The organism is Streptomyces sp. NPDC008121 (genome assembly GCF_042957155.1).
Taxonomy (GTDB): Bacteria; Actinomycetota; Actinomycetes; order Streptomycetales; family Streptomycetaceae; genus Streptomyces.
In genome coordinates this window covers 1,170,730-1,226,898 of the sequence record NZ_JBIBHT010000001.1, presented here as the reverse complement: position 1 = coordinate 1,226,898, position 56,169 = coordinate 1,170,730, and the positions used below count along the sequence as shown (strand labels likewise).

The 56,169-nt window shown below is 73.2% G+C and carries 52 protein-coding genes (2 of these 52 cut by a window edge); 26 read left to right on the top strand and 26 right to left on the bottom strand.

Features of this window, described 5'->3' with window-relative positions:
* From ACFZBD_RS05240 to ACFZBD_RS05210, 7 genes are all read right to left on the bottom strand, one after another.
* On the bottom strand, positions 1-798 hold the 5' portion of the coding sequence (locus ACFZBD_RS05240; protein ID WP_391135560.1) for an acyl-CoA dehydrogenase family protein. The gene continues 408 nt to the left of window position 1, outside the view; only the first 798 of its 1,206 coding nucleotides appear in the window; its start codon is at positions 796-798; its stop codon lies off the left edge, out of view.
* Positions 799-800: 2 nt separating this feature from the next.
* Positions 801-1,313, bottom strand: a complete 513-nt coding sequence (locus tag ACFZBD_RS05235) for a MaoC family dehydratase (RefSeq protein WP_351211650.1) — start codon at positions 1,311-1,313, stop codon at positions 801-803.
* A gap of 5 nt (positions 1,314-1,318) precedes the next feature.
* A complete protein-coding gene (locus ACFZBD_RS05230; protein ID WP_391135556.1) occupies positions 1,319-2,284 on the bottom strand; it encodes an aldolase/citrate lyase family protein in 966 nt (321 codons plus the stop codon).
* Positions 2,281-4,293 (bottom strand): methylmalonyl-CoA mutase family protein, encoded by a 2,013-nt coding sequence (locus ACFZBD_RS05225; RefSeq protein WP_391135553.1) that lies wholly within the window; start codon positions 4,291-4,293, stop codon positions 2,281-2,283. Before ACFZBD_RS05225 ends, ACFZBD_RS05230 begins: the two co-directional genes overlap by 4 nt.
* A gap of 14 nt (positions 4,294-4,307) precedes the next feature.
* Entirely contained in the window at positions 4,308-5,645 is a 1,338-nt protein-coding gene (gene ccrA, locus ACFZBD_RS05220; protein ID WP_391135550.1) for a crotonyl-CoA carboxylase/reductase, read from the bottom strand.
* Between the two features lie 401 nt (positions 5,646-6,046).
* Positions 6,047-6,895 carry a TetR family transcriptional regulator gene (locus ACFZBD_RS05215; protein ID WP_391135547.1) on the bottom strand — a complete coding sequence of 283 codons (849 nt, stop codon included), beginning with the start codon at positions 6,893-6,895 and terminating at the stop codon, positions 6,047-6,049.
* A 100-nt stretch (positions 6,896-6,995) separates the two neighbouring features.
* A complete protein-coding gene (locus ACFZBD_RS05210) occupies positions 6,996-8,783 on the bottom strand; it encodes a 3-hydroxybutyryl-CoA dehydrogenase (RefSeq protein ID WP_391135545.1) in 1,788 nt (595 codons plus the stop codon).
* Between the two features lie 267 nt (positions 8,784-9,050).
* Between ACFZBD_RS05210 and ACFZBD_RS05205 the strand changes: the two genes are divergently transcribed.
* Positions 9,051-9,635, top strand: a complete 585-nt coding sequence (locus ACFZBD_RS05205; RefSeq protein ID WP_391135541.1) for a HEAT repeat domain-containing protein — start codon at positions 9,051-9,053, stop codon at positions 9,633-9,635.
* A gap of 37 nt (positions 9,636-9,672) precedes the next feature.
* Here ACFZBD_RS05205 and ACFZBD_RS05200 read toward each other — a convergent pair whose 3' ends face one another.
* Together ACFZBD_RS05200 and ACFZBD_RS05195 are read right to left on the bottom strand one after the other, a co-directional pair.
* Positions 9,673-11,268 (bottom strand): alpha/beta fold hydrolase, encoded by a 1,596-nt coding sequence (locus tag ACFZBD_RS05200; RefSeq protein WP_391135538.1) that lies wholly within the window; start codon positions 11,266-11,268, stop codon positions 9,673-9,675.
* A gap of 59 nt (positions 11,269-11,327) precedes the next feature.
* Positions 11,328-12,356 (bottom strand): Rv2578c family radical SAM protein, encoded by a 1,029-nt coding sequence (locus ACFZBD_RS05195; RefSeq protein WP_391135535.1) that lies wholly within the window; start codon positions 12,354-12,356, stop codon positions 11,328-11,330.
* A 147-nt stretch (positions 12,357-12,503) separates the two neighbouring features.
* Between ACFZBD_RS05195 and ACFZBD_RS05190 the strand changes: the two genes are divergently transcribed.
* The 6 genes from ACFZBD_RS05190 to ACFZBD_RS05165 all read left to right on the top strand — a co-directional run bounded on the left by ACFZBD_RS05190 (position 12,504) and on the right by ACFZBD_RS05165 (position 20,851).
* Entirely contained in the window at positions 12,504-12,947 is a 444-nt protein-coding gene (locus ACFZBD_RS05190; protein WP_391135532.1) for an SRPBCC family protein, read from the top strand.
* Between the two features lie 236 nt (positions 12,948-13,183).
* Positions 13,184-15,586 (top strand): DHA2 family efflux MFS transporter permease subunit, encoded by a 2,403-nt coding sequence (locus ACFZBD_RS05185; RefSeq protein WP_391135530.1) that lies wholly within the window; start codon positions 13,184-13,186, stop codon positions 15,584-15,586.
* Positions 15,587-15,665: 79 nt separating this feature from the next.
* Positions 15,666-16,499, top strand: a complete 834-nt coding sequence (locus tag ACFZBD_RS05180; protein ID WP_391135527.1) for a M55 family metallopeptidase — start codon at positions 15,666-15,668, stop codon at positions 16,497-16,499.
* Positions 16,492-17,826: a M20/M25/M40 family metallo-hydrolase gene (locus tag ACFZBD_RS05175; RefSeq protein WP_391135524.1), complete on the top strand. Its 1,335-nt coding sequence runs from the start codon at positions 16,492-16,494 to the stop codon at positions 17,824-17,826. The genes ACFZBD_RS05180 and ACFZBD_RS05175 overlap by 8 nt, the downstream gene beginning before the upstream one ends.
* An 11-nt stretch (positions 17,827-17,837) precedes the next feature.
* The gene (locus ACFZBD_RS05170) at positions 17,838-19,826 is read left to right on the top strand and encodes a prolyl oligopeptidase family serine peptidase (RefSeq protein WP_391135521.1); all 1,989 of its coding nucleotides are present in this window, start codon (positions 17,838-17,840) and stop codon (positions 19,824-19,826) included.
* A gap of 98 nt (positions 19,827-19,924) precedes the next feature.
* Entirely contained in the window at positions 19,925-20,851 is a 927-nt protein-coding gene (locus ACFZBD_RS05165) for an LD-carboxypeptidase (RefSeq protein WP_391135518.1), read from the top strand.
* 251 nt (positions 20,852-21,102) lie between these two features.
* Here ACFZBD_RS05165 and ACFZBD_RS05160 read toward each other — a convergent pair whose 3' ends face one another.
* Positions 21,103-22,194 carry an adenosine deaminase gene (locus ACFZBD_RS05160; protein WP_391135515.1) on the bottom strand — a complete coding sequence of 364 codons (1,092 nt, stop codon included), beginning with the start codon at positions 22,192-22,194 and terminating at the stop codon, positions 21,103-21,105.
* Positions 22,195-22,387: 193 nt separating this feature from the next.
* The gene (locus ACFZBD_RS05155) at positions 22,388-23,137 is read right to left on the bottom strand and encodes a GntR family transcriptional regulator (protein WP_391135512.1); all 750 of its coding nucleotides are present in this window, start codon (positions 23,135-23,137) and stop codon (positions 22,388-22,390) included.
* A gap of 168 nt (positions 23,138-23,305) precedes the next feature.
* Between ACFZBD_RS05155 and ACFZBD_RS05150 the strand changes: the two genes are divergently transcribed.
* Both ACFZBD_RS05150 and ACFZBD_RS05145 read left to right on the top strand, forming a co-directional pair.
* Entirely contained in the window at positions 23,306-24,733 is a 1,428-nt protein-coding gene (locus tag ACFZBD_RS05150; protein WP_391135498.1) for an MFS transporter, read from the top strand.
* Between the two features lie 172 nt (positions 24,734-24,905).
* Positions 24,906-25,511 (top strand): GNAT family N-acetyltransferase, encoded by a 606-nt coding sequence (locus ACFZBD_RS05145; protein WP_391135495.1) that lies wholly within the window; start codon positions 24,906-24,908, stop codon positions 25,509-25,511.
* Here ACFZBD_RS05145 and ACFZBD_RS05140 read toward each other — a convergent pair.
* The 3 genes from ACFZBD_RS05140 to ACFZBD_RS05130 all read right to left on the bottom strand — a co-directional run bounded on the left by ACFZBD_RS05140 (position 25,499) and on the right by ACFZBD_RS05130 (position 27,137).
* Positions 25,499-25,837, bottom strand: a complete 339-nt coding sequence (locus ACFZBD_RS05140) for a DUF6204 family protein (RefSeq protein ID WP_391135491.1) — start codon at positions 25,835-25,837, stop codon at positions 25,499-25,501. The genes ACFZBD_RS05145 and ACFZBD_RS05140 overlap by 13 nt on opposite strands.
* A 295-nt stretch (positions 25,838-26,132) precedes the next feature.
* Positions 26,133-26,492 carry a VOC family protein gene (locus tag ACFZBD_RS05135; protein ID WP_391135488.1) on the bottom strand — a complete coding sequence of 120 codons (360 nt, stop codon included), beginning with the start codon at positions 26,490-26,492 and terminating at the stop codon, positions 26,133-26,135.
* Between the two features lie 72 nt (positions 26,493-26,564).
* Positions 26,565-27,137 (bottom strand): helix-turn-helix domain-containing protein, encoded by a 573-nt coding sequence (locus tag ACFZBD_RS05130; protein ID WP_391135485.1) that lies wholly within the window; start codon positions 27,135-27,137, stop codon positions 26,565-26,567.
* 76 nt (positions 27,138-27,213) lie between these two features.
* On the opposite strand from ACFZBD_RS05130, the gene ACFZBD_RS05125 reads away from it, so the two are divergent.
* The gene (locus ACFZBD_RS05125; RefSeq protein WP_391135482.1) at positions 27,214-27,966 is read left to right on the top strand and encodes a hypothetical protein; all 753 of its coding nucleotides are present in this window, start codon (positions 27,214-27,216) and stop codon (positions 27,964-27,966) included.
* A 211-nt stretch (positions 27,967-28,177) separates the two neighbouring features.
* Complete coding sequence (locus ACFZBD_RS05120; protein ID WP_391135479.1) at positions 28,178-28,612, top strand: hypothetical protein; 435 nt, start codon at positions 28,178-28,180, stop codon at positions 28,610-28,612.
* A gap of 77 nt (positions 28,613-28,689) precedes the next feature.
* Here the strand turns inward: ACFZBD_RS05120 and ACFZBD_RS05115 are convergent, their stop codons facing one another.
* Entirely contained in the window at positions 28,690-29,637 is a 948-nt protein-coding gene (locus tag ACFZBD_RS05115) for a methyltransferase domain-containing protein (protein WP_391135478.1), read from the bottom strand.
* A gap of 196 nt (positions 29,638-29,833) precedes the next feature.
* Between ACFZBD_RS05115 and ACFZBD_RS05110 the strand changes: the two genes are divergently transcribed.
* The 3 genes from ACFZBD_RS05110 (at position 29,834) to ACFZBD_RS05100 (ending at position 34,362) form a co-directional block, all read left to right on the top strand.
* Positions 29,834-31,684 carry a transketolase gene (locus tag ACFZBD_RS05110; protein WP_391135475.1) on the top strand — a complete coding sequence of 617 codons (1,851 nt, stop codon included), beginning with the start codon at positions 29,834-29,836 and terminating at the stop codon, positions 31,682-31,684.
* Between the two features lie 343 nt (positions 31,685-32,027).
* Positions 32,028-33,260: an aminotransferase class I/II-fold pyridoxal phosphate-dependent enzyme gene (locus ACFZBD_RS05105; protein WP_391135472.1), complete on the top strand. Its 1,233-nt coding sequence runs from the start codon at positions 32,028-32,030 to the stop codon at positions 33,258-33,260.
* A 70-nt stretch (positions 33,261-33,330) separates the two neighbouring features.
* Complete coding sequence (locus tag ACFZBD_RS05100; RefSeq protein WP_391135469.1) at positions 33,331-34,362, top strand: MBL fold metallo-hydrolase; 1,032 nt, start codon at positions 33,331-33,333, stop codon at positions 34,360-34,362.
* 74 nt (positions 34,363-34,436) lie between these two features.
* On the opposite strand, the gene ACFZBD_RS05095 is transcribed toward ACFZBD_RS05100, so the two are convergent.
* Both ACFZBD_RS05095 and ACFZBD_RS05090 read right to left on the bottom strand, forming a co-directional pair.
* Positions 34,437-35,081, bottom strand: coding sequence for a VTT domain-containing protein (locus ACFZBD_RS05095; protein ID WP_391135466.1), 645 nt, complete (start codon positions 35,079-35,081; stop codon positions 34,437-34,439).
* Positions 35,078-35,851 carry an MBL fold metallo-hydrolase gene (locus tag ACFZBD_RS05090; RefSeq protein ID WP_391135463.1) on the bottom strand — a complete coding sequence of 258 codons (774 nt, stop codon included), beginning with the start codon at positions 35,849-35,851 and terminating at the stop codon, positions 35,078-35,080. The genes ACFZBD_RS05095 and ACFZBD_RS05090 overlap by 4 nt, the downstream gene beginning before the upstream one ends.
* A gap of 443 nt (positions 35,852-36,294) precedes the next feature.
* Between ACFZBD_RS05090 and ACFZBD_RS05085 the strand changes: the two genes are divergently transcribed.
* The 5 genes from ACFZBD_RS05085 to ACFZBD_RS05065 all read left to right on the top strand — a co-directional run bounded on the left by ACFZBD_RS05085 (position 36,295) and on the right by ACFZBD_RS05065 (position 42,153).
* Positions 36,295-36,699 carry a hypothetical protein gene (locus ACFZBD_RS05085; RefSeq protein WP_391135460.1) on the top strand — a complete coding sequence of 135 codons (405 nt, stop codon included), beginning with the start codon at positions 36,295-36,297 and terminating at the stop codon, positions 36,697-36,699.
* Positions 36,700-36,994: 295 nt separating this feature from the next.
* Positions 36,995-39,175, top strand: coding sequence for a phage holin family protein (locus ACFZBD_RS05080; protein ID WP_391135457.1), 2,181 nt, complete (start codon positions 36,995-36,997; stop codon positions 39,173-39,175).
* A 66-nt stretch (positions 39,176-39,241) separates the two neighbouring features.
* Positions 39,242-40,681 carry an amino acid permease gene (locus tag ACFZBD_RS05075; RefSeq protein ID WP_391135454.1) on the top strand — a complete coding sequence of 480 codons (1,440 nt, stop codon included), beginning with the start codon at positions 39,242-39,244 and terminating at the stop codon, positions 40,679-40,681.
* Between the two features lie 648 nt (positions 40,682-41,329).
* Positions 41,330-41,497 carry a hypothetical protein gene (locus tag ACFZBD_RS05070; protein WP_391135451.1) on the top strand — a complete coding sequence of 56 codons (168 nt, stop codon included), beginning with the start codon at positions 41,330-41,332 and terminating at the stop codon, positions 41,495-41,497.
* Between the two features lie 176 nt (positions 41,498-41,673).
* Positions 41,674-42,153, top strand: a complete 480-nt coding sequence (locus ACFZBD_RS05065; protein ID WP_391135448.1) for a GNAT family N-acetyltransferase — start codon at positions 41,674-41,676, stop codon at positions 42,151-42,153.
* A 49-nt stretch (positions 42,154-42,202) separates the two neighbouring features.
* Here ACFZBD_RS05065 and ACFZBD_RS05060 read toward each other — a convergent pair whose 3' ends face one another.
* Both ACFZBD_RS05060 and ACFZBD_RS05055 read right to left on the bottom strand, forming a co-directional pair.
* Positions 42,203-42,817, bottom strand: a complete 615-nt coding sequence (locus ACFZBD_RS05060) for a low temperature requirement protein A (RefSeq protein WP_391135445.1) — start codon at positions 42,815-42,817, stop codon at positions 42,203-42,205.
* A gap of 2 nt (positions 42,818-42,819) precedes the next feature.
* Positions 42,820-42,987, bottom strand: coding sequence for a hypothetical protein (locus tag ACFZBD_RS05055; RefSeq protein ID WP_391135442.1), 168 nt, complete (start codon positions 42,985-42,987; stop codon positions 42,820-42,822).
* 200 nt (positions 42,988-43,187) lie between these two features.
* On the opposite strand from ACFZBD_RS05055, the gene ACFZBD_RS05050 reads away from it, so the two are divergent.
* From ACFZBD_RS05050 to ACFZBD_RS05040, 3 genes are all read left to right on the top strand, one after another.
* Complete coding sequence (locus ACFZBD_RS05050; protein WP_391135440.1) at positions 43,188-44,465, top strand: hypothetical protein; 1,278 nt, start codon at positions 43,188-43,190, stop codon at positions 44,463-44,465.
* Positions 44,466-44,535: 70 nt separating this feature from the next.
* Positions 44,536-44,988, top strand: a complete 453-nt coding sequence (locus tag ACFZBD_RS05045) for a hypothetical protein (protein ID WP_391135437.1) — start codon at positions 44,536-44,538, stop codon at positions 44,986-44,988.
* A gap of 167 nt (positions 44,989-45,155) precedes the next feature.
* Complete coding sequence (locus ACFZBD_RS05040) at positions 45,156-45,569, top strand: hypothetical protein (protein ID WP_391135434.1); 414 nt, start codon at positions 45,156-45,158, stop codon at positions 45,567-45,569.
* On the opposite strand, the gene ACFZBD_RS05035 is transcribed toward ACFZBD_RS05040, so the two are convergent.
* Positions 45,559-46,383 (bottom strand): helix-turn-helix domain-containing protein, encoded by an 825-nt coding sequence (locus tag ACFZBD_RS05035; RefSeq protein ID WP_391135431.1) that lies wholly within the window; start codon positions 46,381-46,383, stop codon positions 45,559-45,561. The two genes, ACFZBD_RS05040 and ACFZBD_RS05035, sit on opposite strands and share 11 nt — an antisense overlap.
* Positions 46,384-46,474: 91 nt before the next feature.
* On the opposite strand from ACFZBD_RS05035, the gene ACFZBD_RS05030 reads away from it, so the two are divergent.
* Positions 46,475-46,780, top strand: a complete 306-nt coding sequence (locus ACFZBD_RS05030; RefSeq protein WP_391135428.1) for a 4a-hydroxytetrahydrobiopterin dehydratase — start codon at positions 46,475-46,477, stop codon at positions 46,778-46,780.
* Between the two features lie 94 nt (positions 46,781-46,874).
* Here ACFZBD_RS05030 and ACFZBD_RS05025 read toward each other — a convergent pair whose 3' ends face one another.
* On the bottom strand, positions 46,875-47,294 hold the full coding sequence (locus tag ACFZBD_RS05025; protein WP_391135425.1) for a helix-turn-helix domain-containing protein: 420 nt from the start codon (positions 47,292-47,294) through the stop codon (positions 46,875-46,877).
* A gap of 350 nt (positions 47,295-47,644) precedes the next feature.
* On the opposite strand from ACFZBD_RS05025, the gene ACFZBD_RS05020 reads away from it, so the two are divergent.
* Complete coding sequence (locus ACFZBD_RS05020) at positions 47,645-48,601, top strand: methyltransferase domain-containing protein (RefSeq protein ID WP_391135422.1); 957 nt, start codon at positions 47,645-47,647, stop codon at positions 48,599-48,601.
* 34 nt (positions 48,602-48,635) lie between these two features.
* Here the strand turns inward: ACFZBD_RS05020 and ACFZBD_RS05015 are convergent, their stop codons facing one another.
* Positions 48,636-49,100: an RICIN domain-containing protein gene (locus ACFZBD_RS05015; RefSeq protein WP_391135419.1), complete on the bottom strand. Its 465-nt coding sequence runs from the start codon at positions 49,098-49,100 to the stop codon at positions 48,636-48,638.
* Positions 49,101-49,103: 3 nt separating this feature from the next.
* On the bottom strand, positions 49,104-50,132 hold the full coding sequence (locus ACFZBD_RS05010) for a helix-turn-helix domain-containing protein (RefSeq protein ID WP_391135416.1): 1,029 nt from the start codon (positions 50,130-50,132) through the stop codon (positions 49,104-49,106).
* 114 nt (positions 50,133-50,246) lie between these two features.
* On the opposite strand from ACFZBD_RS05010, the gene ACFZBD_RS05005 reads away from it, so the two are divergent.
* On the top strand, positions 50,247-51,203 hold the full coding sequence (locus ACFZBD_RS05005) for a zinc-binding dehydrogenase (RefSeq protein WP_391135413.1): 957 nt from the start codon (positions 50,247-50,249) through the stop codon (positions 51,201-51,203).
* 152 nt (positions 51,204-51,355) lie between these two features.
* Here ACFZBD_RS05005 and ACFZBD_RS05000 read toward each other — a convergent pair whose 3' ends face one another.
* From ACFZBD_RS05000 to ACFZBD_RS04990, 3 genes are all read right to left on the bottom strand, one after another.
* On the bottom strand, positions 51,356-52,150 hold the full coding sequence (locus ACFZBD_RS05000; protein WP_391135969.1) for an aldo/keto reductase: 795 nt from the start codon (positions 52,148-52,150) through the stop codon (positions 51,356-51,358).
* Between the two features lie 236 nt (positions 52,151-52,386).
* On the bottom strand, positions 52,387-54,216 hold the full coding sequence (locus ACFZBD_RS04995; protein ID WP_391135410.1) for an AMP-binding protein: 1,830 nt from the start codon (positions 54,214-54,216) through the stop codon (positions 52,387-52,389).
* Positions 54,217-54,553: 337 nt separating this feature from the next.
* Positions 54,554-55,420 carry a LysR substrate-binding domain-containing protein gene (locus ACFZBD_RS04990; RefSeq protein ID WP_391135407.1) on the bottom strand — a complete coding sequence of 289 codons (867 nt, stop codon included), beginning with the start codon at positions 55,418-55,420 and terminating at the stop codon, positions 54,554-54,556.
* Between the two features lie 134 nt (positions 55,421-55,554).
* Here ACFZBD_RS04990 and ACFZBD_RS04985 point away from each other — a divergent pair, with 134 nt between their 5' ends.
* A protein-coding gene (locus ACFZBD_RS04985; protein WP_391135405.1) for a bile acid:sodium symporter crosses the window boundary here: on the top strand, positions 55,555-56,169 show its 5' portion. 453 nt of this gene lie beyond the right edge of the window; only the first 615 of its 1,068 coding nucleotides appear in the window; it begins with the start codon at positions 55,555-55,557; the stop codon falls past the right edge of the window.

The following is a 56,169-nucleotide window of genomic DNA, read 5'->3' as shown; positions in this document are numbered from 1 at the left end:
GCCACGGGCGGCGACATTCACCCGGCCGACTTCGACACCGTCCATCATTTGGTAAAACCCTCGGCCGGTGGTCCCGCCGAGGACCCGATTGGCCGGAATGCGCAGTCCGTCCATGATGAGCTCGGTGGTGTCGACCCCCTTGTAACCCATCTTGTCGATCTTCCCGGGGATGGTGAGGCCCGGGCGGACCTCTCCGAAGCCGGGCTCCTTCTCGACGAGGAAGGTGGTCATCGACTTGTGCGGGGCGGTGCCCTCGGGGTGTCCTTCGTCACTTCGGACGAGAACGGCGACCAGCGTTGACGTTCCGCCGTTCGTCAGCCACATCTTCTGGCCGTTCAGGACGTACTCGTCGCCGTCCTTGACCGCCTTGGACGTGATCGCCGACACGTCCGAGCCGAGGGCCGGCTCCGACATCGAGAACGCGCCGCGCGTCTCGCCGGCCGCCATGCGCGGAAGGAAGTGGTCCTTCTGCTCCTGGGTGCCGTGCTGCTTGAGCATGTACGCGACGATGAAGTGGGTGTTGATGATGCCGGAGACCGACATCCAGCCACGGGCGATCTCCTCCACGCAGAGCGCGTAGGTGAGGAGCGACTCGCCCAGGCCCCCGTACTCCTCGGGGATCATCAGACCGAAGACGCCGAGCTCCTTGAGCCCGTCGACGATCTCCTGGGGGTACTCGTCACGGTGCTCCAGCTCCGTGGCGACCGGGATGATCTCCTTGTCGACGAAGTCCCGGACGGTGGAGAGGATCTCCTGCTGCACATCGGTCAGACCGTGGGTCTGGGCGAGTCGCGCCATGACTACTTCCCCTGTTCCTTGAGCTGGGGGCGGCCGGGCTGCTCGCCGCCGCGCTCCTTGATGTACGTCTCCGTGGGGACCATCACCTTGCGGCGGAACACGCACACCAGGGTGCCGTCCTGCTTGTAGCCCTTGGTCTCGACGTAGACGATGCCCCGGTCGTTCTTCGACTTCGAGGGGGTCTTGTCGAGGACAGTGGTCTCGCCGTAGAGGGTGTCGCCGTGGAAGGTCGGCGCGACGTGGCGCAGCGACTCGATCTCCAGGTTGGCGATCGCCTTGCCCGAGACGTCCGGCACGGACATGCCGAGCAGCAGCGAGTAGATGTAGTTGCCGACGACGACGTTCTTCCCGAAGTCCGTCGTGTTCTCCGCGTAGTTCACATCCATGTGCAGCGGATGGTGGTTCATCGTCAGCAGACAGAAGAGATGGTCGTCGTACTCGGTGACCGTCTTTCCGGGCCAGTGCTTGTAGACGGCGCCGACTTCGAACTCTTCGTAGGTACGGCCGAACTGCATCGGACTCAGGCCTCCGGGATCTCGAACTTGGTGGTGCGCTCCATGCCCGCGGCGCGGCCCTTGCCCGAGATGACCAGGGCCATCTTGCGGCTGGCCTCGTCGATCATCTCGTCGCCGAGCATCGCCGAGCCCTTCTTGCCGCCCGCCTCGGAGGTGTAGTAGTCGTACGCGTCGAGGATCAGTTCGGCGTGGTCGAAGTCCTCCTGCGAGGGCGAGAAGATCTCGTTCGCCGCGGCGACCTGGTCCGGGTGGAGCACCCACTTGCCGTCGAAGCCGAGGGCGGCGGCGCGGCGGGCGACCGCCTTGTAGCCCTCCTGGTTGCGGATCTGCAGGTAGGGGCCGTCGATCGCCTGGAGGTTGTTGGCGCGGGCCGCCATCAGGATCCTCATCAGGATGTAGTGGTAGGCGTCGGCGTCGTAACCGGGCGGCTGCTCGCCGACCACCAGGGACTTCATGTTGATGGAGGCCATGAAGTCGGCCGGGCCGAAGATGATCGTCTCCACGCGCGGCGAGGTCTGCGCGATGGCGTTGACGTTGTTGAGGCCCTGCGCGTTCTCGATCTGCGCCTCGATGCCGATCTTGCCGACCTCGAAGCCCATGGTCTTCTCGATCTGCGTGAGCAGCAGGTCGAGGGCGACGATCTGCTGGGCGTCCTGGACCTTCGGCAGCATGATGCAGTCGAGGTTCTGGCCGGCGCCCTCGACGACCGTGACGACGTCCCGGTAGGTCCAGTGGGTCGTCCAGTCGTTGACCCGCACGACCCGCGTCTTGCCCGTCCAGTCACCCTCGTTCAGGAACTTCACGATGGTGTGCCGCGCCTCGGGCTTGGCGAGCGGCGCGCAGGCGTCCTCCAGGTCGAGGAAGACCTGGTCGGCGGCGAGCCCCTGGGCCTTCTCCAGGAAGCGCGGGTTGGAGCCGGGGACCGCCAGACACGAGCGACGCGGGCGGAGTCGGTTCACGGGGCTGGTCATGCGGGGACCTCCAGGGGGTCGAGCTTGTTCGCTTTCCGGATCTCGTCGACGATACGGCCGATGATCTCGGTGATTCCGAAGTCCTTCGGTGTGAAGACGGCGGCCACGCCCGCCCGCTTCAGATCCGCGGCATCGGCGTTCGGGATGATGCCGCCGACGATGACCGGGATGTCGTGCGCCCCCGCCTCCCGGAGGCGGTCCAGCACGTCCGGCACCAGCTCGGCGTGCGAGCCGGAGAGGATCGACAGGCCGACGCAGTGCACGTCCTCCGCGAGGGCCGCGTCGACGATCTGCTCGGGCGTCAGCCGGATCCCCTGGTAGACCACCTCGAAACCGGCGTCACGCGCGCGTACGGCGATCTGCTCGGCGCCGTTGGAGTGCCCGTCCAGGCCCGGCTTGCCCACCAGGAGCCGCAGCCGGCCGGAGCCCAGCTCCGAGGCCGTCCGCGCGACCTTCTCCCGTACCACGGCCAGCGGCGTGCCCTCCTCGGCCGTCACCGCCACCGGGGCGGAGGAGACGCCCGTGGGGGCGCGGAACTCGCCGAAGACGTCCCGCAGCGCCCAGGACCACTCGCCGGTGGTGACGCCCGCGCGGGCGCACTCCAGGGTGGCCTCGAAGAGGTTCCCGTCCCCGGCGGCGATCGCCTTGAGCGCGGCCAGCGCCTCCTGGGCGCGGGCCTCCTCGCGGTTGTCCCGCCACTCGTGGAGCTTCGCCACCACCCGGGCCTCGTTGGCCGGGTCGACCGTCATGATCGCCGTGTCGAGGTCGGCGGTGAGCGGGTTCTCCTCCGTGGACTGGAAGATGTTGACGCCGACGATCTTCTCGTCGCCGGCCTCGATCCGGGCCCGCCGCTCGGCGTGCGAGGAGACCAGCTGCGACTTGAGGTAGCCGGACTCCACGGCGGCCATCGCGCCGCCCATCTCCTGGATCCGGTCGATCTCGGCCAGGCACTCCTCCACGAGGGAGCCGACCTTGGCCTCGATGACGTGCGACCCGGCGAAGATGTCCTCGTACTCCAGCAGGTCCGACTCGTGCGCGAGGACCTGCTGGATGCGCAGCGACCACTGCTGGTCCCACGGCCGGGGCAGGCCCAGCGCCTCGTTCCAGGCGGGCAGCTGGACGGCACGCGCGCGTGCGTCCTTGGAGAGGGTCACGGCCAGCATCTCGAGCACGATCCGCTGGACGTTGTTCTCCGGCTGCGCCTCGGTCAGCCCGAGGGAGTTGACCTGCACGCCGTAGCGGAACCGGCGCTGCTTGGCGTCCTCGATGCCGTACCGCTCGCGCGTGACCTTGTCCCAGATGCGGCCGAAGGCGCGCATCTTGCACATCTCCTCGACGAAACGGACGCCCGCGTTCACGAAGAAGGAGATACGGGCGACCACCTCGCCCCTGCGCTCCTCGGGGACCTGCCCGGAGGCGAAGACCGCGTCGAGCACCGCGATCGCGGTGGACATCGCGTACGAGATCTCCTGGACCGGAGTGGCCCCCGCCTCCTGCAGGTGGTAGCTGCAGATGTTGATCGGGTTCCACTTCGGGATGTGGTTCACCGTGTAGGTGATCATGTCCGTCGTCAGCCGCAGCGACGGGCCGGGCGGGAAGACGTGCGTCCCGCGCGACAGGTACTCCTTCACGATGTCGTTCTGGGTGGTGCCCTGGAGCCGGGCGACGTCCGCGCCCTGCTCCTCGGCCACCACCTGGTAGAGCGCCAGCAGCCACATGGCGGTGGCGTTGATGGTCATCGAGGTGTTCATCTGCTCCAGGGGGATGTCCTGGAACAGCCGCCGCATGTCACCGAGGTGCGAGACCGGGACCCCGACCCGTCCGACCTCGCCGCGGGCGAGGATGTGGTCGGGGTCGTAGCCGGTCTGCGTCGGCAGGTCGAAGGCGACCGAGAGGCCGGTCTGCCCCTTCGCCAGGTTGCGCCGGTACAGCTCGTTGGACGCCTCGGCGGTCGAGTGACCGGCGTACGTCCGCATCAGCCACGGACGGTCCTTCTGGCGCTCAGTCATCTTTGGTCCCGGGCTCAGACGTTACGGAAGCGGTTGATGGCGTCGATGTGCTTGGCCCGCAGCTCCTGGTCGCGCACGCCCATGCCCTCCTCGGGGGCGAGGCAGAGCACGCCGACCTTGCCCTGGTGGACGTTGCGGTGCACGTCGTGGGCGGCCTGGCCGGTGTCCTCCAGGGAGTACACCTTGGACAGGGTCGGGTGGATCTTGCCCTTGGCGATCAGGCGGTTGGCCTCCCACGCCTCGCGGTAGTTGGCGAAGTGCGAGCCGATGATCCGCTTTAGGGACATCCAGAGGTAGCGGTTGTCGTACTCGTGCATGTACCCCGAGGTGGAGGCGCAGGTGGTGATGGTGCCGCCCTTACGGGTGACGTACACCGAGGCGCCGAAGGTCTCGCGGCCCGGGTGCTCGAAGACGATGTCGATGTCCTCGCCGCCGGTCAGCTCGCGGATGCGCTTGCCGAAGCGCTTCCACTCCTTGGGGTCCTGGGTGTGCTCGTCCTTCCAGAACTTGTAGCCCTCGGCGTTGCGGTCGATGATCGCCTCGGCGCCCATCGAACGGCAGATGTCCGCCTTCTGGTCGCTGGAGACGACACAGATCGGGTTGGCGCCGCCGGCCAGCGCGAACTGGGTGGCGTACGAACCGAGGCCGCCGCTCGCGCCCCAGATCAGGACGTTGTCGCCCTGCTTCATGCCGGCGCCGTTGCGGGAGACCAGCTGGCGGTAGGCGGTGGAGTTCACCAGGCCCGGCGCCGCCGCCTCCTCCCAGCTGAGGTGGTCCGGCTTGGGCATCAGCTGGTTCGACTTCACGAGGGCGATCTCCGCCAGCCCGCCGAAGTTGGTCTCGAAGCCCCAGATGCGCTGCTCCGGGTCGAGCATCGTGTCGTTGTGGCCGTCCGAGGACTCCAGCTCGACGGAGAGGCAGTGCGCGACGACCTCGTCGCCGGGCTTCCACGAGTTCACACCGGGGCCGGTGCGCAGGACGACGCCCGCGAGGTCGGAGCCGATGATGTGGTACGGCAGGTCGTGGCGCTTGCTGAGGTCGCTGAGCCGGCCGTAGCGCTCCAGGAAGCCGAAGGTGGACACCGGCTCGAAGATCGAGGTCCAGACCGAGTTGTAGTTCACGGAGCTGGCCATGACGGCGACCAGGGCCTCGCCCGGGCCGAGCTCGGGCAGCGCCACGTCGTCCACGTGGAGCGACTTGCGCGGGTCCTTCTCGCGGCTGGGAAGGCCGGAGAACATCTCGGCCTCGTCCTTGTGCACGGTCACCGCGCGGTAGGACTCGGGGAGCTTGATGTTGGCGAAGTCGGCGGACGTGGACTCCGACGACTGGATCGCGTCCAGGATTTCCTTCACGGGTGTGCCTCCGGCGGTGCGGCGTCCGAGGGGACGCTGAGGGATGCGTCTGGGGTTCTGCTGTGGAGGTGTGCCGTCGGTTCGGCGGGTGGTGCGTGGCTGCGCCGGGTGGGCGCGGAGGGTGCCTGTGACGCAGGCGTCCGGGCGCACAATCACGATCGCTTGTGGGGACAGCCGGCGCACGAGGAGACCTCTGCGCGCCGGCCGCCCGGACAACATCAACGTATGGCACCGCGTGTCACCTGACAAGGCACTGCGTGCCAACAATTTCACTCAGATGCAATCCGCCGGTCACACATGAGCGATGATCGATCGAAGGGCGGTGCAAAACGGACGAAGGCCGCCCCTCGTGGGGACGGCCTTCGCCTGGAAACTCGCCGGTATCTGCCGGAAGCCGCCGGTCAGTCGCGGGTGAGCGCCTGCTGGATGGTCCGCATGACCTCGTCGAGCGGAGCGTCGGTACGCGCCACGGCCACGACCACCCCGCCCTCGGCGGAGACGGTCGCCGCCTGCGAAGCGACCGCCCTGGGGGCCGCGGGAGCGGACTGCGGGGCCGACGGCGCCTGCGCCGGGCGGCCGGCGCCTATGCCCGAGCCGAAGGTCTCCCGCACGATCGCGAAGGCGTGGTCCAGCTGCGCCTCCACGTCCCCCTGGCCGCCGGCCCGCAGCCAGCGGCGCAGGACGTGGTTGTGGGCGGTGACCACCGCCGACGCGGCCACCTCGGCCAGCAGCGGGTCGTCATTGCCGTCGTGGTGGTCGCGCTCGTCGAAGTGGCCGAGGAGATAGCGGGTGAACAGCCGCTCGTAGCGGGCCACCGAAGCGATCTCGCGCTCCCGCAGGGTCGGTACCTCGCGGGTCAGCCGGTAGCGCTCCACGGAGACCGCCGGGGACCCCGCGTACATCTTCATGACTTCCTTGATGCCCCGGCAGACGGTGTCCAGCGGGTGCTCGTGCGGCGGCGCGGCGTTCAGCACCGCCTCCGCCCGCACCAGGGTGTCGTCGTGGTCCGGGAAGATCGCCTCTTCCTTGGAGCGGAAGTGGCGGAAGAAGGTACGCCGCGCGACCCCCGCCGCGGCGGCGATCTCGTCGACCGTGGTGGCCTCGTACCCCTTGGTCGCGAACAGTTCCATGGCCGCCGTCGCCAGCTCACGGCGCATCTTGAGCCGCTGAGCGGCCGCGCGGGTGCCCGCCGCACTCTCCTGGGAGTCGGACGGGGACGTGGCACGGGGTGACTTAGCAGCCTTGGACATGTCCTGAACGTACTGCATCAGCGCGGGCGTGTGCCCAGGTGGGGGAGGGTCGCCGGGGGAGCCCGAGGGGCTCAGCAACCCTCCCCAGCCCGCGTACGGATCAGCGTCGGGCATATTCGCGGAAGCCGCGCCCCGTCTTGCGGCCGAGGCAGCCGGCGGCCACCAGGTGCTCCAGGAGCGGTGCCGGGGCCAGGCCCGGGTCGCGGAACTCGCGGTGCAGCACCCGCTCGATCGCGAGCGAGACGTCGAGTCCGACGACGTCCAGCAGCTCGAACGGTCCCATCGGGTAGCCGCCGCCCAGCTTCATGGCGGCGTCGATGTCGTCCAGGGTGGCGTAGTGCTCCTGGACCATCTTGATCGCGTTGTTCAGGTACGGGAAGAGCAGCGCGTTCACGATGAAGCCGGCCCGGTCGCCGCAGTCCACCGGATGCTTGCGGATCTTCGCCGTGACCTCGCGGACCGTGGCGTGGACGTCGTCGGCGGTCAGCACCGTCCGGACGATCTCGACCAGCTTCATCGCCGGGGCCGGGTTGAAGAAGTGCATTCCGATGACGTCCTGCGGCCGCGAGGTGGCGCGGGCGCACGCGACGACGGGCAGCGAGGAGGTCGTGGTGGCGAGCACCGCGCCCGGCTTGCAGATCTTGTCCAGCGTGGCGAAGAGCTGCTGCTTGATCTCCAGGTCCTCGGCGACCGCCTCGACCGCCAGATCGACCTCGGCGAAGGCGTCGAGCGAGCCGGCCGGGGTGATCCGGGCCAGCGTCTCGTCCCGGGCCTCGCCGCTCATCCGGCCCTTGTCGACCGAACGGGTGAGGGACTTGGTGATCCGGGCCTTGGCCGCGTCCGCCTTCTCCTGCGAGCGGGCGGCCAGGACCACGTCGTAACCGGCCTTGGCGAAGACCTCGGCGATGCCCGAGGCCATCGTCCCGGAGCCGGCGACGCCGACGGAGCGGACCGGGCGGGTCGTCCGGCCGGCCGTGCCCCCGTCCTCCAGCGGCGTCAGCGCGTCACGGACCACGGTGGCCGAGCCGGGCGCGTCGTACGTGTAGAACCCGCGGCCCGACTTGCGGCCGGTCAGCCCCGCCTCGCTGAGCTGGCGGAGGATCGGCGCCGGGGCGTGCAGCCGGTCGCGCGACTCGCTGTACATCGCCTCCAGGACGGTACGGGCGGTGTCGATGCCGATCAGGTCGAGCAGCGCCAGCGGACCCATCGGCAGGCCGCAGCCCAGCCGCATGGCGGCGTCGATGTCCTCGCGGGAGGCGTACTTGGCCTCGTACATCGCCGCGGCCTGGTTGAGGTAGCCGAAGAGCAGGCCGTCGGCGACGAAGCCGGGGCGGTCGCCGACCGCGACGGGCTCCTTGCCGAGGGCGAGGGCGAGGTCGGTGACGGCCTGGACGGCCGGCGGGGCGGTGAGGACCGAGGAGACGACCTCCACCAGCTTCATCGCCTGGACCGGGGTGAAGAAGTGCAGCCCGAGCACCCGCTCGGGGTGGGCGGAGTCGGCGGCGAGACGCGTCACGGAGAGCGCGTTGGTGCCGGTGGCGATGATCGCGTCGGGCCGGACGATGGAGTCCAGCGCCCGGAAGACCTCCTGCTTGGCCTCGTACGACTCGGGCACGACCTCGATCACGAGATCGGCGTCGGCCGCCGCCTGGAGGTCGGAGAAGGTACGGAACCGGGCGAGGACGTCACGGCGCTCCTCCTCGGTGATCCGCTCACGGGCCACCGCGCGGGCGGTGGAGGACTCCAGGGCGGCGACGGCCCGCGCGGCGGCGACGTCGCTGATGTCGATGCCGATGACCTCACGGCCGGCCCGGGCGAGGACGTCGGCGATGCCCGTACCCATGGTGCCGAGACCGACGACGGCGATGGTGGAGAGAGGGGTGTCCATCAGGGGACTCCAGGGAGAGAAGAGTGACGACTGAGGGCGGCAATGCGGGCGCGCACAGAACGCGCGGGAAAAGGCGACGGGCTCTGTCCCGGAGCCACGTCGAAAACTGCCGAACCGACAAACTCGTACTCACCACGGCTGCGTCACCAGGCCGTTGCGAGCGAAGCGGGGGTGACCCGCTCACCTGAGGTTAACCGGCGGGTAACGAGCGCGCCAGTCCCGGGAAGTTCGGAAAATGTGATCTGGATCGCGGATACGCTGAACGCCATGGATATCGCCCGTGATCCCGAATTCTGCTCGATGATCGATCGATTGCGGAACGAGATCCACGGCGACTCCGCCGCATTCGAAAAACTCGTCTCCGCCGAAGACGAAAGCCTCTTCGCGGACGTCCTCACCGCGCCGGGGCAGCCCCTGTGGGCCCGCGAGATCGCCGCCTTCCGGCTCGGCCTCGCCGGCGACCCGCGCGCCTTCGAAGCGCTCGTCCTCCTGCTCAACCACCGCGACCCGGAACGCTGTGTCTCCGCCGCGTACGCGCTGACCCGGCTCGGCGACCCGCGTACGGCGCGGGCCGCCGCCGCCCTCGCCACCAACGAACTGCGTGCCGCCTACGCCCTGCTGCCGGTCCGTCTGCTCACCGATCTACGCGCCCCCGAATCCGTACCGGCCCTGATCACCGTCCTCGAACGACGGCTGGCCGCCGGCGATCCGCACTGGCGCATCGGGCTCGCCTGCGTCGAGGGCCTGGGCGCGCTCGGCGACGACCGCGCCCGCCCCGCCCTCACGGCGGCCCTGCCCCACCCCCGGCTGGCCCCGGCGGCCCGCTCCGCGCTCACCCGACTCGACGGCTAGCGAGAGCGGGCGAACCGGTTCCGGCGGGCGGGCGGCCTCAGCCCGCGTGGCCGAGGAGGCCGTGCAGGGTCGCCCCGGCCGCCCGGTCCCCGGCGGAGCCGCGGCCCCGGGGGGCCTTCGCGGGCTCGGGCTCCGGCAGCGTCGCGCAGACCGCGTCCGCCTCCGCGCCCTCGGCGCCGCGTGGCACGCGCCCGGTGGCGAGGTACGCCTCCAGGTGGCCGTCCACGCAGTCGTTCCCGGCCAGCGACACGCCGTGGTTGCCGCCGCCCTCCTCGACCACCAGGCTGGAGCCGCGGACCATCCGGTGCAGCGCCACGGCCCCTTCGTAGGGGGTGGCCGCGTCGTCCGACGCCTGGAGGACGAGCACCGGCGGCACCGCCTCGTTCGTGACGTCCGGCGGCGTGAGCGACTCCACCGGCCAGAACGCGCAGGGCGCGTTGTACCAGGCGTTGTTCCAGGTGGAGAAGGGCGCCTTCGCGTGCACGTCCCAGTTGTCCTTGCGCCAGACGCTCCAGTCGCGCGGCCACGCCGCGTCCCGGCACTGCACGCTCGTGTAGACCGAGTAGCCGTTGTCGTCCGCGGCGTCTGCCGCCGCGATGCTCGTGTACGTCCGGGCCAGCGGGGCCGCGTCCTTCCTGGTGACGTACGCGGAGAACGCCTCGGCCAGCCTCGGCCAGTAGCCGTTGTAGTACCCGCCGGGCAGGAAGGTGTCCTCCAGCTCGCCCGGGCCGACCTTCCCGCCCGCGGGGGCCGTCCGCAGCTCGTCGCGCATCCGGTACCAGGCGGCCTCCACCGCCGCCGGGTCCGTGCCCAGCCCGTACGTCGTGTCCCGCCGGGCCACCCAGGCCATGAAGTCCTTGTGCCGGCTGTCGAAGGCGTAGTCCTGCGCGAGGTTGTCCTCGTACCAGACGCCCTGCGGGTTGACCACGGAGTCCAGGACGAAGCGCCGCACCCGCTCCGGATGGAGCCGGGCGTAGACCGCCCCGAGGTACGTCCCGTAGGAGTAGCCGAGGTAGTTGAGCCGCTCCGCGCCGAGGGCGGCCCGCAGGACGTCCAGGTCGCGGGCCGTGCTGACGGTGTCGATGTACGGCAGCACGTCGCCGTACTTCTTCCCGCAGGCCGCCGCGAAGGACCGCGCCCGCTCGACGCCCGCCGCCTCACCCTCGGCTCCGCCCGGCACGGAGTCGTGCCGCACGGGAGCGAAGTGGCCCGGCCGGCAGTCCAGGGCGGGCTCGCTCCTGCCCACCCCGCGCGGGTCGAAGCCGATCACGTCGTACTCCGCCGCCACCTTCGCGGGCAGCGCGGCGGCGACGTACCCGGCCAGGGCCCGCCCGCTGCCCCCGGGCCCGCCCGGATTGACGACCAGCGGCCCCTGCGACTGCTTCGCGGTGTGCGGGACCCGGGTCAGCGCGAGCGTGATCGTCCGGCCCCCGGGGGCGTCGTGGTCCAGCGGCACCTTCAGCGTGGAGCACTGGAGCCGGGGGTAGGCGGCGGTGGCGCAGCCGGTCCAGACGACGGGCGCCAGGGGGCGGGCGGTCGGTTCGGGCCGGGGCTCGGCGGACGCGGGCAGGACGGTGACCGTCCCGGCGACCAGTGCCCCAGTGGCGATCAGCATCCCTGCGCGTGAGTTCATAGGGCGTCCGTGCCCGGAACCCGGTGCGGAAGGGCCTGTTCCGCCGAGAGCTCACCCGATCAGAGGAGCGTGAGCTGTGTCGGCTCCGCGAGCGCCGGCTCTTCGGGTACGGAGATCCGCCGCGCGGCGCCCCGGCGGGCCGGGCCGATCCCGAACTCGTCGGCCAGCTCGTGGACCTGACGGGTGATCCGGCGCTGGTACCAGGTCGGCGCGTAGGCCCCGTCCGCGTACATCCGCTCGTACCGCCCCACCAGGCCCGGGTGGTGCTGCCGCAGCCACGCGAAGAACCACTCGCGCGCTCCGGGCCGCAGATGCAGGACGAGCGGGGTCACGGAGGTGGCGCCGGCGTCGGCGAGGGCGCGGACCGTCTCGCGGAGCTGCTCCGGGCGGTCCCCGAGGAACGGGATCACCGGCGCCATCAGGACCCCGCAGCCGATGCCGTGCTCGCCGAGCGTCCGCACGACCTCCAGCCGCCGCAGGGGCGAGGGCGTGCCGGGTTCGACCGTGCGCCACAGCTCCTCGTCGGTGAAGCCGACCGAGACGGAGATGCCGACGTCGGTCACCTCGGCGGCCTGCGTCAGGAGGTCGAGGTCGCGCAGGATCAGGGTGCCCTTGGTCAGGATCGAGAAGGGGTTGGCGTGGTCGCGCAGCGCCGCGAGGATGCCGGGCATCAGGCGGTAGCGGCCCTCGGCGCGCTGGTAGCAGTCGACGTTGGTGCCCATCGCGATGTGCGCGCCCTGCCAGCGCCGGGAGGAGAGCTGGCGGCGCAGCAGCTCGGGGGCGTTGGTCTTCACCACGATCTGGGAGTCGAAGCCGAGGCCGGTGTCGAGGTCCAGATAGGAGTGGGTCTTGCGGGCGAAGCAGTAGACGCACGCGTGCGTGCAGCCGCGGTACGGGTTCACCGTCCATTCGAAGGGCATCCGGGAGGCGCCCGGCACCCGGTTCAGGATCGAGCGGGCCCGCACCTCGTGGAAGGTGATCCCGCGGAACTCGGGGGTGTCGAACGTACGGGTGGTGACCGCGTCCGCGCCGAAGAGCGCCGCCTCGGCCGCGGTGGCGGGGTCGTCGCCCAGATTGTCCCAGCGCATGGCCGCCTCCTCGTTCGCCGATGTCCAGCCCTCCGGCCACAATAGAACATATGTTCCCTTGATCGCCGCAACCCGGATTTGGGAGCCCCGGGCCCAGGTGGTTGGCTGGTGCCCCACCCTGAGGAACCGAGTGCTGGAGGAAGTGCAATGGCGCAGGTCGAGGCCACCACGGAGCGGATCATCGCGGCGGACGCGGAGACGGTGTTCGACGCTCTGGCCGACTACAACGGCACGCGCGCGAAGGTGCTGCCCGAGCACTTCAGTGAGTACGAGGTCCGGGAGGGCGGCGACGGCGAGGGCACCCTCGTCCACTGGAAGCTCCAGGCGACCAGCAAGCGGATCCGGGACTGCCTCCTGGAGGTCACCGAGCCCACCGACGGTCAGCTCGTCGAGAAGGACCGCAACTCCTCCATGGTCACCACCTGGACCGTCACCCCGGCCGGCGAGGGCAGCTCCAAGACGGTCGTCACCACCGTCTGGAATGGCGCGGGCGGCATCGGCGGCTTCTTCGAGAAGACCTTCGCCCCCAAGGGGCTGGCCCGTATCCACGACGCCGTTCTGGCCAACCTGGCCGCCGCCGTGGAGAAGTAACGCTCCGGCGGTCACCGATTCGAGTGGTCTCCCCGCGCCCCCGTACGAGCGCCCCGCGCGCCCAGGGGGCGCGGGCGCATGCGTAAACGCGCTGATGAGCGCCCCAAGTGCCACCCGGCGCAGGGCCGTTCGCGCCCCGTGCCGCCACGGCGACTCCGTACCGCCCGACTTGCTCCCCCTTCGCGCGCAATGCGAAGAATGGCGCGGCGCTGACGCCGTGACGAGGGGAGCAGCACGTGGGTGCGATCACACTGGCGAAGGACGACGTGCCGCTCGTCGCGGGCGACCCTCCCTCCGGCCACCGACCGCCCCCCGGCCCCGACGCGGCCCTCGACCCCCGCCGGGTCCGGCTCGTCTTCTGCGGACTCATGCTCGCGCTGCTGCTCGCCGCGCTGGAGCAGATGATCGTCGCCACCGCCCTGCCGAAGATCGTCGGCGAACTCCAGGGCCTGGACCGGATGTCCTGGGCGATCACCGCCTATCTCCTGACCGCCACCATCGGCCTGCCCGTCTACGGCAAGCTCGGCGACCTCTTCGGCCGCAAGGGCGTCTTCCTCTTCGCGATCGTCGTCTTCGTCATCGGCTCGGCCCTCGCCGGCTGGTCACGGACCATGGACGAGCTCATCGCCTTCCGGGCCGTCCAGGGCATCGGCGCGGGCGGACTCATGATCGGCGTCCAGGCGATCATCGCCGACATCGTCCCGGCCCGGGACCGCGGCCGCTACATGGGACTCGTCGGCGCCGCCTTCGGCCTCGCCTCCGTCGCCGGGCCCCTGCTCGGCGGCTTCTTCACCGACCACGTCTCCTGGCGCTGGTGCTTCTACTTCAACGTCCCCTTCGGCCTCGTCACCCTCGCCGTCGTCGCCGTCGTCCTCAAACTGCCCAAGCCGCGGGCCCGCGGGAAGCTCGACGTCCTCGGCACGCTGCTGCTCGCCGCCGCCTCCACCTGCCTGGTGCTGCTCACCAGCTGGGGCGGGACCGAATACGCGTGGGGCTCCCGGGTCATCGTCGGTCTCGGCTGCGGCGCCGCCGCGACGACCCTGCTCTTCCTGGCCGTCGAACACCGCGCCTCCGAACCCCTCATCCCGCTGCGGCTGTTCCGCGACTCCGTCTTCACCCTCACAAGCCTCGTCGGCGCCGTCGTCGGCATCGCCCTCTTCGGCGCCGCCAGCTATCTGCCGACCTTCCTGCAGATGGTCGAGGGCGCCACCGCCACCGAGTCCGGCCTCCTCATGCTGCCGCTGATGGGCGGCATCGTCATCGCCTCCATCGTCTCCGGCCAGCTCATCAGCCGCACCGGCCACTACCGGATCTACCCGGTCCTCGGCGGCGCCGTCTCCGCCGTCGGCATGTGGCTGCTCTCCCGGATGGAGACCGACACCCCACGCCTGCACCACAGCGTCTGGCAGGCGGTCCTCGGCATCGGCATCGGCCTGGTCATGCCGGTCCTCATCCTGGCCGTGCAGAACTCCGTGCGCCCCTCCGACCTCGGCACCGCCACCAGCGCCCACAACTACTTCCGGCAGATCGGCGGCAGCGTCGGCGCCGCCGTCTTCGGCACCCTCTTCGCCTCCCGGCTCGACGACTCCCTCGCCGACTCCCTCCCGCGTACGGCCGGGACGGCGCTGCCCGCCGCCGAATCGATCACCCCGCAGACGGTGCACGCCCTGCCGCCCGCCCTGCGCGACGCCTACATCCAGGCCTACGCGGACGCGATGCCGCGCATCTTCCTCTACCTCGTGCCGGTCCTCGTGCTCGGCCTCGTCCTCGCCTTCTTCCTCAAGGAGAAACCGCTGGTGTCCCACCACACCCCCGCCCCCGAGGCCCCCACCGCCGTCCCCCGGGCCAGGGACGCCGCCGCCCACCCCGCCCCCCAGACCGCCGGGCTCCCCGTCTGCGGCACCGTCCAGCACCACGACGGCAGCCGCGTCCCCCGTGCCGCGCTGACCCTGATCGACGTCCAGGGGCGGCAGATCGGCCGCGGCGGCAGCGGCGAGGACGGCCGCTACGCCCTCAGCGTCCCGGGCCCCGGCGCGTACGTCCTGATCGCCGCCGCCGGCGGACACCAGCCGCAGGCCGTCTCCGTCACCGTCGGCGAACGGCCCGTCGAACTCGACGTCGTCCTCGGCGGAGCGGGCCGGCTGGCCGGAACGGTCCTCACCGCCGACGGCTCGCCGGTACGCGACGCGGCCGTCACCCTCACCGACGTGCGCGGGGAGGTCGTCGCCTCCACCCGCAGCGGACGCGAGGGCGGCTACGTGATCACGGAACTGGTCGCCGGGGAGTACACCCTCGCCGCCAGCGCCCCCGCCTTCCGCCCCGCCGCCCTCCCGGTGAGCGTCCAGTCCTCCCGCGAGACCCGCCAGGACATCGAGCTCGCGGGCGGCGCGGTGCTGCGCGGCACGGTGCGCGCGGGCGGCGGGCGCGCCGTCGAGGACGCCCGCGTCACCCTCCTCGACGCGGCGGGGAACGTCGTCGACACCCTGACCACCGGCCCGGACGGCACCTTCCGCTTCGTGGACCTCTCCTCCGGCGAGTACACCGTCATCGCCGCCGGATATCCGCCGGTCGCCACCGTCCTCCACCTCGCGGGCGGCGGCCGCACCGAACGCGATCTGCAGCTCGGCCACGAGGACTGACGACGGGTCCGCGACCGCTCCGCCGACACTTGTCCACAGGGGTGGTCGCGCCGCCGGTCGCCGCGTACGGTTTCCAGGCATGAAGATCCTGATCAGCGCCGACATGGAAGGCGCCACCGGTGTCACCTGGCCCGCCGACGTGCTGCCGGGCACCCCGCAGTGGGAGCGGTGCCGGTCCATGTTCACCTCGGACGTGAACGCGGCGGTGCTCGGCTTCTTCGACGGCGGCGCCGACGAGGTCCTCGTCAACGAAGCGCACTGGTCGATGCGGAACCTCCTCCTCGAACGGCTCGACGAGCGGGCCGAGATGCTCACCGGCCGCCACAAATCCCTCTCCATGGTGGAGGGCGTCCAGCACGGCGACGTCGACGGCATCGCCTTCGTCGGCTACCACACCGGCGCCGGCGCCGAGGGAGTCCTCGCCCACACCTATCTCGCCAACTCCATCACGGGTGTCTGGCTGAACGGCGAGCGGGCGAGCGAGGGCCTGCTCAACGCCCATGTGGTGCAGGAGTACGGCGTGCCGGTGGTCCTCGTCACCGGCGACGACCTGACCTGCGAGGACGCCCTGGGATACGCCCCGGAGGCGCCCAAGGTCGCGGTCAAGGACCACGTCTCGCGGTACGCCGCGGTGTGCCGGACCCCGAGCCGCACGGCCGCCGAGATCCGCGCGGCGGCGAAGGCCGCGACCGCCCTCGCCGTGCGGTACGAGCCGGTGCGCGGCGGCCCGTTCACGGTGGAGCTGGAGTTCGACGCCGAACACCTCGCGGCCGCCGCCACGGTCGTGCCCGGCGTGGCCCGGAGCGGCGAGCGCCGCGTCGCCTACACCAGCGGGACGATGTACGAAGGCATTCGCACGTTCAAGGCGGTCACGACCATCGTCTCGGCCGCGGTGGAGGAGCAGTATGGCTGAGCCGACCCAGCAGCCCGACGCCGAGGCGCTCGACGAGGTGGTGGCCTTCACCTCCGAGCTGATCCGCATCGACACGACCAACCGGGGCGGCGGCGACTGCCGCGAGCGGCCCGCCGCCGAGTACGTCGCCGAACGCCTCGCCGGCGCCGGCCTCGACCCCGTCCTCCTGGAGCGGACCACCGGCCGCACCAACGTGGTGGCCAGGATCGAGGGCACCGACCCGTCCGCCGACGCGCTGCTCGTCCACGGCCACCTCGACGTGGTCCCCGCCGAGCCCGCCGACTGGGCCGTCCACCCCTTCTCCGGCGAGCTCCGCGACGGCGTGGTCTGGGGCCGCGGGGCCGTCGACATGAAGAACATGGACGCGATGGTCCTCGCCGTCGTCCGCTCCTGGGCCCGCCAGGGCATCCGTCCGCGCCGCGACATCGTCCTCGCCTACACCGCGGACGAGGAGGACAGCGCCGTGGACGGCTCCGGCTTCCTCGCCGAGCGGCACGCCTCCCTCTTCGACGGCTGCACCGAAGGCATCAGCGAATCGGGGGCGTTCAGCTTCCATCCGCAGCCCGGCATGACGCTCTATCCCATCGCGGCCGGCGAACGCGGCACCGCCTGGGTCAGGCTCACCGCCCGGGGCAGGGCCGGCCACGGCTCGAAGGTGAACGCCGCCAACGCCGTGACCCGGCTCGCCGCCGCCGTCGCCCGCGTCGGCGCCCACACCTGGCCGGTCCGCCTCACCCCCACCGTCCGGGCGGCCCTGCGCGAACTGGCCGCGCTGTACGGCATCGAGACCGACGTCACCGCCGACGACCTCGACATCGACGCGCTCCTGGAGAAGCTCGGCCCCGCCGCCGCGCTCGTCGCGCCGACCGTCCGCAACAGCGCCAACCCGACCATGCTCCACGCCGGGTACAAGGTGAACGTCATCCCCGGCCAGGCGGTCGCCTACGTCGACGGGCGGGTGCTGCCGGGCGGCGAGGAGGAGTTCACCGAGACGATGGACCGGCTCACGGGGCCGGACGTCGACTGGGAGTTCCACCACCGCGAGATCCCCCTGGAGGCGCCGGTCGACTCGCCGACCTTCGCCAAGCTGCGGGCCGCCGTGGAACGCTTCGACCCGGCCGGACACGTCCTCCCCTTCTCCATGTCCGGCGGCACCGACGCCAAGCAGTTCGCCCGCCTCGGCATCACCGGCTACGGCTTCTCACCACTGAAGCTCCCCCCGGAGCTCGACTACGGCGCGCTGTTCCACGGCGTCGACGAGCGCGTCCCCGTCGACGCGCTGCACTTCGGCGTCCGCGTACTCGACCACTATCTGAAGACGGCGTAGGGGAGTTCGACATGGTACCGACCGGCCCCTACGGCAGCTGGCCCTCACCCATCGACGCCGCCCTCGCGGCCTCGCACGACGGACGCCCCGAATACCTCGGCGCCGTCGGCGACGAGCTGTGGTGGACGGCGCCACGCCCCACCGAAGGAGGCCGGCGCGCCCTGGTGCGCCGCCGGCCCGACGGCGCCGAGGAACAGATCCTGCCCGCGCCGTGGAACGTCCGCAGCCGGGTCCACGAGTACGGCGGACAGCCCTGGGCCGGACAGGCCCGCGAGACCGGCGGCCCGCTGATCGTCTTCAGCCACTTCCCCGACCAGCGGCTGTACGCGTACGAACCGGACGGCGCCGGCGACGCGGCCGTGCCCCGGCCGCTCACCCCCCTCTCGGCCACCGGCGGGGGACTGCGCTGGGCCGACCCGGTCGTCCACCCCGACCGGGCCGAGGTGTGGTGCGTCCTGGAGGAGTTCACCGGGCCCGCGCCCACCGACGTGCGCCGGGTCGTCGCCGCCGTCCCCCTGGACGGATCGGCGGCCGAGGACCGCGCGGCGGTACGCGAACTCTCCGACGGCCGCCACCGGTTCGTCACCGGCCCCCGGCTCTCCCCGGACGGTCGGCAGGCCGCCTGGATCGCCTGGGACCACCCCCGCATGCCCTGGGACGGCACGGAGGCGATGCTCGCCGACGTCACGGCCGACGGCGTCTTCGCGGACCCCCGGCGCGTCGCGGGCGGACCCGCCGAGTCGGTCCCGCAGGTCGGCTGGACCCCCGACGGGCAGCTGCTGTACCTCAGCGACCGCAGCGGCTGGTGGAACCTCTACCGCGCCGGAGCGGACGGGGAGCCGGTCGCCCTGTGCCCCCGCGCCGAGGAGTTCGGCGGACCGCTCTGGAAGATCGGCCTCGGCTGGTTCCACCCCCTGGCGAACGGCCTCGTCGCGGTCATCCACGGCAAGGGCGCCACGGCCCTCGGGATACTCGACCCGGAGAGCGGCGAGCTGGTCGACGCGGCCGGCCCCTGGACCGAGTGGGCCCCCACGCTCGCCGCGCACGGCAGCCGCGTCGCCGGCGTCGCCGCGAGCCCCCGCAGCGCCTACGAGATCGTGGAGCTGGACACCTGTACGGGCCGGGCCCGGGTCGTCGGCTCGGCCCACGACGACCCGGTCGACCCTGCGTACTACCCCGAGCCCCAGATCCGGACCTTCGCCGGACCGGACAACCGCGAGATCCACGCCCACGTCTACCCTCCGCACAGCCCCGACCGGATCGCCCCCGGCGACGAACTGCCGCCCTACGTGGTGTGGGCGCACGGCGGGCCGACCGCGCACGCCCCCCTCGTCCTCGACCTGGAGATCGCCTACTTCACCTCGCGGGGCATCGGCGTCGCCGAGGTCAACTACGGCGGCTCGACGGGCTACGGCCGGGAGTACCGCGAACGGCTCCGGGAACAGTGGGGCGTCGTCGACGTCGAGGACTGCGCCGCCGTCGCCGAGGCGCTCGCCTCGGAGGGCACCGCCGACCCGGCGCGGCTCGCGATCCGAGGCGGCAGCGCGGGCGGCTGGACCACCGCCGCCTCGCTGGTCGGCAACGACGTCTACGCCTGCGGCACGATCATTTATCCCATCCTCGACCTGCTCGGCTGGGCCACCGACGAGACCCACGACTTTGAATCCCGCTATCTGGAGTCGCTGATCGGGCCGCTCGCCGAGGTGCCCGCCCGCTACAAGGAACGCTCACCGCTGGGCCATGTCGACCGGATCTCCGCGCCGTTCCTGCTGCTCCAGGGCCTCGACGACGTGATCTGCCCGCCCGCGCAGAGCGAGAGATTCCTGGCGGCGATGGCCGGACGGGGCATCCCGCACGCGTACCTCGCCTTCGAGGGGGAGGGGCACGGCTTCCGGCGCGCCGAGACGGTGGTCCGTGCCCTGGAGGCCGAACTGTCGCTGTACGCCCAGACCTTCGGCATCGAACGGCCCGACGTGCCCCGACTGGAGCTGCGGGGGTGAGGGCGGACCGGACGGCGGCGGGCCCGGCGGGTGCGGGCGGCCCGGCGAGGCCGGGTGGCTCGGCGGGTGTGGGTGGCGCGGGGCGCGCGGGGGGTTCGGTGCGGGCGCTCGTGCGGCCCGCGCGGTTGAGGCCCGGGGCCCGGGTCGCGGTCGTGGCGCCCAGCGGACCCGTTCCCGAGGAGCGCCTCGCGGCCGGCCTCGACATCCTGCGCGGCTGGGGCCTGGACCCGGTCGTCGCCCCCCATGTCCTCGAGACCCACCCCGCGTTGGATTACCTCGCGGGTGCGGACGCGGCCCGCGCCCGCGACCTCCAGGAGGCCTGGTGCGATCCCGGGATCTCGGCGGTGATCTGCGCGCGGGGCGGCTACGGCACCCAGCGGATGGTGGACCTGCTCGACTGGACCGCGATCCGGGCGGCGGGCCCCAAGGTCTTCGTCGGCTACAGCGACCTCACCGCCCTGCACGAGGCCTTCGCCGTGCGCGCCGGGCTGGCCACCCTGCACGGTCCGATGGTCGCGGCGGCGACCTTCCTCAACGACCTCCGCACCCAGGAGTCCCTGCGGGCCACCCTGTTCGCACCCGAATCGGTGCGGACCCTCGGGCTGGAGACCGCGCGGGCGCTGGTCCCCGGCCGGGCCCACGGCGTCACCCTCGGCGGCTGCGTCAGCCTGCTCGCCGCCGACCTCGCCACCCCGCACGCGCGGCCCTCGGCCCGGGGCGGCCTCCTGCTTCTGGAGGACGTGGGGGAGGAGCCGTACCGTCTGGACCGCGTCCTCACCCAGCTCCTGCGCTCCGGCTGGCTGGACGGCGTGGCGGCCGTCGGGCTCGGGTCGTGGGCGGAGTGCGGCCCCTACGAAGCGGTGCGCGCGGTGCTGGCCGACCGCCTCGGCGGGCTCGGTGTGCCGGTGGTGGAGGAGATGGGCTTCGGCCACGGCGAGACGGCGCTGACGATTCCGTTCGGGGTGCCGGGGGTGCTGGACGCCGAGACGGGCACGCTCACGCTCGACGTACCCGCGCTGACCTGAGGCCCGGCTGTCCCCAGGGCCACGCCTGTGCTGGCCTGAGGCCCGGCCGTCTGCTCCCGGACCGCGTGCCCGCGCCGGGCTGAGGCCCGGCCGTCCCCGGGGCCATGCCCGCGCTGGCCTGGGCCCCGAGGCGCGCGCGGTCTGCCTGGCGGCCTCCGGCGCCCCGTGTCACGGGGCGCCGGGGTCGGCCGGAGCCGGGCCGCCGCCGACCGCTGCGACCCGACGGCGCGGGCGACCGGCGGCGGGAGCGGTCAGCGCAGGGCGGCGTAGCCCGGGCGCACGACCTCGTGGATCAGCCGCTGCCGCTCGGGGAGCGGCAGGAAGGCGGCGTCGAGCGCGGCGACCGTGAACTCCTCGAAGACCTCGGGGCCGTACCCGAAGGCGTCCGCCATGTGCTGGAACTCCTTGCTCATGGTGGTGCCGGAGACCAGACGGTTGTCGGTGTTGAGGGTGATGCGGAAGCCGAGCCGGCGCAGCTCGTCGATCGGGTGCGAGGCGTAGTCCTTCGCCGCGCCCGTCTGCAGGTTGGAGGTCGGGCAGACCTCCAGGGCGATGCGGTTGTCGCGGACGTAGGAGGCGAGGTGGCCCAGGGTGCCGTCCTCGGCGATGTCGTCCGTGATCCGCACGCCGTGCCCGATCCGCTCGCTGCCGCAGACCTGCACGGCCTCGTGGATCGACTCGGCGCCGACGGCCTCGCCCGCGTGGATCGTGAAGTGGCAGTTGTGCCGCTTCAGATGCTGGAAGGCGGGGAGATGGCGGGCCGGCGGGTTGCCGATCTCGCCACCGGCGATGTCGAAGCCGGCCACGCCGTTCTCGCGGTGCGCGACGGTGAGCCGCGCGATCTCCAGCGAACGGTCGGTGTGCCGCATGCCGGTGAGCAGGGCCCGGACGGTGATCCGGCCGCCCGCGCGGCGCTCGCCCTCACGGAAGCCGTCGTTCACCGCCTCGACGACCTCGTCCAGGGTGAGCCCGCCCTCCAGGTGCTGCTCGGGGGCGTAGCGGACCTCGGCGTAGACGACACCGTCCGCCGCCAGGTCCTCGGCGCACTCGGCCGCGATCCGCTCCAGGGCGGAGCGGGTCTGCATCACCGCGCAGGTGTGGGCGAAGGTCTCCAGGTACCGCTCCAGCGAACCGGAGTCGGCGGCGTCCCGGAACCAGACCGCGAGCGCGGCGGGGTCCTCGGTCGGCAGGGAGGTGTAGCCGCACTCGCGCGCCAGCTCGACGATCGTCGCGGGGCGCAGCCCGCCGTCGAGGTGGTCGTGGAGAACGGCCTTCGGGGCGCGCCGGATCCACTCGGAGACGGCGGGGGCGGCGGGGGCGGCGAGGTTGTCAGACAAGTGCATGGCGCGGAAGTGTACGCGACGGTGGGCCCCCGCCGCTGTGACGGCGGTGACAGGGGGCGGGCAGGCGGTCGGGAAGGGCGGCCCGGCGCCGCGGCCGAGCGGACCTGCCGCCCCCGCTCGGCAGGGCGGCGCGGAACGCCGCGCGTGGCCGTATCGGAGGGGCCGGGGCGCGCGGAACCGAGCGCTCCGGGGCTCAGTTCGACTGCAGGACGGGCAGCGCCGGCGCCCCCGTCGGAAGCATGTGCTTGGCCGCCAGGACCGGGGTCTCCCCGACCCGTACCACCTGGGTGACCAGTACCGCCGGGGTGTCGGCCGGGCGCCCGAGCTGCTCCCCGCGTCGCTGTCCGACCAGGGTCGCGGTGACGCTGCTGTGTGCCCCGAGCGAGACCCCGCGGGAGGAGGCCGCGAGCACCGCCAGCATGGAGACGCGGCCCGGCGCCGGTTCGGTGCGCAGGGCGCGGGCGAAGTCCGGGTGCGCCCGGTCCAGGACGTCGTCGGCGGCCGCCCACTCCTGGCTGAGCGCGGCCGCCGTACCCTCTCCGACCAGCAGGGACTCCCAGAACCTCAGCTCCGAACGGGCCGGGGCGAGCAGGTGCTGGGTGGTGAAGTCGGTGGGTTCCTCGACCGCCCGCAGCAGGGCCCGTACCCGCAGCGGCGAGCCCGTGCCGATCAGCTCCTCCAGTGGCTGGATGTGCTCGAAACCGCGCCGCGGCGGGTGGTCGGCGACGGTCCGGCCGACCCCGCGCCGCACCGAGAGCAAGCCGTCCTCCTGGAGCAGCAGCAGCGCCTCCCGCAGCGCCGGCCGGCTCACCCCCAGTTCGCCCGCGAGCTTGGGCTCGGAGGGGAGGGTCGAACCCGGGGGATAGGTGCCGTCGTGGATGGCGTCCGCGATCCGTTCGTAGAGCACCACGACCGGTCGCCGCCGCTGTCCGCTGACTGCCACTGCCCCTCCTCGGCTCACTTGTCGGCAAGTCAACGGTATTCGGATTCACAGGTCAAAGGGTCTTGACGTGTGACGCGCGTAGAGTCCAGCCTGTCTTCGCGCTACTTGTCAGACAAGCTTGGTGGGTGGCGTGCACAACGACGTGACATCCATGGCAAAGGGGCCGACATGTCAGCCAAATCCGACCTCACGGGCCGCGGCCCCATGCTGGTGGCGATGGTCCTCGCCGTCCTCGGCTACCAGATCAATGCCACCATGCTCAGCCCCGCACTGCCGGATGTCATCGAGCGTCTCGGCACCACCACGGCCGCCGCCGGTCTCTCGCAGACCCTCTTCTTCCTGATGGCGGCCATCGGCCAGGTCACCCTCGCCCGCCTCAGCGACAAGCGCGGCCGCAAGCCGATGATGATCGTATGCGCCGTGGTGCTGATCGTCGGCAACCTGCTCTGCGTCTTCGCGCCGAACATCGAGGTCTTCATCGCGGGCCGCATCCTGCAGGGCATCTCGGCCGCGATGTTCACCCTCGCCTTCCTCACGCTCAACCAGCTGCTCAGTCCCGCGGGCTTCGGCAAGGCGGCGGGCGTCATCACCGCCGTCAACGGCGGCCTCGCGGGCGTCGACGCCATCGCCGGCGGCCAGATCGCCGACACCATCGGCTTCCGCGGCATCTTCGTCTGCTCCACCCTGATCGCCGTGGCGGGTCTGCTCGGCGTACGGAAGTACGTCCCCGACGTCCCTGCCACCTCCCCCGAGGGCCGTTTCGACTCGCGGGGCATCGCCGCCCTCGCGCTCGGTCTCACCGGCATCCTCGTCGGCCTCGCCCAGGGCGCCGCTTGGGGCTGGACCTCCCCGCTCACCCTCGGCTTCCTGCTGGGCGGCCTCGCCTCGCTCGCCTTCTTCGTCGTCTCGCAGAAGAGCGCGGCCGACCCCGTCATCGACATCGAGGTCCTGGCCTCGCGCCGCGCCTGGCCGCTGCTCCTCACCACGATCTGCACCCTCGGCGGCGCGTTCGGGGCCATCGCGCTCACCATCCCGCTGTTCTCGCAGGACGTCCGCGTCGGCCTCGGCCTCTCCGCCGTCACCGCCGCCGTCCTCTTCCTGACGCCGATCCAGCTCATCGGGGTCATCTCCGCCCCGCTGACCGGCCGCCTCGGCCCGAAGATCGGCTGGCGCACCATCGTCGTCACCGGCGCGATCGCCAACTTCGTGATCTTCCTCTTCGCCACCTTCTTCCTGCACAACGAGTGGATCCTGGTCGCCTCGCTGGCCGCGCTGGGCGTCACCTACGGCGGGTTCATGCTCACCGGCCTCAACGGCCTCGCCGTCACCACCGCCCCCAAGGACAAGCCGGGCTCGCTCTCCGGCCTCAACGGCGCCTGCTTCGGCATCGGGGCCTCGCTCGGCATCGCTCTCGCCTCCGCCATGATCACAGCGGGCAGCGACGCCGGAGGCGTCACCGAGGCGGGCTACCAGCACGCGATGTACGCGGCGCTCGCGCTGCTCGGCCTGGGGGTCGTCACGGCCCTGCTCATCCAGCGGCCGGACCCGGCGGACGCGTCCGAGGACGAGCCCCAGCTGGTCCTCGCCCACCACTGACCGGGCGCGGCGACCCCGCTCGTACCCCGCGGTGGGGCCGGGCGGGGCGGCCGAGCGCCCGCCGCGACCCCGGCGGGGCCCCGTCGGGCGGGCCGGTGCCGCCGAACGCCGTCCGCATCCGCCGTCCCGTCCGCCGAGTGCCCCGCTCCGGGTGCGGCGATAGCATGATCGGATGAGCGACGACCCCGGCCGGTACCTCGCGGCGGGCCCGCGCGTCGGCCTGCGGGCCTACGCGCTCGACGACGCGGCCGAGTTCACCGCCCATGTCCGCGCCGGCCGCGCGCTGCACCGCCCCTGGCTCTTCCCGCCGGACAGCCCGGAGGCGTACGCGACCTACGCGCGGGCGATCCTGGCGGATTCCGCTCGGGAGGGCTTCCTCGTCTGCGAGCGGGCGGAGGGCGGTCGCCTCGCCGGCTTCGTCAACATCAACAACATCGTCCGCGGAGCGTTCCTCAGCGGGACCCTCGGCTACGGCGCCTTCGCGCACGCCGCGGGCCGCGGGGTGATGTCCGAGGCGCTCGGGCTCCTGCTCCCGTACGCCTTCGGGCCGCTGGGGCTGCACCGGCTGGAGGCCAACATCCAGCCGGGCAACGCCCCCTCGCGCGCCTTGGTCCGCCGCGCCGGGTTCCGTCTCGAGGGCTTCTCGCCCGCGATGCTCTTCATCGACGGCGACTGGCGCGACCACGAACGCTGGGCGATCACCGCACCGCGGACCGGCCCCGCCGATCGCCCCGCACCCCCTGCCGGCTCCTCAGGGCCGGCCGCTCACCGCTTGTAGTTGATCTTCATCGTGTCCATGTCCGTCACGGACGACTTCAGCTCCCCGTGGCCGTGGCCGGATTCCCTGAGCGCGGTCTCCACCCGGTCCTCGGCGATCACCGCCGCCATCTCCTCGCCGTCCTCCGCGTCGGAGACGACGATCAGCCGGTACGAAAAGTGCTTCAGCGTCCTGTCATAGGCGAGCGAGCCCTCGGGCGTGAAGCGCATCCCCGTCAGACCGTGCTCGTCGACCTCGGCGAGGAGCCGGGCCCGGCTCTCCTCCGACAGGCCGTCGAACGTGCCGCGCACGATCACGCGGTAGGTGTGCTGGGGCCGGCTGCTCATGTCGCTCCGTAGGTACGTCGTCGTCGGAGAAGCAGAGTACGGCGGAGAGGCCGAGACGCATACGGAATATTTCGGGGCCCTCGACGCCCCGTCCGACCTCGGTTCGCCACCTCCGTACGGGCTGCTGCCCGCCGAACTGGACTCGCCGCTCGGTACGTTGGTCCGCTCCGAGCGGTGCGTCGGACTCGGCGTCACGATCTTCTACGAACCGATCTCGGCCCTGATCTCGACCCCGCCGGCTTCGCCGGGGCGCTCCTCGCCGACCTGGTCGTCTCCGCGCTCGCCGGCCCGCCGGCTACGCGTCGGCGGCCGGGCGCCGGTCGACGTATTCGAAGACCGAGCCGTCCGGGTGGATGGCGACGAGATTGCGGCCGACGGGCGTGGGCACCGGCCCGGCGACGATCTTCGCGCCGGCCGCCGTCAGCGCGGTGAAGGCGGCGTCCACATCCTCGACGGAAAGGGTCGCCGCCACCTTCCGCAGCACCTCCAGCTCCGACTCCGGGCCGCTCATCAGCAGGAAGCAGCCGACCGCCGCCACCGAAACCCCGCCCCGCTCGAAGCGCAGGGCCGGGCTTCCGGTGAGCCGCTCGTAGAAGTCCACCGCCGGGTCGAGGTCGTCGACGCAGACACGCAACGTGGATCCCAGGATCTCCATGGTGGAGAGCCTAGTTGGCGACCGGCGACGTGTGCCGCGATCTCACTGATCAAGCACGCGGCCGGCTGCCGTTCAGTCGGCGGGCAGGCCGAACCAGCGCAGGAGGACGGGGCGTGCGTCGTCGGGGGCGTCCTCGGGGTCGCGGGCATAGCGCGCGAGCAGGGCCAGATAGTCGTCGTGGAACGAGTCCAGCTCACCCCGCGTGAGGTGGATGAGACTGCGTGAACCCCGCATCCAGCCCTCGGACTCGGCCTGCCCGGCGGTGAACTGCCGGGCAAGCTCGACGTCCTCCTCCATCCGCATGCGGTCCAGCTCGGCCGACATGGCGCGCTCGGCCACCGTCAGCTCACCCTGCGGCGGTCTGCGGATGTCGAGGCCCCGCACCCCGCGCCACCAGCGCTCACGCCCTCCGGAGCGCTCGGGGATGTCCTCGATGAGGCCACTGCGCTCCAGCATGCGCAGGTGGTAGCTGAGCGTCCCGGTGTTCTCCCCGAGGGCGGCGGCGAGCGTGGTCGAAGTGGCCGGGCCCGCCGCGTTGAGGTGGCGCAGGATGCGCAGGCGCAGGGGGTGCGACAGGGCTTTGAGTACCTCGGGGGTGTCGACCGTGCGGTGCGCCGCGGCGTCCGCTGTCCGCTCTTCCGTCATGGCGGCAGTCTAACCGGATGGCAGCAATTTCTCTGCAGAGCTTCCTCTGCAGAGAAATCTCTGCAATGCTCTGTGTATGACGCTGAACCGAGAGATCCTGAACCGCACACTCCGCCGCTTCGCAAGTGCCGCTGCGGCGGCGCTGCTTGCCGGACTCGCCCTGGGTGCCGCACCCGCGCAGGGAGCTGAAGGGGTCGCGGAGCTGCCCGAGTTCGACTTCTCCGCGTGTCCGACCGTCGACGAGCTGCCCGCGGGCGCGGACCCCGGGACCTGGCGCTGCGAGGTCATGCACGCCACGGGCCGTCTGCGCATGGGCGCCATCGACGAACCGCTCACCGAACCCATGAAGATCACCTTCGCGGAGGGCCGTGTGGGCGGTGAATTTCGCCAGGTCTTCGGGAAGATGACAGCCGCGCCGATCCGGGTGGGAGGCACCCCGCTGACCCTGACTCCGCGGTACGGCGGATACTCGGACTTCCTGTCCGACGACACCCGGCGCGGCGAGTTCGACATCACGTTCGCCATAGGCGTCGCGCACGGGCTGCCGGCCCCGCTGTCGTCTCGCTGTTCGGTGGGCAGCGCGGAGAACGCGGTCCACCTCGTGCTCAAGGACACCGATCCGACCCGGGTGATATCCAAGGACCCCCTGGTCGCCGCGTTCGGTGCCCAGGACGCGGAGTTCGCCGCCCCGGGCACGAGTGGCTGCGGCCCCCTCCGCCGCGTGCTCGACCGGGCCCTGGGCCTGCCGTCCGCGGCGGGGGCGAACGCCTTCGACATGGATGTGACGGTAGCCATCCGGCCCTATGGGGAGACCGGTTCGGGCGCGTGATCGAGGCGGCCGCCGCGCTGCCGACGGCCTTGGTGACCTCGACCTGAACCGGACCGTTACGGCGGGGCGGGCGGGCGGATCGGCCAGCGGGCGTTGGGCGTCGCCGGCGGTGGTGGCAATCCGCAACGTTGCGGAGTCACGACCTTCCGTCGCGGTGGCACAGTCGCATCCCGAGGGGGCCGGACGGCGCCCCGTGCCGAGAGGAGCCACCGTGCCCACCGCTACGCACAGCAGATTCGGCCTGGCCTTGCTGGCCACCGGCGCCGTGGTCGCCGGCACGCTCGCCCTCGCGCCGCCGGCCGGCGCCGCCGGCGGCTCGTGCTCCGGGGCGGGACCGACGACGCCGTGGGGAAAGCCGACGGTCTACTGCGACACCTATGTCACCGCCAGCGTGCACCAGGGCGACACCCCCTTCGAGGGCGACTCGCGTGAGGTCGGCATCCTGTACGCGGGCCGCAACTGGTTCGTGTGCCAGAGCAAGGGCCGGGACAATCCGGTGATCCAAGGCGCCCAGAACAACTGGTGGCTCACGACCCTGGCCGATGTCGTCACGCGTCCCGGCGCCTCCGGCTGGGGCTCGTTCCCCGCCACCGCCGTGGTCCAGGGCGACGCGTGGCAGCCCGTCCCCGGCGTCCCGCTCTGCTGATCGGCCCTCCGTCACCCTCCGTCTCGAGGGCGGTGGGCGGGTCAGGCACCCCTCCGTGCCGAGGGCAGTGGAGCCGGTCAGGGGACCCGGCACAGGATCTCGCCGTGCGGCACCAGGAACCACGCGTCCTCCCGGCGCCCCCACTCCCGCCACGCCTCCGCGATCGCGGTGAGACCGGCGGGCGTGATGTGGCCGCCGTCCACCGCGAGTCGCGCGTAGACGGACTCGGTCGTACGGTCCGCCCACAGCCCGCTCCACCAGGCACGCTCCTCCGGCGTCGCGAAGCACCACGTGGCACCGGTCGTGGTGATGTCGGTGAAGCCGGCCCTCCGGGCCCAGGAGAACAGCCGCCGCCCGGCGTCCGGTTCGCCGCCGTTGCCCCGGGCGACCCGGTGGTACAGCTCCAGCCACTGTGCCAGGGCGGGCGGTTCCGGGTACCACGCGAAGGCGCCGTAGTCGCTGTCGCGCGCCGCCACCACCCCGCCCGGCCGGCACACCCGCCGCATCTCGCGCAGGGCCCGCACCGGGTCGCCCACGTGTTGCAGCACCTGGTGGGCGTGGACGACGTCGAAGGAGTCGTCGGGAAACTCCAGGGCGTGGACGTCCGCCACCGCGAACCGTACGTTCGTCAGACCGCGCGCGGCCGCCGTCGCGCGCGCCGTGTCCAGGACGTCCTCGGCGGCGTCCACCGCGGTCACCCGGCCCGGGGTCACCAGCGCCGCCAGGTCGGCCGTGATCGTGCCCGGACCGCACCCCACGTCCAGGACGTCCAGGCCCGGACGCAGTTCGGGCAGCAGATAAGCCGCGGAGTTGGCGGCGGTACGCCAGCTGTGCGAGCGCAGCACCGACTCGTGATGGCCGTGGGTGTAGACGGCCGTCTCCCGAGGGGCGCCCCGTGGCGCTTGCCCCGGCGCCACCCGCCTGTCGCCCTCGGCTGCTGCCGGGGCCTGCGCTCGGGCCCTCGCCTCGCCCCCTCTCGAACCCTCGCTCGGCGTTTCCGACGGTGGCATGGAGCTGAGCGTCATGACCGGACTCCTTTGTAGAGGTCTGCCGAGGGGTGTGACAGCCACGGTACGCCGATCGGTCGCATGTTGAGATAGGGATCTTGCTATATGGACAGTGGTGGAGTGACCCCCGGGTTACACCCGCCCTTCCTGGGCACCCGCGTGAGGAGCACCGCTGACCGTGCCCGCGCCACGCAGCCGTGGAGGAAGATCCGCCATGAACGCATCGTTGTCCGCGCTCGCCCAGCAGCTCCGTGTCGACGCCGTGCGCGCCGCCGACGCGGCCGGTTCCGGACACCCCACCTCCTCGATGTCCGCCGCGGACATCGGCGCGGTGCTCCTCGCCCGGCACCTGCGCTACGACTTCGCCCGCCCCGACCACCCGGGCAACGACCGGCTCGTCCTGTCGAAGGGCCACGCCTCCCCGCTGCTGTACGCCATGTACCGGGCGGCCGGGGCCGTCGACGACGACGAACTGCTCACCTTCCGCCACCGCGGCAGCCGCCTCGAAGGCCACCCGACGCCCCGGCTGCCCTGGGTCGACGTCGCCACCGGCTCCCTCGGCCAGGGCCTGCCCATCGGGGTCGGCATGGCGCTCGCCGGAAAGTTCCTCGACCGGGTGCCGTACCGGGTGTGGGTGGTCTGCGGGGACAGCGAGATGGCCGAAGGGTCGATCTGGGAGGCCGTCGAGCACGCCGCGTACTCCGGGCTCGACAACCTCACCCTGATCGTCGACGTCAACCGGCTCGGGCAGCGCGGCCCCACCCGCCACCAGCACGACCTCGGCGCCTACGCCGCCCGCCTGGAGGCCTTCGGCTGGAACACGCTCTCGATCGACGGCCACGACCTCGACGCCGTCGACGCCGCGCTGCGCGAGGCCCGCGCCGGTGCCGGCCGGCCCACCGCGATCCTCGCGGCCACCCGCAAGGGCAGGGGTGTCGCCGCCGTCGAGGACCGCGAGGGCAAACACGGCAAGCCTCTCCCGGACGCCGAGGCCGCCATCGCCGAGCTGGGCGGCCGCACCGACCTGCGGGTCACGCCGCCCGAACCGCCCGCCGCCCAGGTGGTCCGTCCCGCACGCGACCGCACGCCGGACCTGCCGCGTTACGACAAGGGCGGCGACGAGGTGGCCACCCGTAACGCCTACGGCGAGGCCCTCGCCGCGCTCGGCTCGGTCCGCGAGGACGTCGTCGCGTTCGACGGCGAGGTCGGCGACTCGACCCGTACCGAGTTCTTCGCCAAGGCGCATCCCGAGCGGCACTTCGAGTGCTACATCGCCGAGCAGCAGCTCGTCGCGGCCGCCGTCGGAGTCCAGACGTGCGGCTACGTCCCGTACGCCACGACCTTCGCCGCCTTCCTCACCCGCGCCCACGACTTCATCCGGATGGCGGCCGTCAGCCGCGCCGGAATCAACCTCGTCGGCTCCCACGCGGGCGTCGCCATCGGCGAGGACGGACCCAGCCAGATGGGCCTGGAGGACCTGGCGATGATGCGGTCGGTGCACGGCAGCACCGTCCTGTACCCGTGCGACGCCACCCAGGCGGCGAAGCTCGTCGCGGGGATGGCCGACCTCGACGGGGTCCGCTATCTGCGCACATCCCGGGGCAAGACGCCGGTCCTCTACGACCCGGACGAGGAGTTCCCGGTGGGCGGCAGCAAGGTGCTGCGCAGCCATGGCGAGGACGACCGGGCCACCATCGTGGCCGCCGGGGTCACCGTGCACGAAGCGCTGCGCGCCGCCGACCGGCTGGAGGAGCGGGGCGTGCCCGTCCGCGTCATCGACCTCTACTCCGTCAAGCCGGTGGACAAGGCCACCCTCGACCAGGCGGCCGGCACGACCGGCTGCGTCCTGACGGTCGAGGACCACCGGCCGGAGGGCGGTATCGGCGACGCGGTCGCCGAGGCCTTCTCCAACGGCCACGGCGACATGCCCCGCCTGGCGCGCCTCGCCGTCCGCTCGATGCCGACTTCGGCGACTCCGGAGGAGCAGCTCCACGACGCGGGTATCGACGCGGACGCAATCGTCTCGGCGGTCGAGCTGATGGTGGAACGGGTCCTGGTGCGCTGACCTGCGGGGGCGGGGGGCATCGCGCGAGAGCCCTCTGCCCGCGCTCCACGAACGCCCGGCCACCGATCACCGGCCGCCGGCCACCGTTCACCAGACACCGATCACCGGCCGGCGTTCACCCGTTCACCCGTCGCCCCGGACGGCGGCCGGCCCGCCCCCCGGCAGCCCTCCTTCCCACCCCGGGGCAGTGCTCCCCGCCGGTCCCGCCGGCCCCGGAGCGCCCACCCGACCGGCCCCCGCGCCGTCCCCCGAGGCGGGCGTTGAAGCGGCGGGGTGCCGTGAATCTTCGTATAAAGGCAGTGGCGCCCTGGGTGTGCCGAACGAGGCTCGGGAGGTGCGGGACATGCGGCAGACGGCTCCGGAGGGCCGAGGCCCGGTGCGCTACGGACCCCCCGTTCCGGAACCCGGGCTGCCGGTCCTCCCCGGCCTGGCCTCCCTCCTCGCCGGGGCGGCCGCCCGCACCGCCGTCGAACCGCCCGGTGGCGGCCCCGTCCTGCGCGAGGCCGCGAGCGGTTACTGGTGGCGGCGCGGCCTGCGCACCCACCCCGAGGACGTCGTCGCCGCCCCCGGCGCACAGTCCCTGCTGTTCGCCCTGATCGCCGCCCACGGCGGCGACGTCCTGATGCCCCGCCCCTGCCCGGCCTGGTGGACCCCCCAGGCCCGCCTCCTCGGCCGCCCGGCCTACCACGTGCCGACCCCCGCCGAGTGCGGCGGCGTCCCGGACCCGTACGCCCTCCTGGAGACCGTCCGGCGGGTGCGCGCGGAGGGCGGCCACCCCAGGCTGCTCCTGCTCTCCGTCGCCGATGATCCCACCGGCACCGTCGCACCGCCCGAACTGGTGAGCGAGACCTGCGAGGCGGCCGTCGGCGAGGGGCTGCACATCATCAGTGACGAGACCTGGCGGGACACCCTGCACAGTCCCCGGGACACCGTCCTGGTCAGCCCTGCCGAGATGTGCCCCGAAGACGCCACCGTCCTCTACGACCTGGCGGCAGCGCTCACCCCGGCCGCCTGGCCCTGCGCCGTCGCCCGGTTCCCGCCCGCCGCCCCCTCCCGTACGGACCGCTACGCCGACCCCCGGGCCCGTACCCTCGACGTCCTCACCGCGCTCGGCGCCGTCGTCGCAGGACCCGTCGCGCCCGTGGCGGCGCACGCGCTCGACGAACCCGAGGACGTGACCGTACGGGCCGGGCGGACCGCCGCCCTGCACGCGCGCGTGACCGCCGCCGCGCACCGGGCCGTCCTCGCCGTCGGCGCGCTCGCCCTGCCCCCGCGGGCCGGCCGCCACCTCTACGCCGACCTCGGGCCGCTGCGCGCCGGGCTCGCCGCCCGGGGCGTCACCGACTCCCTGGAGCTGGAGAACCACCTCACCGAGCGGCTCGGCACCCCGGTCCCCGGAGGGCACCGCTTCGGCGACGAACTCGGTTCGCTGCGGGCCCGGTTCGACACCGGGGTCCTCCTCGGCGAGACCGAGGAACAGCGGATGGAGGCGTTCGCCTCCGCCACGCCCGAGGAATCGCCGCACGTCGCCGGTGCGTTGCGTTCCTTCGCGGCCGCCCTGGAGGAACTGCGGTGAGCCCGGGGACACTCCGGCCCCGCCCCAAACCCCGACATCCCCGACGAGCCGCCGAGAACGGAGCCCGCAGATGACGGAACAGACGGCACAGCCGGCCCAGGCCCCGCGTACCGACGGCGCACGCACCGCCCCTCCCGTCCTCCAGCCCCTCGGCCGGATCCGGGACGACTGGCCGCGCTCCTTCGCGGACCGCCTCACCGCCCCCCTCCCCGGCGTCCGCGCCATGGCCCGCCTCGCCCGCGAGGGCGCCATCCGCCCCGGCGCCGACGGGCTCCGCGACATCCCGCTGCTGCCGTACGAACCCGGCCCGCTGCCCGCCATCGCACCGGGGACCGTCGCCCTGAGCTGGGCCGGGCACGCCAGCTGGATCGTCGGCATCGGCGGCCTCACCGTCCTCACCGACCCCGTCTGGTCCCGCCGGATCCTCGGCACACCGGCCCGCATCACCCCCGTCGGCGTGCGCTGGGAGGACCTGCCGCCCGTCGACGCGGTGGTCATCAGCCACAATCACTTCGACCACCTCGACGCCCCCACGCTCAAACGGCTGCCCAGGGACACCCCGGTCTTCGTACCCGCCGGACTCGGCCGCTGGTTCACCCGCCGGCGTTTCACCCGCGTCACCGAACTCGACTGGTGGGAGGCGGCCGAACTCGACGGCGTCCGCTTCGAGTTCGTCCCGGCCCACCACTGGTCCAAGCGCACGCTTCTCGACACCTGCCGCTCCCTCTGGGGCGGCTGGGTCCTGGCCGACCGGTCGGGGCGCCGGGTCTACTTCGCCGGGGACACCGGCTACGGCCACTGGTTCGCCGAGATCGGCCGCCGCCACCCCGGCATCGACCTCGCGCTGCTCCCCATCGGCGCCTACGCGCCCCGCTGGTGGCTCAGCGACGTCCACACCGACCCCGAGGAGGCCGTCCGCGCCTTCCAGGACCTCGGGGCACGGCGGATGGTGCCGATGCACTGGGCGACCTTCGTGCTGTCCTCCGAGCCCGTCATGGAACCCCTCACCCGGGTCCGCGCGGCGTGGGAGCGGGCCGGGCTGCCCCGGGAGAACCTCTGGGACCTCCCGGTGGGCGCCTCCCGCCTCCTCGCCACCCCGTGACGACGGGCCGGGCACGGTTCTCCGACCACCCCGGCCCCTACGGCCCCAGGCCCCCTCAGATTCCCTCGGCCCCCTCAAGCTTCCTTCGCACCGCTCCGGCGCGTGCCCCGCGCCCGCTTCCACAGCGCGGGAGCGCCGCTGACCAGCACCGTGAGGACCACCGCCGCGAGCACGCCCTGCCACGGCTCCGGGAACAGCGAGCCGCCGAGTATCCCGATCAGCTGGTAGGTCGCCGTCCACGCCAGGCAGGCCGGCAGATCCCCGCGGGCGAACCGACGCAGCGGCATGGCCGCCAGCAGGCACGCCAGCATGACCGGGATCCGCCCCGCGGGCACCAGCCGCGAGAGCACCAGCACCGACACCCGGTGCGTCTCCAGACGCTCCCGCGCGTGGTCCAGCAGCTCCGGCGCCGCCCGGTCGCGCAGCGCCTCCAGCCACCGCGACCCGTTCTTCGAGCCGACCCCGCGCCTGCCCAGCCAGTACAGGGCCACATCGCCCAGGAGCGCGGCGGAGGACGCCACGAGGAAGACGAAGAGCAGCGGCCACGGCGCCGTCTGGTGGAAGGCGACCACCGCCGCCGTGCTGACGATCGCCCCCGTCGGCACCACCGGCACCAGCGCGCCCAGGGACACCAGCAGGAAGAGCGTGGGATAGCCGACGGCCTGCTGCGCCGACTCGGGCGGCAGCTCCCGTACCACCTCCCACAGTCGGTCGATCACCGGGCGACCTCCGGCCGCACCCGTTCGCCGTGGCCGAGCCGGTGCACCGTCACCTTCGGCGCGAGCCGGCGCGCGTGGCGGACGAACTCGTCGCCGGGCGCGTGGAACTCGTGCGGCCGTACCGCGTCCATCCCGATCGGCCAGTACGTGCCGTAGTGCACCGGCACCGCCGCGGCCGGCGAGAGCGCGGCCAGCGCCTGCGCCGCCCGGCCCGCGTCCAGATGGCCGTGCCCGAGGTGCGGGCCCCAGCCGCCGACCGGGAGCAGTGCCACGTCCACCGGCCCGACCGCCTCCGCCATCCCGTCGAAGAGGCCCGTGTCCCCGGCGAAGTACGTCCGCGCCTCACCCTCCAGGACGTACCCGAGGGCGGGGGAGCGGTGCGGCCCCACGGGCAGCCGCCGGCCGTCGTGCAGCGCCGGTACGGCCCGTACGGTCACGGCGCCCACGGCCAGCTCGTCGCCGGGCTCCACCTCGCACAGCCGCAGCCCGTGGGCGGCCAGCCTCCGCAGCCCCGGGACGGCGCCGGGGGCGCCGCGCGGCACGATCAGCCGGGTGCCCGGCGCGACGCGGGCGAGGGAGGGCAGATGGAGATGGTCGGCGTGCAGATGGGAGACGAGGACCGCGTCGGCGACCGCCGCCTCGGGTGGCGGAGCGGCACCGCGCCGGCGCCGCAGGTGCGCGAGACGGCGCGCGAAGAGCGGGTCGGTGAGCAGCCGGACCCCGGAGTCCTCGACCGTGCAGGTGGCATGACCCCACCAGGTGACCTCCACCGGTACGCCCGCCCCTCTCCTCGTCGACGACCTCGCCACCGCCGGGGCCCCCCGGCGCACCTCCGGTGCGCTTCGGTACGACCCCGCCGCGGGCGCGGGCACCCAGCGTGCCCGCACTTCCGCATGCCCTCGGTACGGCCTTGGTACTCCGCGCTCCTGTGACGAGGGTAGATCTCCCGCGCGGACGACGCGGGGCGTCCGCGATGGGAGGCGGGGGGCCAGCCGTCGGTCGGCGACGCGAGGGGAGCCGCGGCGAGCACCCGGGGGACCACCGGACACGCGGCGCCGTGTCCGCGCCGCGGAGGCGTCCCGGCCGTCACCGAGGACGGCCGGCGCGCCTGCCACACCTGCGGATACTCCTCCCCGCCCTGACACCCGAACGCCCCCGGGAACCGCCGCGTGCGCCCTCCTCGCGGACCCGTGTTCGGAGTAGGGTCGGCCCCATGGACGACGTTCGGGTGGCGGCGATCGCCAGCCTCACCCCGCTCGAGGAACTCGACAGCGACCCCTTTCTGGTCGACACGCGCAGCCAGCACGCGATGTGCGACCGCTGGGCCCGCGACAAGGGCTACGTCGTCGCGAGGCAGCTGCTCTTCTACGCGATCCGCCCCGACCACGCCGCGCTCTGGGCGGACGTGGACGACGACGAGGTCGACCTCTTCGTCGCCCCCAACGACCGCGTGCTCGCCCGGGCGTTGACGGACGTGCACGGCTTCTACGCGGAGTGCGAGCGCCGGGGCGTCCGGCTGGAGACCGCGGGTCTCGACGAGCCGACGTACGACGCGCCCGCCAAGGCGGACGTCCACCGCCGGCTCTCCATGCCCACCGCGGGATACGACGGCTGCTAGAACATGTTGCGAACGTCCCGCCCGGCCGGGAACGCCTGATCGCCCGGGCCCTCGCCGTCGGCCCGTGGGAGAACGTCCTGGACCGCCTGGCGGCCGTCGCGCCGGACGCCGTCCGGGTGGTGGCGGCCGAGCTGTTCTCCGGACCGTAGCGGCCCGCGACGAACGCGCCGCACATGCTCCGTGGTCCCGCGGGCCGCTGCGCCCACGCCCGGGAGCCGCCCCGCCGATACGGCCCCGGGGCCCGGGAGGCGGTGTGCCAGGCTGGGGGCAGGAACAGGTGAAAGGTGAACCAAGCGTGGGTGACGGGCGATGGCGCAGTGCCGACCGCTGGCGGAAGGCGGGCAGTGCCCTGGGGCGGGTGATCGTGGTCTGGGCCGTGTCGACCCTCACCCTGCTGGCCCTGGCCGGGCTGCTGCCCGACTTCGAGCTCCAGTCGTCCCAGGACGGCGACAGCATCACCCGGACCGCGCTCACCGCCGGCTGGGCCGCGGGCGCGTTCGGGCTGCTCGGCGCGCTCGTGTGGCCGCTGATCGTACGCGCGCTGCTGCTCGTACCGGCCCTCCTCCTCGGGCTGTTGGTCTTCTTCCTCAACGGCTCGCTGCTCCTCCTCGCCCTCTGGCTGATACCCGACGGGCGCGGCACGGCCGAGCCGGAGACCGCCGTCGTGGTCGCCGCGGTGATGTCCGCCGTCGCCTCGGCCACCTCCACCGCGCTCGCCGTCGGCGACGACGACGCCTACCGCCGCCGCCTCTACCGCCTCGCCGCCCGCCGACGCCCCCGGGCGGTCGTCTCGCCCGGCGGGTCCGGCGCCCCCGAGGCGTCCCACGGCACCGTCTTCCTGCAACTCGACGGCGTCGGCCATCGAGTGCTGCGCGACGCCGTCGCCGCCGGGCTGATGCCGACCGTCGCCGGCTGGCTCGACACCACCCACCGGCTCACCCCGTGGCGCACCGACTGGTCCAGCCAGACCGGGGCCAGCCAGCTCGGCATCCTGCACGGCTCCAACGAGGACGTGCCCGCCTTCCGCTGGTACGAGAAGGACACCGGCCGGCTGATGGTCAGCAACCGGCCGGCGAGCGCCGTCGAACTCCAGCGCCGCGCCATCGAGCGCACCGGTGACGGCGGGCTGCTGACCGTCGACGGGGCCTCCCGGGGGAACCTGTTCAGCGGGGGCGCCGAGCAGCTCGCGCTCGTCCTGTCGATGGCCGCCCGCCGGGGCCGCCGCAACCGCTCCCGCGCCGGCTACTTCGCCTACTTCGCCGACCCCGCCAACGCCGTCCGCACCGCCGGTTCGTTCGTCGCCGAGGCCGCCCGCGAAGTGGTCCAGTCGGGCCGGGCGCGGCTGCGCAAGGAGTCCCCGCGGGTCTCGCGCGGCGGCGCGTACCCCGTCATCCGGGCCTTCGCCACGGTCGTCGAGCGGGACGTGGTGGTCGCCGCCGTGATCGGGGACGTCCTGGCGGGCCGGACGGCCGTCTACGCCGATCTCGTCGCCTACGACGAGGTGGCACACCACTCCGGTCCGCACGGCAGGGACGCCGACCGGGTCCTCACGCGGCTCGACCGCTCGATCGCCCTGATAGCGGAGGTCGCCGCGCACGCGCCCCGGCCGTACCGGATCGTGCTCCTCTCCGACCACGGCCAGAGCCCGGGGGAGACCTTCGAGGGCGCGTACGGGCTCACCCTCAAGGACCTCGTACGCGCCGGGTGCGGGCTGCCCGTCCCGCGCAAGGTACGGCGCACGCCCAGCGGCTCGGAGGCCAGGGACGCGGCGCGCGACGCGCTGCGCAGCGCGCTGCACCGGCCGGCCGACGGGGAGGACGGCGACGCCGCCGAGGGGTCGGGCCGGCCGGCCGGCCCGCTGGTCCTGGCCTCCGGCAATCTGGGGCTGATCTCCTTCCCCGGCGTCCCGCACCGCATGACCCGGGAGGAGATCGACCGCCGCCACCCCGCGCTCCTGCAGACCCTCGCCGACCATCCCGGCATCGGCTTCCTGCTGGTGGCGAGCGACGAGCACGGGTCCGTGGTGCTCGGCCCGAACGGCGCGGAGGTGCCGGTCGCGGAGCTCGCCGACGAAGGGCCGCTCGCGGTCTTCGGGCCGGGCGCGGCGGACGCGGTGCGGCGGACGGACGGCTTCCCGCACGTCGCCGACATCATGGTCAACTCGATGTACGACCCCGAGACCGGCCGGGTGCACGCCTTCGAGGAACAGATCGGCTCGCACGGCGGCCTCGGAGGGGAGCAGGCGCGTCCGTTCCTCATGTCGCCGCTGGACCTCTCGGCGCCGCCGGCCGGCCTGGCGGGAGCCGAGCAGGTGCACCGCGTGCTGCGGGGGTGGCTGAGGGAGTGCGCGGGACCGCAGGTGCCGCTCCCGCAGGTGACGCCCGCGCGGGCGTCGCAGGAGATTTCACGGCCCGACATCGATTCGGAATCACTTCTTCCGGTTGACGGGGCGGCGGGGCAGGACAAAACCAGCTAATTTGGACGGGTGTTCGGCGTGTCCGACCATGGTCGGGTTTGTACGACGGAAGGCGCACCACCCCTCATGAGCACGGCCCCGACTCCCCAGGCCACCGCCCCCGCCCGCCAGGACGGCACGCCGGGCAGACCGCAGGGCGCCCCCGCCCCGCTCGACACGGAGCCCGGCGGCCCGCGGGACGGTGGGCAGGACGGCAAGCACGCCCGGCGGTTCGGGCTGCCGGTCGCGACGGCCCTGGTCATGGGCAACATCATCGGCGGCGGGATCTTCCTGCTGCCGGCCTCCGTCGCCCCCTACGGCACGATCAGCCTGGTCGCCTTCGCCGTCCTCACCCTCGGCGCGATCGCCCTCGCCCTCGTCTTCGGCCGCCTCGCCCGGCGCCACCCGCGCACCGGCGGCCCGTACGTCTACGCCCGCGAGGCGTTCGGCGACTTCGCCGGCTTCCTGGCCGCATGGTCGTACTGGATCACGGCCTGGGTCTCCAACGCCGCCCTCGCCGTCGCCGCCGTCGGATACCTCGACGTCCTGATCCCCCTCCACGGCTCCACGCCCGCGACCCTCGCCGCCGCGCTCACCCTCCAGTGGCTGCCCGCCCTCGCCAACCTCGCCGGCACCCGGTACGTCGGCGCCGTCCAGCTCGTGGCGACCGTGCTGAAGTTCGTACCCCTCCTCCTCGTCGCCGTCGGCGGACTGTTCTTCTTCGACGGCGACAACCTCGGGCCCTTCCTCGCCGAGGGCGACAGCGCCGCCGGCGCGCTCTCCGCCTCCGCCGCGATCCTGCTCTTCAGCTACCTCGGCGTCGAGTCGGCCGCCGTCAGCGCCGGCGAGGTCCACGACGCGCGGCGCAACGTCGGCCGCGCCACCGTCCTCGGCACGCTCGGCGCCGCCGCGATCTACCTCCTCGGCACGCTCGCCGTCTTCGGCACCGTCGGCCACGACCGGCTCGTCGACTCCACCGCACCGTTCTCCGACGCCGTGAACGCGATGTTCGGCGGCTCCTGGGGCGGGACGGCGATCGCCTGCATGGCGCTGGTCTCCATGGTCGGCGCGCTCAACGGCTGGACGCTGCTCAGCGCCCAGACCCCGTACGCCGCCGCCCGCGACGGGCTCTTCCCGCAGGCCTTCGCCCGCAAGCGGCGCGGGGTCCCCACGGTGGGGGTCGTCGTGACCGTCGTCCTCGCCTCCCTGCTCACCGTCTACAACTACACGGTCGGCACCGAAGGCGTCTTCAAGACCCTGGTCCTCGTCACCACCTTCACGGCGACCGTCCCCTACCTCCTCTCCAGCGCCGCCCAGATCTACTTCCTGGCCTCCGGCCGTCCGGAGCGCGTCGACCGCGGCCGCCTGGTCCGCGACACCGTCCTCGCCGGGGCGGCCTTCGCCTTCTCGATGTGGCTGGTCGCGGGATCCGGTTACGCGGCCGTCTATCAGGGGGTGCTGTTCCTCTTCGCCGGCGTCCTCGTCTACGCGTGGATGGCGGCCCGCAGGAACCGCGCGGCCGCCTGACGCCAACGTCCCCGCGCCGCCGCCTGACGCCGACGTCCCCGCGGCCGGGACGGCGGTGCCATGCATTGGTCGCGCCCGCCACGCCCCCGGTCCGGTGAATTCCGGCGTCCCCGCGTAGGCCGCCCGGGCGTATCACGGCCGGGGGAGGGAGAAGCCAGGGCGAACCGGGGCAGTTTGGATCTCCATGAGGTCCCTGTCCGCGCCACCCACCGCTTCCGACGCCCCGGCGGCCGGGACCGGCACGGCCGGGCAGCGGCGGCGGATCGGCCGGCGAGCGCGCCGGCGCGCCGTGCTGGTTCCCGTCCTCCTCGTCCTGGCCGCTCTCTTCGGGGCCGGTTGCGGGGCGGCCGGTCCCGCCGCCGTCGAGACCCGGTCCGCCGCGTCCACCACGCCCGACCCGGTCGGGGAAGCGCACGACACGGCCGAGTCCGAGAACGCCGCTCCCGGCCGGGACCGGTCCCGGCGGAGGGCCGCCGCCCGGGGCGGACGGTTCTCGCGCACGGCCCCGACCGCCCCGCGGGCAGGGGCCGACGCCCCGCTGCCACGACCCGTTCCGCGCGCCGGCGCCCCGCGGTGTCGGGTGATGCGCTGCTGAGAGGCCCGTGCCCCTCACCAGCCCCTCACCCCCGCACCGCAAGGAGCTTCGCCATGCCCATCGACCACTTCGCCGTGCTCAACGCCCTGCTGCGCGCGGAGGCCTCCCGCGACGAACGGCCCGTCCACGCCACCGCGCCGGAACCGGAACCCGCCCCGGCCCGGGAGGCCCCGGCCGCCGGCGTCCGCGCCCCCGCCCGGGAGGAGCACGCCGCCCGCTGAGCGAGATCGGCACCCGCGCCCGGTCAGTCGGCCGGCGGGTCGGCTTGCCGCGCGGTCGAGGGCTCGACGCCCGTCGACCGGCCCGGCGGCCCGGCGGCCCGCTCGCCGGCCTGCCCCCGCCGCCCCCACCGGGCCCGTATACGACCGGTCTCCTGGGGTTTGGCAGACTCGGCACCATGATGATCAGAGACGCCGTGGCGGAGGACTGGCCGAGCATCTGGCCGTTCTGGCACGCGATCGTGTCCGCCGGGGAGACGTACGCCTGGGACCGCGACACCGGCGAGGACGCGGCCCGGGCGCTGTGGATGGCGCCGGGGAGCCGGGTGTTCGTGGTCGAGGAGGCCGGCGAGGTGCTCGCCTCCGCCTACGTCCGCCGCAACTACGGCGGCCCGGCGGCCCGTGTCGCCAACGCCGGGTTCATGGTGGCGCCGGGCGCGGCGGGCCGGGGCGTGGGCCGCCGCCTCGCCGAATACGTCCTGGCGGCGGCGAAGGAGGACGGCTACACGGCGATGGTGTTCAACGCGGTCGTGGAGACCAACCCGGCGCTCGGGCTGTGGCGCTCCCTCGGCTTCACCGTCGTGGGCACGGTGCCGGGAGCGTTCCTGCACCCCGTGCACGGTCCGGTGGGCCTCCACATCATGCACCGGGAGCTGTGACCCGCCGCGCCCGGACGGCGGCGACCGCGCCCGCCACCGGCGTCTCCCGTCAGACGTCGGAAGCTCCAGGGGCGCCCGGGGTGCCGGGGGCCGTGGCTGGGGCGGGAGCGGTCGACGGGCGGCGGGCGTGTAGTGCGACGAGCAGCGACAGCGTGCAGGCGAGCAGCACCAGCGCCACGAGCGCCGGGACCAGGCCGACCAGCGGGCCCGCCACCAGACAGCACAGCCCTCCCACGGCCAGGGCCGTCGGCCGCCGGCCCGTGGAGCGCAGGACGATCGCGGCCGCGCCCAGCAGGAACACCCCGACACCGCCCGTCAGCGACCAGGCCACCACCCCGTGGAGCGGCTCCGCGAGACCGTAGTGCCCCGTGTCGGCGACCTGGTGGACGACCGTCTTCATGCCGAGGGCGCAGAGCACGACGCCCGCGACCAGCGGCAGGTGGAGGAAGGTGTACACGTCCCGGGCGAAGCGCGTGCGGGCATCGCCGGAGAGCCCCGCGAGCCGGTGCTCGGCCGCCTCGCCGAGCTGCCGGAAGTACAGCCGCCACAGCGCCGCCGAGAGCAGCAGCCCGGCGGCCGCCCCACCGAGGACGGCCGCGGTGAGCCGGAAACCGGACATCCCCCTGCCCAGCGCCACGATCGACTCGCCCAGCGCGATGATCACGATCAGGCTGTGGCGCTCGGCGAAGTGGCCCGGGGAGCCGACCCGCCAGCCGACGAGCCGGTCACGTAGATCCCGCCGTAGTCGACGGCCACCGCACCCGGCCACAACAGCAGCCGCACGTTGCCGTCGTACGCGCTGCCGATCAGCAGCAACACCAGCGGCGGCAGCACGGAGGCCAGCGCGGTGCGCCGCAGCGTCGCGCGCAGGGGCGCGTCGTCCGGGTCGGAGAGCCGAAATGCGCCTGTGCGGTACGGACGTTGGACTCCCGTCCGCCCCTCGGGCCACCCACCCCGGGCTCCCCGGGGCCCGTTTGGCAGACTTCCGCTGTCCCGGCGGGGAAACGCCGGATGGACAGCGAGGAGCACCGGCGTTGAGCGTCAGCATCGAAGGACGGATAGACCTCGCGGGGCCGGTGGGCAAACTGCTCCACCGGCGCCCGCTGAAGAACGGCACGGTCATGCAGTCGTTCGGCGTCGACCCCGTGTCGGGCGACATCTTCGTCGCCCAGCTGATGGGCGGCGGCACCCGGCTGCCGGACGAGTCCGCGCCGCTCTCCTATGCCGACCGCAACCTGCGCGGTGACCTCTGCGTCACCCGCCTCGACCCCGCGGGGGCCGTCACCGGGCACATGTATCTGCGCGGCTTCGGCCACGGCGTCGCCCTCGGTGTGGAGAATCGGGCCGGGGTGGTCCGCCTCTGGACCGAGACCGCGTCCGAGCCGAACGGCAAGAACGAGGGCTTCGGCACCGCCGTCACCAGCTTCGACTTCCGATCCGGCACGGTCCTCGACCACGGTTCCCCGCTCCACACCCCGCCCTACCGTCCCGCGCCCGGCGCCGAGTTCGTCACCTGCACGATCGACCGCGGCGCCGCCGAACTCGTCGTCCGCTTCCATCACGACGGCGCCGGCTACTTCGAGCGCCACGACCTGGAGAAGGCACGGGCCGGTGTGTGGGAGCCGCTCCAGCGCATCCCCCACCCCGACCAGAAGGGCTGGTTCCAGGGATACACGTCCCACGCGGGTGTGCTGTACCTGCTCTCGGGCATGCCCATCAGTCCCGACCACCCCGACAATCCGCCGCCGGGGAACGTCCATCTGACCGCCGTCGACTGGGCGACCGGCGCCATCCTCGACCAGCGGCTGTGCGTCGCCGCGCCCGGCCTGCCGTTCCGCGAGCCCGAGGGGATGACCGTCGTGGTACGCGACGGGGTGCCGCACCTCTGCTTCGGCTTCGCCGGCGAGCTGACCGGCCCGCGCACCTGCACCCTCATGTTCCTGTCCGGCGCGCCGGAGACCGACGGGGTGAAGGTGCTGACGGACTGGCGGCCCCTCGCCCTGGCGGCGGGGGTCACCGCCGACCGGTACGCCCCCGAGGGCCGGCTGATCGCCCTCGGCGGGACGACGTTCCTCCAGCTCAGGGGCGGCGTGAAAGGCGCCTTCGCGGCCGACGGGATCATCGCCACGCTGCCCGATGCGCTGACGCCGACCCTGGCCGTCCGGGCCAACGTCCCCCGCAACAACACCGCCGGCGTGTGCGTGGCCCGCGTCGAGGCGAGCAGCGACCGGCAGTTGCGGATCTACGGCGGACGCGACACCCACGTCATCACCTGGGCGCAGCTGGACAGCTTCAGCGCCGTCTGGAGCTGACGGCCCGGCGCGCGAGCCGAGCCACCCGCCCCCGCCCTTCCTCCGACACACCTCAAGGAGACGACCCCCCATGCCCCAGAACCGCCGCGGCATCCTCGGTGCCGCCCTCGCCCTGCCCGCCGCCCTCACCGTCGGCAGCCTGGCCGCCGCCTCCCCGGCCGCCGCCGCCCCCGCCGGCGTCGAGGCCGGCGAGTGGACCGACCTCGTCCTCGAACCCGGCATCACCCCGCAGGCCGGGGCCACCCCGCAGGTCCGCATCCTCACCCTCGCCGGAACGGCCTACCTCCAGGCGCGCGGCCTGATCTCCTGCAACCTCACCGCGGACGCCCGCATCGCCACCCTCCCGGCCGGCCTCACCCCGACCTGGTACGCCCGCGCCACCGCACCGCGCAACAACCACCAGGGCGTCAACGCCTGCCGCTTCGAGGTCAACCCGTCCGGCGCCGTCAGCGTCTACGGCGCCACCGCCACCAGCCCGATCACCTGGGTCCAGCTCGACTCGGTGCAGACCGTCTGGCGTTAGCCGTATCGACCCGCGGCACCCGGCCGCGGGGCCCCGCATTACCTGGGACGTCATCGACCCCGGCCGTGCGCGGCGGCATCGTGGTGGCCACCGGGACTCGGGCGGCGCACTCCGTCCGAGCTCCGGGCCCACCATCGGCCCGAACTCCCCACGGAGCGTGATCCGCCATGTCCCAGGCCCTGCTCACCGGTCTCTCCCGCACCACCCGCCCCCAGTCCATGGTGCGCCGCTTCCTCGCCCTCGACGCCGCCGTCACCGGCGGCAACGGGCTCGCCTACCTCGCCGCCTCCGGACCGCTGGGGGAGCTGCTCGGCGTCGGCTCCGGGCTGCTGCTCGAACTCGGCCTGCTGCTCACCGCGTTCGCCGCCGGGGTCGCCTGGCTCGCGACCCGCCCGCGTCCCGCCGCTCTCGGCGTGCGGCTCGTCGTCGACGTCAACGCCCTGTGGGCCGTCCTCAGTCTCGTCGCCCTCGTCGCCTGGCTGGAGCCCACCACCGCCGGCCTGGTGTGGATCCCGGCGCAGGCGGCCGTCGTCGCCGCCTTCGCCGTACTCCAGTGGTCGGCCCTGCGGGCTACGGAGTAGAACCCGACGCCCGCAGGTACGCGACCGTCGCCGGGTCGGCCGGGAGGAGCGTCTCGATGGCCAGCTCGGCGACCGTCACGTCCATCGGCGTGTTGAACGTCGAGATCGACGACACGAACGACAGCACCCGCCCGTCGTGCTCGATCCGCAGGGGCAGCGCGACATACGGGTACGGCTCCGGATCCTCCCGGCCCGGCCCGTCCTCCCCGTCGGCCGCGGCCTCCGGCACGGGATACGCGGCCACTTCCTCGTACAGCGCCCGCAGCGCCGCCGAACGGGCCAGGCCGATCTGCCGCTCCATCTGGTGCAGCAGGTGCGCCCGCCACTCACGGAGATTGCGGATCCGCGGAGCGAGCCCCTCCGGGTGCAGCGTCACCCGCATCACGTTCACCGGCGGGGTCAGCAGGTGCTCCGGCAGCCCGGCCAGGAGCCGCCCGATCGCCTCGTTGGCCGCCACCACGGTGTACGAGCCGTCCACGACGAGCGCCGGATACGGGTCGTAGCCGGAGAGGAGCTGCTCGATCCCCTTCCGCAAGGTCTCCATGCGCGGGGCATCGAGCGCCGTCTCCGTGTACCGGGGGGCGTAACCCGCCGCCAGCAGGAGCGCGTTGCGCTCCCGTACCGGCACGTCCAGGTGCTCGGCGAGACGCAGGACCATCTCCTCGCTCGGCCGGGACCGGCCCGTCTCGACGAACGAGATGTGCCGGGCCGAGGAATCGGCCCGTATCGCCAGCTCCAGCTGGCTCAGCCGACGCTGCTCGCGCCACCCCCTCAGGAGCGGCCCTACGCCCGGACCCGTCACGAGAGTTGTCATGGCCCGACGGTATCCCAGGTGTCGGCCCGGGTATCGAGTCTCCGGGACCGTATCGTCACGGTCAGCAACCCCGACCGGAGGGAGTACGGACATGCCCACAGAGCCGCTGTCGCAGAAGGAGATCGAGGACCGCCTGCGCGAGCTTCCCGGCTGGACGCTCGCGGACGACCGGATCACGCGTACGTACCGTCTCGGCGACCACTTCGCCGCCACCGCGCTCGTCGTCCACGTGGCACAGATCCAACAGGAGCTCGACCACCACTCCGACCTGACGCTCGGCTACGACACCGTCGCGGTCTCCGTGCACACGCACTCGGCCGGCGGCACGATCACCGAGAAGGACTTCGCCCTGGCGGAGCGTGTGGAGGCCGTGGCCCCGGCCCACGGAGCGAACTGACCCGGCGGCCGGCCCCCACGCCCCGCCGGGGCCCACCGCCCGCGCGGCCGGGTGAAGCGCAGCATGCATGGTGCCGGCGGGGCCGTGACACGCCCTAGGAGCGTGGCGGCGTTTTGGCCCCGCCGTTCCTGACCGGGCGCGTGTGGATCTTCGCGAAGCAGGCCGGGATCGCGGCGCCCTCGTCGTGGCCGCGGGCCCGGTAGGCGCTCGGGGTCTCGCCGACCAGCTCGGTGAAGCGTGTGCTGAACGACCCCAGGGACGTGCACCCGACCGCGAAGCACACCTCCGTGACCGTCAGGTCGCCCCGCCGCAGCAGGGCCTTCGCCCGCTCGATCCGGCGGGTCATGAGGTAGCTGTACGGCGTCTCCCCGAAGGCGGCCCGGAAGCTGCGGGAGAAGTGGCCCGGCGACATGAGCGCGACACGCGCCAGCGCCGGCACGTCGAGGGGATCCGCGTACGCGCGGTCCATCAGGTCGCGGGCCCGGCGCAGCCGGACGAGGTCCTCCAGGGTCACCCGACCACGATCCCACACGGCCGAGCCGCGCGGGGCGTGCCCGCGCGCCCCGGTCCGCCCGCCCCGGTCCGCCCGCTCCGGGAAGGGGCGGGCCGGGCGACCCGGGGATCAGCGGGACGACGGGCCCCGGCCCCGAACGCCCCGGTCGCGAAGGCCCCAGCCCCGAACGCCCCGGTCGCGGAAGCCGTGACCTCGCGGGCCTCGCGGGCCTCGCGGCCCAGGACGCGCCTGACCCCGCCCGTCACGGACGCGTTGTGCCCATCGAGCGGAGCCCCCGACGGCCCGGCGCTGAGTTTGCCGGAACGGCAAGACATGTGGCGTTTCCGGCCCGCCCGCCGCAGCCTGGGCCCATGAGTCCTCACGAGCCCGAGCACGGGCACCGGCACCGGAGCCCGCACCAGAACCCGCACCCGCACGGCGGGCAGCCCCGCCAGGGCGCCGGCCACGGCCACCACGAGGTGGGCCACGCCGTCGACTGGGCCGAGATGGCCGTGCTCCTGGAGCGCCAGGCGGAGATCGAGAGCCCCCTCTACGCGGAGGCGGCCGCCTGGCTCGGAACCCTCCTCCCCGACGACGGCGTCCGCCGGATCCTGGACATCGGCAGCGGCCCCGGCGTCCTCACCGCGCTGCTCGCGGAGGCCTTTCCCGCCGCGGAGACCGTCGCCGTCGACGGCACCCCGGAGCTGCTGGAGCGGGCCCGGGACCGCGCCGAGGCCCGCGGTCTCGGCGGACGGCTCACCACCCTGCACGCCGAACTCCCCGCGGCCATCGGCGGACTGGGCGACGCCGACCTCCTCTGGGCCGCCAACACCCTCCACCACATGGGCGATCAGCGGGCCGCGCTGGCGGCCTTCGCCGAACGCCTGCGGCCCGGCGGCCTCCTGGTCCTCGTCGAGGGTGGCCTGCCCGCCCGCCACCTGCCGTGGAACCAGGGCATCGGCCGCCCCGGCCTGGAGGCCCGGCTCGACGCGCTGCACGCGGAGTGGTTCGGCGAGATGCGGTCGGCGCTGCCCGGCGCCAGGGACGAGGTCGACGACTGGCCCGCGCTGCTCTTTGCCGCCGGGCTCACTCCGGCCGGCACGCGCACCTTCCTGGCCGACAGCCCCGCTCCCGTCGCCCCGGTCGTACGGGAGCAGGCCGTCGCCCACTTCGAGCGCCTGCGCGTCACCTACGAGGGCTCGGCCGCGGAGGACGACCTCAAGGCCCTGGACCGGCTCCTCGACCCGTCCGAGCCGCTCTCGCTGCCCCGCCGGACGGACCTGTTCCGGCTCGCGGCCCGGACCGTCCACGCCGCCCGGAAGGGGTGACCGCCGCCGTCCGGGGCGGGCTCGGCGCGCGGGCTCAGGACACCGGCTCCAGCCGCCACCACTGGGAGGGGGAGTCCGTGTCCTCCCACTGCCGGACGTTCCCGCCGTCGTCCATCGAGCCGTCCTCGACCTCCAGGAGCAGCCCGCTGACGAAGCTCACCAGCGCGACCGTGCCCGGCGTCTGGAGGTCCTGCTCGATGATCCACTCCTGGGCGCCGAAGTTGTTCGCCTTCCACAGCTGGACGTTGGCGCCGTTCTCGGTCGAGGCGTTCGCCACGTCGAGCCGCTTGCCGCCGGCCGCGTTGACCAGGTGATGGAGGCCGCCGCCGTTCGGGACCGGCGTGATGTGCCAGTGCTGGCCGGGTGTGCCGCTCTCCTTGCCCTGCTGGACGTTGGCGCCGCTGCGGTTCGACCCTCCGTACACCTCCAGCAGCAGTCCGCTGGCCACGTTCCTCACCCGGTAGAGACCCTCCTCGACCGGTGCGGGCGATCCGCTCACTCTCTACCCCTTGTTCGACGTGGCCAGGTGGAAGGTGCGCCGGTAGGTCGCAGGGGAGACCCCGACGGCGCTGCGCATGTGCTGCCGAAGGGAGTTGCCGCTGCCGAACCCGGCCCGGTCCGCGATGTGGTCCACCGGCAGATCGCTGGTCTCCAGCAACTGCTTGGCCAGCTCGAGGCGTTGGGCGGTGAGCCACTGCCCGGGCGTGGTCCCCGCCTCGTCGCGGAAGCGGCGCGTGAAGGTCCGTACGCTCATCCGCGCGTGCCCCGCCAGCTCGTTCAGGGTCAGCGGCCGGTCGAGCCGCTCCAGGGCCCAGGCGCGGGTGGGCGCGGTGGTGGCGGCCGTCGGCTCGGGGACCGGACGCTCGATGTACTGCGCCTGGCCGCCGTCCCGCCACGGCGGGACGACGCAGCGGCGGGCGACGAGATTGGCCATCGCGCTGCCGTGGTCCTTGCGGACCAGGTGCAGACAGAGGTCGACCCCGGCCGCGACCCCCGCCGACGTCAGGATGTCCCCGTCGTCCACGAACAGCACGTCCTCGTCGAGCAGCACGTCCGGGAAGAGGGACCGGAAGTGCGCGGCCTCCCACCAGTGGGTGGTGGCACGGCGCCCGTCGAGCAGGCCGACCGACGCCAGGGCGTACGCACCCGTGCAGATGGAGACGATCCGGGTGCCGGGGCGCACCCGCCCCAGGGTCTCCGCCAGCCGGTCACGGAGCGAGCCGTCCTCGGCGAGCGCGCGCAGTTCGTAGGTGGGCGGCACGACGAGGGTGTCGGCCAGCGCCAGCTCCTCCGGCCCGTGCTCGGGGACGATCGAGAAGCCGTCCGAGGTGCGGACCGGCGCGCCGTCGAGGGAGCAGACGCGCACGTCGTAGAGGGACGAGCCGTCCACGGCGGCCGGGGCGCCGAGGATCCGGGCGGGAATGCCCAGCTCGAACGGGATCACACCGTCCAGGGCGAGCACCGCCACCCGGTGGGGCGGCGGCAGGGAGGGGTCGCGGTGCTCGGGTGGCGACGGCCGACAGGTGGTCATGGCCAGATTCTGTCACATCATGGCCTTCTGGCCAGTACTGGGCGGCGGGAATCTCGCCGACGCTGGAGGCTCACCACGCGACACCGCACCGGACACCGCACAGGAGAGCCCTTCATGAACGCCGCCCCCGCCGCCGCCCCCACCACGATGCGCGCCGTCACCGCCACCGAATGGGGCGGCCCCGAGGTCCTCACCGAGACCCGCGTCGCCCGCCCCGAGCCCGGCCCCACTGAGATCCTGGTCCGGGTCCACGCGGCCGGCCTCAACCCGATCGACTGGAAGTCCCGCGCCACCGGCGGCTTCGGCATGTGGGACGAGACCCCCGTCCTCGGCTACGACGTCTCCGGCGTCGTGGAGGCCGTCGGCCTCGGTGTCACGCTCTACGCCCCCGGCGACGAGGTCTTCGGCATGCCGGAGTTCCCGCGGCAGGCCGGCGGGTACGCCGAGTACGTCGCCGCCCCGGCCCGTCACTTCGCCCGCAAGCCCGCCTCCCTCTCGCACGTCGAGGCCGCGGCGCTCCCGCTCGCCGGCCTCACCGCCTGGCAGGCCCTCGTGGAGACGGCCGCGCTGCGGCCCGGCCAGCGGGTCCTCGTCCACGCGGCGGCGGGCGGCGTCGGCCACCTCGCCGTCCAGATCGCCAAGGCCCGCGGGGCGTACGTCCTCGGCACGGCGAGCGCGGCCAAGCACGACTTCCTGCGCTCGCTCGGCGTCGACGAGCCCGTCGACTACACGACGACCGACTTCGCCGAGACCGTACGGGACGTGGACGTCGTCCTCGACTGCTTCGGCGGCGACTACGGCACCCGTTCGCTTCCGGTGCTCCGCGACGGCGGCACGCTGGTGACCCTGCCGTCCCCGGACGCCGTCCCGGCGCCCGAGCGGGACATCCGCACCGGCTTCACCCTCGTCGAGCCGGACTACGCCGGGCTCCTCGGCCTGGCCGAACTGGTCGAGTCGGGACGGCTGCGGCCCGAGGTCGACACGGTCCTCCCCCTGGCGGAGGCGGCGAAGGCGCACGAGCTGGGCGAGTCGGGCCGCACCCGCGGCAAGATCGTCCTCACCGTCGCCTGACCACCGCGAACGACCGCCCTACCGCCGCACACGACCGCCCTCCGGCCGGGGATGCATCCTCCGGCCGGAGGGCGGTCGTGCGGCGCCGCGGACGCGGTGCCGAAGGGTCGTGCCGATCTCGCCGGGGTCTGATCGACAGGAACCCCTGGGGCTCAGGCGCCGGCGTTGAACTCCGCCGGGTCCGGGCCGAGGCGGCGGCTCTCGTCGAGGACGGCGATCGCGCCCATGTCCTCGTCGTCCAGCTCGAAGCCGAAGACGTCGATGTTCTCCCGGATGCGGTCCGGGGTCACCGACTTCGGGATGACCACGTTGCCGGTCTGGAGGTGCCAGCGCAGCACCACCTGGGCGGGGGTGCGGCCGTGCTTCTGGGCGATCGCGACGATCGCCGGAACCTCCAGGAGCCCCTTGCCCTGCCCCAGCGGCGACCACGCCTCGGTCGCGATGCCGTGGTCGGCGTGCGCCTTGCGGGACTCCTGCTGCTGCAGGTGGGGGTGGAGTTCGATCTGGTTGACGGCCGGGACGATCGACGTCTCGCCGATCAGCCGCTCCAGGTGCTCGGGGAGGAAGTTCGACACGCCGATGGCCTTGGCGCGGCCGTCGGCGTGGATCTTCTCGAACGCCCGGTACGTGTCGACGTACGCGTCCTTGGCCGGCACCGGCCAGTGGATCAGGTACAGGTCGACGTAGTCCAGGCCCAGCCGGTCGAGCGAGGCGTCGAAGGCGCGCAGGGTCGAGTCGTACCCCTGCTCGGTGTTCCACAGCTTCGTCGTGACGAAGAGCTCGTCGCGCGGGATCCCCGAGCCGGTGACGGCCCGGCCCGTGCCCGTCTCGTTCTCGTAGATCGCGGCCGTGTCGATGGAGCGGTAGCCGGCCTCCAGGGCCGTGGTCACCGCCTGCGCCGCCTCGTCGTCCGGCACCTGCCAGACGCCGAAGCCGAGCTGCGGCATCCGCACGCCGTTGTTCAGGGTGAGGGAAAGGACCTTGTTGTCCGTGCTCACGAGGGGTCGATCCTAACGTCGTCGGGTGGTACTCCCAGGGTCAACGATCGGGCGGCGGATCGCATTCCGCCGTGCCGCTCGCCCCGCCCTTCCGGATACCACCGGTCGCGCCGAGATACGCCTCCCGGACGACGGGATCGGCTACGCCCGGCGGATCCCCCGGGCCCGGGGCGGCCCGGTGCCGGTCAGCCGTACAGCGCCTCGACCTCCGTCGCGTACACCTTCTCGATCGCCTTCCGCTTGAGCTTCAGCGACGGGGTGAGCAGGCCGTGCTCCTCGCTGAAGGGGTGGGCCAGGATCCGGAACGTCCGTACCGACTCCGGCTGCGAGACGAGGGTGTTGGCCGAGACCACCGCCCGCCGGATCTCCGCCTCCAGGCTCGGGTCCCGCACCAGATCGGCCGCGGGCAGTGGCATCCGCCCCTGCATCGCCAGCCAGTGCTCCACCGCCTCCTGGTCGAGGGTCACCAGCGCGGCGATGTAGGGGCGGTCGTTGCCCACGACGATGCACTGGGCGATCAGCGGATGCGACCGGATCCGCTCCTCCAGACCGGCCGGCGACACGCTCTTGCCGTTGGAGGTCACCAGGATCTCCTTCTTCCGTCCGGTGATCGTCAGATAGCCCTCCTCGTCGAGCATGCCCAGGTCCCCGGTGGCCAGCCAGCCGTTGTCGAGCACGGCGGCGGTGGCGCGCGGGTCGTTGAGGTACCCCGAGAAGACCTGCCCCCCGTGCAGCCAGACCTCACCGTCCTCGGCGATGTGCACGGTCGTCCCGGGGACCGGCTGCCCGACCGTCCCGTACTTCACGCGCTCGGGCGGGTTCGCCGTGGCCGCCGCCGAGGACTCCGTCAGGCCGTACCCCTCGAAGACCGTCACTCCCGCGCCCTCGAAGAACAGCCCGAGCCGCCGGTCCATCCCCGACCCGCCCGACATCGCGTGCCGGACCCGCCCGCCCATGGCCTCGCGGACCTTCCCGTACACGACCTTCTCGAAGAACTGGTGCTGCACCCGCAGCGCCGCCGAGGGCCCGGGCCCGAGCCCGAACGCCCGGTGCTCCATCGCCTCGGCGTACTTGACCGCCACCTCCACGGCCTTGTCGAAGGGGCCCGCCTTCCCGTCGGCCTCCGCCTTGCGGCGGGCCGCGTGGAAGACCTTCTCGAAGACGTACGGCACGGCCAGGATGAACGTCGGCCGGAACGCGGCCAGATCGGGCAGGAGCTCCGAGGCCGTGAGGGCCGGCTGGTGGCCCAGCTTCACTCCGCTGCGGACCGCCGCCACCTCCACCATCCGACCGAAGACGTGGGCGAGCGGCAGGAAGAGCAGCGTCGAGGCCTCGTCGCCCGGCTTCGAGTGGAACACCGGCTCCCAGCGGCCCACCAGCATGTCCGTCTCGAACATGAAGTTGGAGTGCGTGATCACGCACCCCTTGGGGCGGCCCGTCGTGCCGGAGGTGTAGATGATCGTGGCGACCGAGTCGGGGGTCACCGCCCGCCGGTGCCGGTGGACGACGTCCTCGTCGATCCCGGCGCCCGCCTCCATCAGTTCGGCGACCGCGCCACGGCCCGCGTCCAGCTGCCACAGCCGCTGCATCCGGGGGAGCCGGTCGATGACCGAGCCGATGGTCATCGCGTGGTCCTCGTGCTCCACCACGCACGCCGTCACCTCGGCGTCGTGCAGCATCCAGTAGACCTGCTCCGCCGAGGAGGTGGGGTAGATCGGCACCGACTGCACGCCGAGCGTCCAGAGCGCGAAGTCGAAGAGCGTCCATTCGTAACGGGTCCTGGCCATGATCGCGACCCGGTCACCGAACCGCACGCCGTGCGCGATCAGCCCCTTGGCGAGGGCCAGCACCTCGTCGCGGAACTGCGCGGAGGACACCTCCCGCCACACGCCCCCGGCGTCCTTGCGGCCGAGCACGACCCGGTCCGGCGCCTCCAGGGCGTGGTCGAACACGGCGTCCGCCAGACCGCCGACCTGAGGCGCCGCCTCGACGGGCGGCACGGTGAACTCGCGCAAAGACCTGCTCCTCGACCGCTCGTTGTCGCGCTCCGTACGGCGCGGGTGACGGTACCCCACGGGCCTGCCCGGCGGGAGGGCCTTCACGAAGTCGGGACATTGTGCATACGCACAGGTCAGCGCGGGGAGGAAGGACAAGTGGCGGAGCGGCGCCGGTCGTTACTGACTCGCCGGTAAGCAGCTGGGGAGCGAATCTCCACGGAATCTGTACCGGCCGATCACCGCCCCGCTCCCGACGCGGGCGCGCGGCCTCACCGCCCCGCTCCGGACGCGGGCGCCGCCCGCCGCCGCCCCCGGCCTCCGGCGCGGGCTCGCGGCCGATCGCCCGCCCCGGCCCTCAGTGCGGGCGGTGCAGCCGGTCGCCGCCCGCGAGGATCGCCGCGGCCAGGGCGTCCGCCGCCCGCTGGGTCGCCCCGCCCCGCCGCCCCTTGCGCAGGACGAAGTCGACCTCGCCCAGCTCCGGCAGCCCGGCCCGCGCGGGCACCCGGCTCAGCCCCGGCGGCACCAGGCCCCGCGTGTGCGCCATCACCCCGAGCCCGGCCCGCGCCGCCGCGATGTTGCCGCTCAGGCTCGAACTCGTACACGCGATCCGCCACGCCCTCCCCTGCGCCTCCAGGGCCTCCAGCGCCCGCGCCCGGGTGATGCCCGGCGGCGGGAAGACGATCAACGGAACCGGCCGGTCCGGGTCCAGGCGCAGCTGGGGCGAGCCGATCCAGATCAGCGCGTCCTGCCACACCAGCTCGCCGCCGGTCTCGTCCGCGCGCCGCTTGGCGAGGATCAGATCGAGCCGTCCTGCCTCCAGCCGGGCGTTCAGGGTTCCCGACAGCTCGACCGTCAGCTCCAGGTCCACCTCGGGGTGCTCGCTCCGGAACGACTGGAGGATCTCCGGCAGCCGGGTCACCACGAAGTCCTCAGAGGCCCCGAAGCGCAACCGCCCGCGCAGCCGCGTCCCGGTGAAGAACGCCGACGCCCGCTCGTGCGCCTGCAGGATCGTCCGCGCGAAGCCGAGCATCGCCTCGCCGTCCTCCGTCAGCTCCACGCTGTGCGTGTCCCGGGTGAAGAGCGGACGCCCGGTCGCCTCCTCGAGGCGTCGCACGTGCTGGCTGACGGTCGACTGCCGCAGCCCGAGCCGCCGCGCGGCCTGCGTGAAGCTCAGCGTCTGGGCGACCGCGAGGAAGGTGCGCAGCTGCGAGGGGTCGTACACGCGACGAGGCTAGCGCGCGGCGGCGCGGCTATCGCGGAACGTGATGACAGTCAGAGCGCTGTACGGGATTCCCGATCAAAGGGGGAGGGGTCAGGATGGCAGGGCACGCACCGTGTCCGAGAGCAGTGGAGCCCATGAGCCGTCGTACGACCCTTCTGCCGTCCCGGCCGCCGATCGACCCGTACGTCCTGGCGCTGCTCGGTACGGTCGGTCTCGCGGTTCTGCTCCCGGCCTCCGGCACGGCGGCCGTCCTCGCGAACGGCGCGTCCACGGCGGCGATCGCCCTCCTCTTCTTCCTCTACGGCGCCCGGCTCTCCACCGGCGAGGCCCTCGAAGGACTCCGGCACTGGCGGCTCCACGTCACCGTCCTGGCCTGCACCTTCGTCGCCTTCCCGCTCCTCGGCCTGGCCGCCCGTGGCCTGGTGCCGACGGTGCTCCCGCCCGAGCTGTACAGCGGGTTCCTCTTCCTCTGCCTGGTCCCCTCCACCATCCAGTCCTCGATCGCCTTCACCTCGATCGCGCGCGGGAACGTGCCGGCCGCGATCTGCGCGGGCTCCTTCTCCTCGCTGGCCGGCATCGTGCTGACCCCGCTGCTCGCCGCCGCGCTGCTGGGCGGCACCACGGGCGGTCTCTCGGCCGACTCGCTCCTGAAGATCGTCTTCCAGCTGCTCGTCCCGTTCCTGGCCGGGCGGCTGCTGCGCCCCTGGGTCGGCGGCTTCCTGGTCCGGCACAAGAAGGGCCTCGGCCAC

Bases quoted from the DNA above. Each gene is read 5' to 3' on its own strand.
- ACFZBD_RS05000 (WP_391135969.1), bottom strand. From the start codon at position 52,150: ATGCCGCAGCTCGGCTTCGGCGTCTGGCAGGTGCCGGACGACGAGGCG.
- ACFZBD_RS05065 (WP_391135448.1), top strand. From the start codon at position 41,674: ATGATGATCAGAGACGCCGTGGCGGAGGACTGGCCGAGCATCTGGCCG.
- ACFZBD_RS05135 (WP_391135488.1), bottom strand. From the start codon at position 26,492: ATGGAGATCCTGGGATCCACGTTGCGTGTCTGCGTCGACGACCTCGAC.
- ACFZBD_RS05230 (WP_391135556.1), bottom strand. From the start codon at position 2,284: ATGACCAGCCCCGTGAACCGACTCCGCCCGCGTCGCTCGTGTCTGGCG.
- ACFZBD_RS05170 (WP_391135521.1), top strand. From the start codon at position 17,838: ATGGTACCGACCGGCCCCTACGGCAGCTGGCCCTCACCCATCGACGCC.
- ACFZBD_RS05110 (WP_391135475.1), top strand. From the start codon at position 29,834: ATGAACGCATCGTTGTCCGCGCTCGCCCAGCAGCTCCGTGTCGACGCC.
- ACFZBD_RS05130 (WP_391135485.1), bottom strand. From the start codon at position 27,137: ATGACGGAAGAGCGGACAGCGGACGCCGCGGCGCACCGCACGGTCGAC.
- ACFZBD_RS05205 (WP_391135541.1), top strand. From the start codon at position 9,051: ATGGATATCGCCCGTGATCCCGAATTCTGCTCGATGATCGATCGATTG.
- ACFZBD_RS05075 (WP_391135454.1), top strand. From the start codon at position 39,242: ATGAGCACGGCCCCGACTCCCCAGGCCACCGCCCCCGCCCGCCAGGAC.
- ACFZBD_RS05150 (WP_391135498.1), top strand. From the start codon at position 23,306: ATGTCAGCCAAATCCGACCTCACGGGCCGCGGCCCCATGCTGGTGGCG.
- ACFZBD_RS05145 (WP_391135495.1), top strand. From the start codon at position 24,906: ATGAGCGACGACCCCGGCCGGTACCTCGCGGCGGGCCCGCGCGTCGGC.
- ACFZBD_RS05045 (WP_391135437.1), top strand. From the start codon at position 44,536: ATGCCCCAGAACCGCCGCGGCATCCTCGGTGCCGCCCTCGCCCTGCCC.
- ACFZBD_RS05070 (WP_391135451.1), top strand. From the start codon at position 41,330: ATGCCCATCGACCACTTCGCCGTGCTCAACGCCCTGCTGCGCGCGGAG.
- ACFZBD_RS05175 (WP_391135524.1), top strand. From the start codon at position 16,492: ATGGCTGAGCCGACCCAGCAGCCCGACGCCGAGGCGCTCGACGAGGTG.
- ACFZBD_RS05020 (WP_391135422.1), top strand. From the start codon at position 47,645: ATGAGTCCTCACGAGCCCGAGCACGGGCACCGGCACCGGAGCCCGCAC.
- ACFZBD_RS05215 (WP_391135547.1), bottom strand. From the start codon at position 6,895: ATGTCCAAGGCTGCTAAGTCACCCCGTGCCACGTCCCCGTCCGACTCC.
- ACFZBD_RS05085 (WP_391135460.1), top strand. From the start codon at position 36,295: ATGGACGACGTTCGGGTGGCGGCGATCGCCAGCCTCACCCCGCTCGAG.
- ACFZBD_RS05235 (WP_351211650.1), bottom strand. From the start codon at position 1,313: ATGCAGTTCGGCCGTACCTACGAAGAGTTCGAAGTCGGCGCCGTCTAC.
- ACFZBD_RS05190 (WP_391135532.1), top strand. From the start codon at position 12,504: ATGGCGCAGGTCGAGGCCACCACGGAGCGGATCATCGCGGCGGACGCG.
- ACFZBD_RS05180 (WP_391135527.1), top strand. From the start codon at position 15,666: ATGAAGATCCTGATCAGCGCCGACATGGAAGGCGCCACCGGTGTCACC.
- ACFZBD_RS05200 (WP_391135538.1), bottom strand. From the start codon at position 11,268: ATGAACTCACGCGCAGGGATGCTGATCGCCACTGGGGCACTGGTCGCC.
- ACFZBD_RS05210 (WP_391135545.1), bottom strand. From the start codon at position 8,783: ATGGACACCCCTCTCTCCACCATCGCCGTCGTCGGTCTCGGCACCATG.
- ACFZBD_RS05005 (WP_391135413.1), top strand. From the start codon at position 50,247: ATGAACGCCGCCCCCGCCGCCGCCCCCACCACGATGCGCGCCGTCACC.
- ACFZBD_RS05100 (WP_391135469.1), top strand. From the start codon at position 33,331: ATGACGGAACAGACGGCACAGCCGGCCCAGGCCCCGCGTACCGACGGC.
- ACFZBD_RS05010 (WP_391135416.1), bottom strand. From the start codon at position 50,132: ATGACCACCTGTCGGCCGTCGCCACCCGAGCACCGCGACCCCTCCCTG.
- ACFZBD_RS05115 (WP_391135478.1), bottom strand. From the start codon at position 29,637: ATGACGCTCAGCTCCATGCCACCGTCGGAAACGCCGAGCGAGGGTTCG.
- ACFZBD_RS05160 (WP_391135515.1), bottom strand. From the start codon at position 22,194: ATGCACTTGTCTGACAACCTCGCCGCCCCCGCCGCCCCCGCCGTCTCC.
- ACFZBD_RS05035 (WP_391135431.1), bottom strand. From the start codon at position 46,383: ATGACAACTCTCGTGACGGGTCCGGGCGTAGGGCCGCTCCTGAGGGGG.
- ACFZBD_RS05105 (WP_391135472.1), top strand. From the start codon at position 32,028: ATGCGGCAGACGGCTCCGGAGGGCCGAGGCCCGGTGCGCTACGGACCC.
- ACFZBD_RS05140 (WP_391135491.1), bottom strand. From the start codon at position 25,837: ATGAGCAGCCGGCCCCAGCACACCTACCGCGTGATCGTGCGCGGCACG.
- ACFZBD_RS05030 (WP_391135428.1), top strand. From the start codon at position 46,475: ATGCCCACAGAGCCGCTGTCGCAGAAGGAGATCGAGGACCGCCTGCGC.
- ACFZBD_RS05125 (WP_391135482.1), top strand. From the start codon at position 27,214: ATGACGCTGAACCGAGAGATCCTGAACCGCACACTCCGCCGCTTCGCA.
- ACFZBD_RS05225 (WP_391135553.1), bottom strand. From the start codon at position 4,293: ATGACTGAGCGCCAGAAGGACCGTCCGTGGCTGATGCGGACGTACGCC.
- ACFZBD_RS05195 (WP_391135535.1), bottom strand. From the start codon at position 12,356: ATGCGCTGGGACAATCTGGGCGACGACCCCGCCACCGCGGCCGAGGCG.
- ACFZBD_RS05040 (WP_391135434.1), top strand. From the start codon at position 45,156: ATGTCCCAGGCCCTGCTCACCGGTCTCTCCCGCACCACCCGCCCCCAG.